The following is a 48,232-nucleotide window of genomic DNA, read 5'->3' as shown; positions in this document are numbered from 1 at the left end:
GCCCGCCGCGCCCCCCCCCCCCCCGCCCCCCGCCCCCCCCCCCCCCCCCCCCCCCCCCCCCCCCCCCCCCCCCCCCCCCCCCCCCCCCCCCCCCCCCCCCCCGCCGCGCCGACGCCGCCGCCCTGGCCGCCGGGCTGGCCGCGTGGGCGGTGGACGTGGAGGCCGTGCAGGACGCCGGGGACACCGGGGACGCCGGGGGGACGGGCGGGGCGGGGGAGGGCGCCGGCGGTGCGCGGGTGAGCGGCCGGCTGCGCGTGCGGGTGCAGGGGGAGGGCCGCGAGGTCGCCGGCCGGCTGCGCGCCGCGCTGGTGCGCGAGCGCGGCACCTGGGCGCTGGTGCCGACCGGGGGCACCCCCCAGCCCTGGGACCTCGGCGAGGTCGGCGCCCGGCGGGTCGACGGCGGCGTCGTGCTGCTGGTGCGCCCCCGGCGCGACGCCGCGGGGAGCGACGCAGGCGACGCCGCGGGGAGCGATGCCGGCATCGACGCCGGCATCGACGCCGGCATCGACGCCGGCATCGACGCCGGCATCGACGCCGACGCCGCCCGCGCCGCCGAGGACGTCGCCGCCGGGGCCGCCGCCGACCTGCCCGCCGCCGCCGCGCGCGTGGACGCCGCCTGGGGGGCGGACTGGCCGCGCGGCACCGCCGTCGTCGTCGTGCCGCGGGCGCTGCACGCCGCGCGCCTGGCCGGGCTCGACCCCGTCCGCGCCGCGGCGCTGGACGCCGTGGCCGTCGGGGAGGACGCCGCGCTGGCCGACGGCGCCCCCGCCGGCGTGCGCGTCGTCCTGGTCGCCGAGCGGTTCGCCCGCCTCACCCCGGCCGGGCGCGCCGCCACCCTGACCCACGAGCTCGTCCACGTGGCCGCCCGCGCCACCGCCCGGCCCGCCGCGCCGGCCGGCGACGGGCTGCGGCCGGTGCCGCGCTGGCTGGCCGAGGGCTACGCCGACCACGTCGCCCGCCTGGGCCTCGGCGTGCCCGCGGCCGCGCTGGCCGCGCCCCTGCTGCAGGCCGTCGCCGCCGGCGCGGTGCCCGCCGTGCCCGCCGACGGGGACTTCGACGCCACCGGGCAGCGCCTGCAGGTCGCCTACGCGGCCGCCTGGACGCTGGTGGCCTCCGCCGCCCGCACCGCCGGCACGCCCGCCGTCACCGCCCTGCACCGGCGGCTGGCCGCCGCCCCCGGCCGCGGCGGCGAGGCCGCCGGCCCGCGCGAGCAGCGCCTGGAGCGCGCCTGCCGCGCGGCGCTGGGCACCGGGTGGGCCGAGGTGCGGCGGACCTGGCGCGCCGACGTCGCGGCCGGCCTGGTGGGGTGGGGTCCGTGAGCACCCTGGTCGTCACCAACGACTTCCCCCCGCGCACCGGCGGCATCGAGTCGTTCGTGCACGCCGTCGTGCGCCTGCTGCCGGACGCCACCGCCCGCCGCGGCGGCCCCGGCGCGGCCGGGGCCGCGCGCGTGGTCGTGCACACCGCCTCCCAGCGCGGCGACGGCGCCGTGGACGCCGCGCTGGCCGCCGCCGGCATCACCGTGGTGCGCGACCCCTCCCCGCTGCTGGTGCCCACCCCTGCCGTCGCCCGCCGGGTGCGGCGCACCGCGCGCGAGCACGGCGCGGACCGGGTCTGGTTCGGCGCCGCCGCGCCGCTGGGGCTGCTGGCGCCCGGGCTGCGCCGCGCCGGGGTGCACCGGGCCGTGGCCACCACCCACGGCCACGAGGTGTGGTGGTCCACCCTGCCCGGCTCGCGCGCCGCGCTGCACCGCATCGGCGAGGGCACCGACACCCTCACCTACCTGGGGCCGTGGTGCCGCTCGCGCATCGAGCGGCCCCTGAGCCCCGCCGCCCGCGCCCGCATGCGGCAGCTGACCCCCGGCGTCGACGCCGACGTCTTCCGGCCCGGCTGCGGCGGGCGGGAGGTGCGCGCCCGGCACGGCCTGGGCGAGCGGCCCGTCGTGGTGTGCGTCTCGCGCCTGGTGGCGCGCAAGGGCCAGGACGTGCTGGTGCGGGCCATGCCGGAGGTGCGCCGCCGGGTGCCCGGCGCGGCGCTGCTCATCGTCGGCGACGGCCCGCACCGGCCCGCGGTGGAGCGCCTGGTGGACCGGCTGGGCCTGCGCGGGCACGTCGTGCTCACCGGCGCGGTGCCCTGGGCGCAGACGCCGGCGCACTACGACGCCGGGGACGTGTTCTGCATGCCCACCCGCACCCGCCTGGGCGGCCTGGAGCCGGAGGCGCTGGGCATCTGCTACCTGGAGGCCGCCGCCTGCGGGCTGCCCGTGGTGGCCGGCGACTCCGGCGGCGCCCCCGACGCGGTCCTGGACGGCGTCAACGGGCACGTCGTCGACGGCCGCGACGTGGCCGCCGTGGCCGACCGCGTCGCCGGCCTGCTCGCCGACCGGCAGCGGGCCGCGGCCCTGGGGCGCGCGGGCCGGGAGTGGGTCAGCCGGCGCTGGGGCTGGACGGCGCAGGCGGAGCGGCTGGCGGCGCTGCTGGCCGGCGACGACGTGGCCGACGAGGTGGGCGCGCACCCGGGCGCGGGTCCGAGCGGGGCGCCGGCGCCACCGGCCCGCTGAGCGGCGGGCGGGCCCCCGCGGCCGCGGCCACCGACAGCAGCAGCAGCGCCCCCACCAGCCAGAACTGGTTGTAGAAGGCCTGCTTGTTGAGGACGTTGACGACCACCAGCACGCTCGCGCACCACGTCAGCAGCCCCGACAGCCCCACCGGCCGCCGGTGCAGGGCCACCACGGCCGCCGCCAGCACCGCCACCACCAGCACGCCCACGACGGCGAACGGCAGCCGCACGCCCGTCTCGTTGAGGACCAGCGTGTAGAGGGTGTCCGCGAAGCGCAGCGGCGGCAGCTCCAGCATCGTGCGCACCGTGTCGTGCAGGAAGTCCGCCGGGCGCCCCAGCGCCCACGGCGCCACCAGCAGCGCCGCGCCGCCCACCGCCACCGCCGTGCGCCGCGGCCCGAAGCGCGGCCAGGTCGCCAGCAGCGGCAGCAGCACCACCACGTGCTGCTTGGCGGCCAGCGCCACGGCCAGCGGCACCACCGCCCACCACGTCCCGCGCCCGCCGCGGCCCACCAGCAGCGCCCACCCGGCCAGCCCCGCCAGCACGGTCGGCTCGGTCCACGCCTGCTCCAGCAGGGTGCTGCCGCCGGGCGCCAGCAGCAGCAGCGCCGCCGCCGCCACCGCGGCCGGGCGCCAGCGGCCCAGCGCGGCCACGGCCAGCGCCGAGAGCACCACCAGCACCCCCAGGGCCCAGCGCACGTCCCCGGCCAGCCACCGGCCCGGCGCGGTGAGCACCGCCGTCCACGGCAGGTAGGCGAAGGCGTCGGTGATGCCGGGGGAGCCGGTCCACTCCTGCGCGTACATCGACTCCCCGCGCAGCAGCCCGTCAGCCGCCTGCTGCAGGATCACCCACACGTCGATGCGCGGGGCCGGGTCGCCCACCACGACCAGCGCGCAGGACGCCGCAGCGCCCGCCAGCGCCACCAGCAGGGCCGCCGCCGTCCCGCGCGCGAGCAGCAGCAGCGCCCCGGCCGCCAGCGCCGCGCCCGCCAGCACGGCGCGCACCGCCCACAGCCCGCCCGGGTCCAGGTAGCTGAACGGGGCCACCAGCAGGTGCGTGGCGGCCACCAGCGCCAGGGCGCCGGCCGCGGCGCGCCGGCCCGGCGAGGGCGCCGGCGCGGCGCCGCGGTCGTCGCGGGCGCTCAGCGCCAGCGCCACCAGCGCCGCCGTTACCAGCAGGTACCCGGCGACGATCCACCAGCGGTAGCGCACCACGCTGTGGGTGGCCAGCGCCGTCAGCGCCCACCACACCAGCAGGACCGCGCCGTCGCGGCGCGTCACCGGCGCGTCACCGGCGCACCGCCGCCGGCCCCTCGCCGCTCACGCGTAGAGCGCGTCGACCTCGCCGGCGAAGTCGCGCAGCACCTCCGCGCGCTTCACCTTCTGCGAGGGCGTCAGGTAGCCGTTCTCGATCGTGAAGTCGTCGCGCAGCACCCGGAAGCGGCGGATGGACTCCGCCCGGCTGACCGCCTCGTTGGCGCCGTCCACGGCCTGCTGCAGCGCGGCCAGGACGACCTCGTCGGTGGGCGCGCGCACCGCGTCCAGGCCGGGGCGGCCGTGGTTGGCGCCCCAGGAGGGCAGCGCCTCCTCGTCCAGGGTGAGCAGGCAGCCCACGTAGTGCCGCTGGTCGCCGACCACGACGGCCTGCGAGACCAGCGGGTGCGCGCGCAGCCGGTCCTCCAGCGTCGAGGGCACCACGTTCTTGCCGTTGGCGGTGACGATGATCTCCTTCTTGCGGCCCGTGATGCGCACGTGGCCGCTGTCCAGGACCTCGCCCAGGTCGCCGGTGCGGAACCAGCCGTCCTCGAACGCCTCGCCGGTGGCGTCCTCGCGCCCGCGGTACTCGCGGAAGACGCCCACGCCGCGGCAGAGGATCTCGCCGTCCTCGGCGACGGCGACGTCGGTGCCCGGCAGCGGCAGCCCCACGGTGCCGATCCGGATGCGCGAGGGGCGGTTCACGCACAGCGGGGCGGTGGTCTCCGTCAGGCCGTAGCCCTCCAGGACGACCAGGCCCGCGCCGCGGAAGAAGTGCGCCAGGTGCTCGCCCATCGGCGCCCCGCCGGAGACGGCGTGCTCCACGCGCCCGCCCAGCAGGGCGCGCAGCTTGGCGTACACGAGGCGGTCGAACAGCGCGTGCCGCGCCCGCAGCGGCAGCGGCGCGCGCCCGGAGTCCAGCGCGCGCGAGTAGGCGACGGCCGTGCGCGAGGCCTGCTCGAAGACCGCCGCGCGCAGCTTCCCGCCCGCGGCGGCGCGCTGCTCGGCGCCGTTGTAGACCTTCTGGAACACCCGCGGCACGGCCAGCACGAACGTGGGCCGGAAGCCGGCCAGGTCCGGCAGCAGGTCCTTGGCGTCGGGGGTGTGGCCCACCCGGATGCGGCACACCAGGCACAGCGTCTCGATGAACCGGGCGAAGACGTGCGCCAGCGGGATGAAGAGCAGCGTGGCCGCGTCGGGGCGCTGCAGCACCTCCGGGATCGCCGCGCGGGCGTTGCGGGCCAGGTCCAGGAAGTTGCCGTGCGTGAGCACGCAGCCCTTGGGGCGGCCGGTGGTGCCGGAGGTGTAGATGATCGTCGCGGGGTCGCCCGGGCCCGCCAGCGCGCGGCGGCGCTCCAGCTCCTCGTCGCCGGTGTCGCGGCCGGCGGCGCGCAGCTCGTCCAGGGCCCCGCCCGCCAGCGTCCACACGTCCCGCAGCTGCGGCAGGTGCTCGCGCACCTCGGCCACCCGCGCGGCGTTGGCGGTGGTCTCCGCGAAGCACGCCACCGCGCCGGAGTCGGACAGGATCCAGCGCACCTGCTCGGTGGAGGAGGTCTCGTACACGGGCACCGTGACGGCCCCGGTGAACCAGACCGCCACGTCCACCAGCGTCCACTCGTAGCTGGTGCGGGCCATCAGGGCGACGCGGTCGCCGGGCTCGACGCCCGCGGCCAGCAGGCCCTTGGCCACCGCGACGACGTCGGCGAGGAACTCGGCGGCGGTGACGTCCCGCCAGGTGCCGTCGGGCTGCTTGCGGCTGACGCTGACGTGCCGGGGGACCTCGCGCGCCGTCTCGACGACGCAGTCGGTGAGGTTCCCGGCCGTCGCGGGCGGGACGAGCGGGGGCTCGCAGCTGCTCCGCACGGGGCTTCCTCCTCGGTGTCGCTCCGGGGGCGACGCCGTCACCGGCCGCGTCCGGGCCGCCCGCTGGTGCGGCGGCGCCCCGACCCTACCCGCGGCCGCCGCGGCCCCCGGTGGTGCCGTCGCGCGCGTCACCCGGGCGGGTGCGGCGACCGGCCCGGCGCCCGGCTTCAGGTGCCGGCCGCGGCGGCCGATGGGACGGGGCGGGGCGGACCGGAGGAGGGGGAGCGGTGGACGAGGCGCTGGAGGGGGCCGCGGGCGGTGCCCGCCGTGACGCGCGCAGCAGCACCCGCACCGGTGCGGCGTTCGGCGCGGTGGAGGTGGGGCCGCCGGTGAGCCGGCTGCCCCGCCCGGCGCAGCCCGCCGCCCCCGCCGCCGCCGCGCCGGAGCGCTGCCCGTCGTGCGCGGCGCGCGTGCGGGCCGGGCAGGCCTGGTGCTCGCTGTGCCACGCCCCGCTGGCGGCCGGTCCCGCCCCGGCGGAAACCGCCCCCGCCCCGGCGCCCCCCGGCCCCGGGCGCGGGAGCACCGGGGAGACCGCGGACCCCGCGGGCCCCGCGGACGCGGTGGACGCGGTGGACGTGGCGGACGCGGTGGACATGGCCGGGCCCGGCGAGGAGGCCGGGCCCGGCGAGGAGGAGGTCGAGCGGATGCTGCGCGCCCTGGCCGACTCCGGCGCCCCCGTGCGCGGCCTGGGCTCCCCGCGCGCCAAGGTCGCCGTCGCCGTCGGCGGGGGCCTGGCGCTGACGCTGCTGCTGCTGCTGGCGATGACCGTCCTGGGGCTGCTCGCCGGTTGAGCGCGGGCGGCGCGGCGCGGGAGCGGCGGGGGCGCGCCGCGCGGGGACGCACACCGACCGGGGCCGGCGGGCGCCGATGCTCTAACCTCCTGGCGGTCGCGCGCCGCGCGACCGCCCCACGCCGGGGCACGCGTCGCAGGGGGTTCCGGGACGGGCATGGCGGATCAGCGCACGACGGCGGTACACGACCCCGCGACGGCCGCCGGGGTCCCCGGCAACGCCATCGGCGTCGACATCGGCGGCACCAAGATCGGTGCCGGCGTGGTCGACCACCGCGGCGAGATCGTCGCCCAGACCCGGCGGGAGACCCCCGCCTCCCACCCCGACGCCATCGCCGAGGCCGTGGCCGACGCGATCGCGGAGCTGGCCACCACGCACGAGTTCGGGCCCGTCGGCGTCGCCGCGGCCGGCTTCGTGGACGCCGCCCGCTCCTCGATCGTCTTCGCGCCCAACCTCGCCTGGCGCGACGAGCCGCTGCGCGCGCGGCTGGAGCCGCGGCTGGGCCGGCGCGTCGTCGTCGAGAACGACGCCAACGCCGCCGCCTGGGCCGAGTACCGCTTCGGCGGCGGCCTGGACGAGCAGGGCCGGCCGGTGGACGACCTGCTCATGCTCACGCTGGGCACCGGCCTGGGTGGCGGCATCGTCTCCGGCGGGGTCCTGCAGCGCGGCGCGAACGGCGCGGCCGCCGAGCTGGGCCACGTGCGGGCCGTGCCCGGCGGGCGCGCCTGCGGCTGCGGCAACCTCGGCTGCTGGGAGCAGTACGTCTCCGGCAACGCGCTGGTGCGCGAGGCCCGCGACCTGCTGCGCTCGGGCGACCCCTCCGCCGAGCGGCTGCTGCGCGCGGCCGGCGGCGACCCCGAGGCCGTCGACGGGCCCACGGTGACGCGGCTGGCGCAGGAGGGCGACCTGGCCTCCGCCCGGCTGCTGGCCGAGGTGGGCCGCTGGCTGGGCGAGGCGGTGGCCAGCTTCGTGGCCGTGCTGGACCCCGACGTCGTCGTCATCGGCGGCGGCGTGTCCAGCGCGGGGGAGCTGCTGCTGGCGCCGGCGCGCGCGAGCCTGGCCGAGAACCTCTCCGGGCGCAGCCACCGCCGCCCGCCGCCCCTGCGCGCCGCCCGCCGCGGCAACGCCGCCGGGATCATCGGCGCCGCGGACCTCGCGCGCCTCGACTGAGCCCGCACCGCCCGAGCACCGACCGCACGCACGCGAGGACAGGACGCTGATGGCCGCACCCCGCTCGAGCCAGCCGCGGCGGCGGCGCCCGCCGGACCCGCGCCGCGCGGCGCTGCAGCAGCGGTTGCGCCAGCAGACCCGGCGCGCGCTCATCGGCGACGGCCCCGCCGTCGGCGTCGACATCGGCGGCACGAAGGTGCTGGCGGGCGTCGTCGACGGCGAGGGCCGCGTGGTGGCCCAGCTGCGGCGCGAGACGCCCACCCGCAGCCCGCGCGCGGTGGAGGACACCATCGCCGAGGTCGTCGAGGAGCTCGCCGGCGCCCACGACATCGTCTCGGTGGGCATCGGCGCGGCCGGCTTCGTCGACGCCGAGCGCTCCACGGTCCTGTTCGCCCCGCACCTGGCCTGGCGCCACGAGCCGCTGCGCGAGGCGGTAGAGCGGCGGGTGCGCGCCCGGCTGGGCCGGCGCGTCGGTCGGCGCACCGTGGTGGAGAACGACGCCAACGCCGCGGCCTGGGCGGAGTACCGCTTCGGCGCCGGGCGCGGCGAGAGCCGCCTGCTGTGCGTGACGATGGGCACCGGCATCGGCGGCGGCATCGTCACCCAGGGGCGGGTGGTGCGCGGGCGCTACGGCCTGGCCGGGGAGTTCGGCCACATGGTCGTCGTGCCCGGCGGGCACCGCTGCGAGTGCGGCAACCGGGGCTGCTGGGAGCAGTACGCCTCCGGCAACGCGCTGGTGCGCGAGGCGCGCGAGCTGGCCCGGTCGGCGTCCCCGGTGGCCCACGCCCTGCTGGAGCTGGCCGGCGGCGACCCGGAGGCGATCACCGGCCCGCTGGTGACGCAGGCCGCGCGCGCGGGCGACCCGGCGGCGGTGGAGCTGTTCGAGGAGGTCGGGCGCTGGCTGGGGGTGGGCGTCGCCAACCTGGCCGCGGCCCTGGACCCGGGCACCGTGGTCATCGGCGGCGGCGTCTCCGACGCCGACGAGCTGCTGCTGGGGCCGTGCCGCGAGGCGTACCGGCGCACCCTGACCGGTCGCGGTTTCCGCCCCGAGCTGCGGGTGGTGCGGGCCCGGTTGGGACCGGCGGCCGGCCTGGTCGGGGCCGCGGACCTGTCCCGCGGCTGGGGCTGACGTGGAGGTCGGTGCCCCCGGCGGGGAGCGCGCGCGGCTGCGCGTGGCGACCGTGAACGTGCGCGAGCTGCTCGACGACGGCCGGGTGCTGCGCGAGGTGCTGCGCGCCGCCGGGGCCGACGTGGTGTGCCTGCAGGAGGTGCCCACGCACCCCCTGGCCGGTCACCGCCTGGGCGACCTGGCCGCCGACGCCGGCCTGTGGGTGGTGGCCTCCGGCCGCGCCGGCGCGGGCACGGCGGTGCTGGCCGCCTCCCGGGTGGACGTGCGCGCCGGGGCGGTGCGGGCGCTGCCCACCCCCCGCTGGCGCGGTCGGCGACCGGTGCGCCGGCGCGGCACCGCCGAGGCCGTCGTGCGGGTGCCCCGGGGGGACTCCTGGTCGTGCGAGGTGCTGGTGCGCAGCGTGCACCTGGGCCTGGAGGAGGGCGAGCGGCTGGACCACGCGGGGCTGCTCGTGCCGGCCGCCGCCCCGGCGGGGCCCTGCGCGCCGTGGGCCGGTGCGCCGCTGGTGCTGGCCGGCGACCTCAACGAGGGCCCGGACGGTCCCGCGCGCGGCGTGCTGCGCACCGGTCCGCCCGGGGGCCTGGCCGACGCCGCCGAGGTGGCCGGGGCGACGTTCCCGACGTTCCCGGCGCGCGCGCCGCGCCGGCGCATCGACGCGGTGCTGGTGGACCCCCGCCTCGCCGTCGCCGCCGTGAGCACCCCGCCGGTGCCGCGCGCCGCCGACGCCACCGACCACCTCGCCGTGGTCGCGGACCTGCTGGTGCCGCCGGCCGCCTGAGCCCGCCCGCGGGCCGGCGCCAGCCGGCGGCGCTCACCGGAGCGGTGCGTCCTCAGACCACCGCGCCGTCGTCGTCGTCCTCGTCGCGCGAGCCGGGCAGGCGCACCACCAGGGTCGCGAACCCCGCGACGAAGACCGCCGCGGTGATCGCCGTCACCAGCGCCGACACCTCCCGCCGGGCCAGGGCCACGACGAGCAGGAACACCGGGGCGCCGACGACCGCGGCCCACGCGGCCCAGCCCACCAGGTCGCGCGGCAGGGGGGCGGGGTCGGCGGGCACGAACCGCTCGCCCTCGTCGAGGTCGGCCAGCTCCGCCGGCTCGGGCGGCTGCCCGGAGCGGCGCGCCGCCGGGGGCGGGACGTCCTCGCGCGGGGCCGGCGGCAGCGGGCGCGCCGGCCGGACCGTGCGGCCCTCCGGGCGCGCGGGTGCGGCGGGGCCGGGGGCCGCGGTGGTGCCGGCGTCCTCGTGCGGGCCCGCTGCGCCGGGGCCGCCCCGGCCGGCGCGGTGCGCGCCGGGGGCGGCGTCGCCGGGCGCGTCGCGGGGCGCGTCGCCGGTCACGTCGCCGGGCGCCTCGCCGGCGGGCGCGTCGGGGGCCGTCCGGTCGGCGGGGCCCTCGTCGTCCCAGCGCGCGACGATCTCGGCGAAGGCCGCGTCGACGTCGAGGCGACCGGATCCGTCGTCCGGGTCAGCAGGCACAGCTCATCGTGGCACGCCCGCCGCGCCCGGTCGAGGCGTCCGGCGGGCCCGGTCGCGATGCCCTAGGGTCGCCGCGGCGGCGGCGCCCGCCGCGGTGCGACGGCGGGGAGGGGGCCCGGTGCTCTACTGGCTCATCAAGCGGGGCATCGCGGAGCCGGTGCTGCGCCCGGTGCTGCGGCCGTGGGTGCGGGGGCTGGAGAACGTGCCCGCCTCCGGGCCCGCCGTGCTGGCCAGCAACCACCTGTCGGTGGCCGACCCGGTGCTGCTCTCGACGCTGCTGCCCCGGCGCGTGACGTACATCGCCAAGGCGGAGATGTTCACCGGCCCGGGCGTGCGCGGCCGGCTCTTCGGCCGGCTGCTGCGCGGCATCGGGCAGCTGCCGGTGGACCGCAGCGGGGGCAGCGCCTCCACGGCGGCCATCGACGCGGCCCTGGAGGTGCTGGGGCGCGGGGAGCTGTTCGGGGTCTACCCCGAGGGCACCCGATCCCCGGACGGGCGGCTGTACCGGGGCCGCACCGGGGTGGCGCGCATCGCGCTGCGCTCGGGCGCCCCCGTGGTGCCGGTGGCGGTGGTGGGCACCGACGAGCTCATGCCCCCCGGGCGGGCGGTGCCCCGGGTGCGCCGGGTGGGGCTCGTCGTCGGCGAGCCGCTGGACTTCTCCCGCTACGCCGGCCGCGCGGACGACCAGTTCGTCGTGCGCTCGGTGACCGACGAGGTGATGGCCGCGATCCAGCGCCTGTCGCGGCAGGAGTACGTGGACGGGTACGCCCCGCGCCGGCGGCCCGGGACCGGCTCCCCGGCCGCCGGCGGTCGCGGTCCCGGCGGGCGCTCCGCACCGCCGGGCCGGGGCTCGGGATCGGGGCCGGGACCCGCCGCTCCGGAGTGATCGCGCGCCCGGCCCCCGCGGTGGCAGAGTGACCCGAGCCACAGCTGGTGACGACCGGCCTCCCGGCCGGCGGACGAGGGGGTCGCGATGACCGGCACGACGGCGGGCGGGGCGGAGCGGGCGGCGGAGCCGGGGCGCGGGTGGTGCGTCGGCCTGCTGACGGGGGGCGGGGACTGCCCCGGGCTCAACGCGGTGCTGCGCGCCGCGGTGCTCGCCGGCACCCAGCGGCACGCGATGCGCTTCGTCGGCTTCCGCGACGGCTGGCGCGGGGTGCTCGAGGGCGACGCGGTGCCGCTGACCGAGGCGGACGTGCGCCCGCTGCTCACCCGCGGCGGCACGGTGCTCGGCTCCAGCCGCACCAACCCGCTGGCCGACGGCGTGCAGGCCGGGGTGGAGCGGGTGCGCGCCGCGATGGCCCGCCTGGGCGTGGACGCGCTGCTGGCCGTCGGCGGGGAGGACACCCTGGGGGTGGCCACGGCCCTGCACGAGGCGGGCGTGCCCGTCGTCGGCGCGCCTAAGACCATCGACGACGACCTGTCCGCCACCGACGCCACCTTCGGCTTCGACACCGCGGTGCAGACGGCCGTGGAGGCGTGCGACCGGCTGGCCACCACCGGCGCCTCCCACCACCGCGCCATGCTCGTGGAGGTCATGGGCCGGCACGCCGGCTGGATCGCGCTGCACACCGGCACCGCGGCCGGCGCCCACGTCACGCTCCTGCCCGAGGAGCCGGTGGACCTCGACGCCGTGGCCGCGACGCTGCGCGAGGTCCTCGAGCGCGGCGAGGCGCCGCTGGTGGTCCTGTCCGAGGGGGCGCCGGTGCTGGGCGAGCAGGCGGTGCGCACCGCCGAGCGCGACGCGTTCGGGCACGTGCAGCTCGGCGGCGCCGGCGAGCAGCTGCAGCGGGAGCTGGAGCGGCGGCTGCCGGGGGTGTCGATGCGCCTGACGGTGCTGGGGCACCTGCTGCGCGGGGGCACCCCCTCGGCGGCGGACCGGGTGCTGGCCACCCGCTTCGGGCTGTCGGCGGTGACAGCGCTGGCGCAGGGGCGCCTGGGCACCATGGCGGCGCTGCGCGGGGTGGACGTGGTGCAGGTGCCGCTGGCGGAGGCCACCGGCGTGCTGCGCACGGTGCCGCCCGAGCGGCGCGCGGAGACCGCCGGCCTGCGCTGGTGAGGCGGCGGGGGCGCCGGCGCCCCACCCGTCCCGCTCCCGTCCCGCTCCCGTGCTGCTCCCGTCCCGCCCGTGCCGGCCCGTCCCGCGGACCCCGCCGGTGCGTCCCCGGCAGGGTCCGCGGGGTGGGAGACTGGCCCGCGTGAGCACCGGAACGAGCACCGCGCCCACCGCCCCCACCAGCGCCTCGTCGATCGCGTGGCCGGACCTGCCCGCGGCCCAGCAGCCGCAGTGGCCGGACGCCGCCGCGCTGGCCGAGGTGCAGGCGGAGCTCGCCTCGTATCCCCCCCTGGTGTTCGCCGGGGAGGCGGACCAGCTGCGCGCGCAGCTGGCCGCCGCCGCCCGCGGCGAGGCGTTCCTGCTGCAGGGCGGGGACTGCGCCGAGACGTTCGCCGGCGCGACGGCCGACGGCATCCGCCGCCGGCTGAAGACGATGCTGCAGATGTCCGCGGTGCTGACGTACGGCGCCAGCATGCCGGTGGTCAAGGTCGGCCGGATGGCGGGGCAGTTCTCCAAGCCGCGCTCCAGCAACGACGAGACCCGCGACGGCGTGACCCTGCCGGCGTACCGCGGCGACGCCGTCAACGACTACGCCTTCACCGAGCAGTCCCGCACCCCGGACCCGCAGCGGCTGCTGCGGGCGTACCACACGTCCTCGGCGACGCTGAACCTCATCCGCGCGTTCACCACCGGCGGCTACGCCGACCTGCGCAAGGTCCACGAGTGGAACCGCGGGTTCGCCGCGACCGCCGCCAACGCCCGCTACGAGGCGCTGGCGCGCGACATCGACAAGGCGATGAAGTTCATGATCGCCTGCGGTGCGGACTTCGACGCGCTGCAGACCGTGCAGTTCTTCTCCAGCCACGAGGCGCTGCTGCTCGACTACGAGCGGCCCCTGACGCGCACGCTGGACGAGGAGCCGCCGCTGGCCGGGGGCTCGCCCGTGCGCGACGTGCGCCAGGGCGGCCCGTACGACGTCTCCGCGCACATGGTCTGGATCGGGGAGCGCACCCGCCAGCTCGACGGCGCCCACGTCGACTTCGCCTCGCGCATCCGCAACCCCGTGGGGATCAAGCTGGGCCCGAAGACGTCCGTGGACGACGCGCTCGCGCTGGTCGACAAGGTCGACCCCTACCGCGAGCCGGGCCGGCTGACGTTCATCACCCGCATGGGCGCCGGCACGATCCGCGAGGCCCTGCCGGCGCTGGTGGAGGGCGTCACGCGGGCCGGCGCCGAGGTGACGTGGGTGTGCGACCCGATGCACGGCAACACGATCACCTCCACGAGCGGGTACAAGACGCGCCGCTTCGACGACGTCGTGGACGAGGTCCGCGGCTTCTTCGAGGTGCACCGCGCGCTGGGCACCGTGCCCGGCGGCCTGCACGTCGAGCTCACCGGCGACGACGTCACCGAGTGCCTCGGCGGCGCCCTCGACATCGACGACGAGGCGCTCGCGACCCGCTACGAGTCGCTGTGCGACCCGCGGCTGAACCACCAGCAGTCCCTGGAGCTGGCCTTCCTGGTCGCGGAGATGCTGGCGCAGCGCTGAGGACGCCGGGCCGGCCGCCGCCCGCACGGGCGGCGGCCGGCTCACACCACGGTCAGCGTGATCGTGGAGCCCTTGGGCACGGACTGCCCCGAGCCCGGCTCGACCGAGCGCACGGTGCCGAAGATGCCGCCGAGCACGTTCTCCACGCGCACCGCGAAGCCCAGCTCCTCCAGCGCCGCGCGCACCTCGTCCACGCGCCGGCCCTGCAGCCCGTCCGGCACGCGCACCAGCGGCGGGCCGCTGGAGACGACGAGCCGCACGGCGTCGCCGCGGAACAGCGTGCCGTCGGCCGGGTTCTGCGAGACCACCGACCCGGCGGGCACCGTCTCGCTGCTGCGCTGCACCGGCTCCCCGGCCACCACCAGCCCCGCCTCGCGGACGCGGGCGCGCGCCTGCTCCAGCGTCGCGCCGACCACGTCGGGCACGGTGATCGGCTCGCGGCCCCGGGAGACGACGAGGTTCACGGGCGAGTCGTGCGGCACGGAGGCGGCCGCGGCCGGGTCGGAGCGGACCACCCGCCCCTGCGGCACGTCCTCGCTCCACTCCTCGCCGACCGCGCCGACGGCCAGGCCGGTGTCCACCAGCGCCCGCTCGGCCTCGGCGCGCTCGCGCCCGGCCAGCTCGGGCACCGCGAAGTGCTCCACGCCCGCGCTGACGACGACGGTGACGGTGCCGTCCTTGCGCACCCGCTGCCCGGCCGCGGGGTCGGTGCCCACGACCTGCCCCTGCGGGACGGTGTCGCTGAAGCCCTCGCGGCGCTGGACGGCGAACCCGTCCGCGCGCAGCCGCTGCACGGCCTGCTCGGGGGAGCGGCCGGCGACGTCGGGGGTGGTGGTGAAGGCGCCGGGGCCGGCCATGGACCACCACGCCACGCCCGCGGCCACGGCGAGCACCGCCAGGGTCAGCACCATCGCCAGCACCCCGCGCCGCCCCCGGCGGCCGCGGCGCCCGCGGTCCGCGGCCCGGGCGGCGGCCGCCCCGTCACCACCGGCGCCCTCGGCGTCCGTGTCGGCGTCGGTGCCGGGGACCGCGCCCGGCGCGGCGGCGGCGACCGCGGCGACGGTCCCGCCGGCGCCGTCCGCCAGGTCCAGGCGGACGGTGGAGCCGTCGGAGCCCGCCCCGCCCACGCGGCGCCCGCGCGAGGACAGCTCCTCGGGCGTCAGCCCCGCGCGCACCTCGCGCACCCGCGCCAGCATCGCGCCGGCGTCGTGGGGGCGGTCGTCGGGGTCCTTGGCCAGGGCCTCCAGCACCAGCCGGTCCACGGCCGGCGGGATCCCCGGCACCACCGAGGAGGGCACGGGGCGGTCGTCGTAGACGTGCTGGTACGCCACCCGCAGGGGCGTGTCGCCGGTGAAGGGCGGCGCACCGGTGAGCACCTCGAACAGCAGCACCCCGACGCCGTAGACGTCGCTGCGCGCGTCGGCGATGCCGCGCGAGACCTGCTCGGGGGCCAGGTACTCGGCGGTGCCCAGCAGCTCCGCGCCGGTGGCGGCGGTGCTGGCGTGGGTGGGCCCGGCCGAGCGCGCCAGCCCGAAGTCGCCGACCTTCACGCGCCCGTCGTCGCCGACGAGCACGTTGCCGGTCTTCACGTCCCGGTGCAGCAGCCCCTTGCGGTGCGCCTCCGCCAGCGCGTCCAGGACGGCGGCGGTCACGTCCAGGGCCTCGCCGACGCTGAGCAGGCCCTTCTCGTGCACGACGTCGCGCAGGGTGCGCCCGTTGACCAGCTCCATCACCAGGTAGGCGGTCTCCGCGCCGCCGTCCTCGTCGTGGTCGACGCCCTGGTCGAGCACCGAGACCACGCCCGGGTGCGCCAGCCGCGCGGCGGACTTCGCCTCGCGCACGAAGCGCTGGCGCGCCACCGGGTCGTGCGCGAGGTCGGCGCGCAGCACCTTCAGCGCCACCTCGCGGTCCAGCCGCAGGTCCTCGGCGCGGTAGACGATCCCCATGCCGCCGCGGCCCAGGCGGCCCAGCACGCGGTAGCGCCCGTCCAGCACGCGCCCGACGAGCGGGTCGGAGAGGGTGGCGTCCACGGTCAGCGAGTCTAGGCAGAGCCCGCGCCCGGGCCCGTGACCGCCGCGCGCGTCAGCGGAAGCGGGCCTGCAGGGTCTGCACGTTGGCCACGTAGCGGCGGGTGTCGTCGTACATGCCGCGCGAGCGCACCGACGCCTGCCCCTGGTAGTAGGAGGCGATGGCCACGTCCGGCGGGTTGCTGGCCACCAGGGTGCGCAGGATCACCACGCCGGCCTTGGCGTTGTCGCGGGGGTCGAACAGGTCGATCTCCTCGCCCAGCAGGTCCGAGGCCCACTCGCCGGAGCTGGGGATGACCTGCATGGCGCCGATGGCGTTGGCGTGGGAGACCACGCCCATGTTGAAGCCGGACTCCTGGTAGCCGATCGCCAGCGCCAGGGACGGGTCCACGCCCAGGCGCACGGCGGTGGAGCGGATGATCTCGCGCATCTCGTCGCGGCCGGGCAGGTCGGCGCGGGCCAGGCGCGCGCGGTTGGCCTGCACGGCCGCCGGCACCGAGCCGGCCTGCGCCGTGGCGGGCGGCGCGGCCGGGGTGGCCGCCGGCTCCGGGGCCAGCACCAGCTCCTGGCCCTCGACGATGAAGCCGGTGCGGTCCAGGCCGTTGAGCTCCACCAGGGTGGCCACCGTGGTGCCGGTGCTGGCGGCGATGCCCGAGAGGGTGTCGCCGGGGCGGACCCGGTAGGTGCCGGGCTCGGCGCGCCGGGCGGCGGCGCCCGCGCCGCCGGTGGTGGCGCTCAGCTTGAGCACCTGGCCGGCGCGGATGAACCCGCGCGCGTCCAGGCCGTTGGCCTCGCGCAGCGCCGCGACGGTGGTGCCGCGCTCCGCGGCGATCGAGGAGAGCGTCTCGCCGGCGACGACGGTGTGCTCGGCGGGCGCCGGGGCGGGCTCCTCGTCCGCGCCGGCGGCGGGCACGCGCAGCCGCTGGCCCTCCACGACGGCCGCGTCGGCGCTCAGCCCGTTGGCGCGCACGATCGCGGCCACGGTGCTGCCCGTGCGCACGGCGATCCCGCTGACGGTGTCCCCGCGGCGGACGGTGACGACCTGCTCGCCGTCCTGCGCGCCCGCGGCGGTGGCGGCGCTGGCGTGGGCGGCGGCCGGCGCCTGCGCGCCGGTGGCCGCCGCGGCGGCGGGCACGACCGCGGTGGGGCCCGCTGCACCGACCAGCGCGGCCGCGGCGAGCCAGCGGCGGCTGCGGCGGGGCTCCTCGGGGCTGGTCGGGTCGTCGCCGTGGTCGGCCATGCGGGGGTCCTCCCGTGGTCGTCGCTGTGCCGGGCCCGTCCGGCGGTGCTGGTGGTGCTCGTGCCGGGGGTGCTGCCGGTGCTGCCGGTGCTGCCGGTGGTGCGGTGCCGGGGCCCCGGCGCCTCGCAACCTACCGGAGAGCGCCGGGCGCACCGCGCCCAACGATGGATCACCGCGCCCGCGCGGTGTGGGAGGTGCGCGCCCGTGTCGCCGCGAGGTGGCAGGCTTGGGGCGTGGTCGCACCGCTGAGAGCAGAGATCGCCCGCGAGCAGGGCGACGAACTGGACGCCCTCGTCCCCGAGTGGCTCACCGTGCCCGACGCCGCGGAGGTCGCCGGCGTGGACCTGCGCACCGTGCGGCGCTGGTTGCAGGAGCGCGAGCTGGTCGCCGTCCGGCGCGGCGAGCGCTCGGTGGCCTCGATCCCCGCGGCGTTCGTCACCGCCGAGGGGCCGCTGCACCACCTGCGCGGCACCCTGTCGGTGCTGGCCGACTCCCGCTTCAGCGACGTCGAGGCGATCCGCTGGCTCTACACCCCCGACGACACGCTGCCGGGCACCCCCATCGACGCGCTGAAGGCCAACCGCAAGACCGAGGTGCGCCGCCGCGCGCAGGCGATGTCCTTCTGACGCACCCGCCGGACCGACGCACCCGCCGGACCGCCCCCCCGCGCCCGCGCGGCCCGGGGGCCGGTCCCGGCTCAGGCCGCCGAGCGCCAGCGCGCCTCGCGGCGCCGGGCCAGCCGCGCGCGGCCCAGCCCCGGCAGCGCCACGGCCAGCCGCCGCGGCAGCCCCACCCGCACCCGCCGGCCGAGCACGTCGTGGTCCACGGCCTCCACCGCGCCCAGGATGCCGCCGTACAGCTCGTACGCGGTGCGCAGGCAGTCGCGGCTGGTGGGGTGCACCATCGCGATGCCCGGCTCGGCCTGCGCGTACAGCTCGCGGGTGCGGGCCACCTCGAACGCCAGCAGCTCGCGCACCGGCTGCGGCGTGGTGCCGCTGCGGCGCCCGGCCAGCAGGTCCTCGCGCGTGACGCCGAAGGCGTCGAGGTCCTCCTGCGGCAGGTACACCCGCCCGCGGTCGAGGTCCTCGCCGACGTCGCGGATGAAGTTCGACAGCTGGAACGCCTCGCCCAGCGCCCGCGCCGGCCCCTCCGCGCCCGCCACCACCGGCTCCAGCACCGGCAGCATCTGCAGGCCGATGACCGCCGCGGAGCCGTACACGTACCGGCGCAGGTCCTCGTAGGTGGCGTAGCCGGTCTCGGTGATGTCCATGCGCATCGAGGTCAGGAACGCCTCCACGTGCGCCCGGGGGATGTCCCAGCGGCGCATCGTGGCGGCCATCGCCCGTCCCACCGGGTCCGCGGGCCCCTCGGGGGAGCCCAGGCCCGCCAGGAAGGCGTCGCCCCACTCCACCAGCGCGTCGGGGTCCGGGTCGGTCAGGGAGTCGACGAACTCGTCGGCGTAGCGGGCGAAGCCGTACAGCGCCCACACGTACGGGCGCTTGGCCGGTGGCAGCAGCAGCGTCGCCAGGTAGTACGTCTTGCCGTGCTCGGCGTGCAGGCCGCGGCACAGCTCGAACGCCGCGCGCAGCTGCGGGTCCGCCAGCTGCGGGTCGGTGCGGGTGGCGGCGTCGAGGTCCCGGGTGCTCACGGCGCGGATCGTGCCAGGCGCGCGCCGGCGCCGTGAGCCCGGGTGCCGGCGCTCAGCGCCACGCGCGCGAGCGGTAGGAGGGGTCCGGGCCGGTGACCCGCTCGGCCGCCAGGCGGCCGGAGACGAGCACCATCGGCACCCCCACGCCCGGCTGCGTGCCCGAGCCGGCGAACACGACGTTCTCGCCCCACAGGTTGCCCGGGCGGAACGGCCCGGTCTGCCGGAAGGCGTGCGAGGAGGCGAACGGGGCGCCGGCCGCCATGCCCTGGCGCTCCCAGTCCGCCGGCGTGATGACGTCCTCGGCCTCCACGGCCTCCGAGAAGCCCGGGTACCCGCGCTCGGCGAGCACCTGCATCACGTGCTCGCGGTAGCGCGGCCCCACCCGGTCCCAGTCGATCGGGGAGGACCCCGCCGCCAGCGAGGGCGTGGGGAAGAGGACGTAGTAGACGTGCTTGCCCGCCGGGGCCAGGCCCGGGTCGGAGACGGTGGGGCGCGAGACGAGGATCGAGGGGTCGCTCATGAGGCGGCCGTCGATCAGCTCCTCGAAGACCTGCTCCCACGCGGCGCCGAAGTGGATGGAGTGGTGCACCGGGTCGGGGTAGTCCGCGCTGGAGCCCACGTGCATGAGGTAGCACGACGGCGAGTACGTCAGGTGCCGCACCCGCCACGGGTCGGTGCCCAGCAGGTCGCGGTGCGCCACCGGCAGGTCCGGGTTGAGCACCACCACGTCCGCGGCGAAGCGGCGCCCGTCGGTGGTCACCACGCCCGTGGCGCGCCGGCCCGTGCGCTCCACCCGCGCCACCTCGGTGCCGTAGTGGAAGCGCACCCCGTGCTTCTCCGCCGCCGCCGCCATCGCGGTGGGGATGGCGTGCATGCCGCCCCTGGGGAAGAACACCCCCGCCACGGTGTCCATGTACGCGATGACCGAGTACAGCGCCAGCGCGTCGTAGGGCGACAGGCCCGCGTACAGCGCCTGGAAGGAGAACATCCGCTGCGTGCGCGGGTCCTTGAGGTACTTGCCGACCTCGGGGGCCATCTTGCGGAACCCGCCGGCGGCCAGCAGCCGCACCAGGTTCGGCTTGAGCAGGTCCAGCGGGGTGTCGATGTTGGAGTCGATGAAGTCGCGGATCTCGTAGCGGTACAGGTCCCCGACGTGCGCGACGAAGCGCCGGTAGCCGTCCGCCTCCGCCGGCCCGCACAGCTCCCCGATCGCCTGCGCGGTGCGCTCGACGTCGGCGGAGACCTGCAGGCGCGAGCCGTCCGCGAACGTGCCCCGGTACAGCGGGTCCACCGGGCGCAGGTCCAGCCAGTCGTCCATCTCCTCGCCGAGCGCGTCGAAGCAGTCGGCGATCAGGTCCGGCATCGTCAGCACCGACGGGCCGGTGTCGAAGCGGTACTGCCCGCCCGGCACGTCCTTCACGGACAGCCCGGCGCGCCCGCCGGGCACGTCCTCGCGCTCCAGCACGGTCACCTCGCGCCCGGCCGCGGCCAGCCGCATCGCCGTCGACAGCCCCGCCAGGCCCGCGCCGACCACCACGACGGAGTCGGTGCGGCCCTCCACGCGCCGGGTGCGCCCCGGCAGCCAGTCCAGCGCACGCGTCAACCCGGTCATCAGGACCTCCTGCTCGTGGCCGCGACGACCAGCTCGTGCAGCGCCGCGCGCGCCGGTTCCGTCAGCTCAGCGGCGTCCAGGGTGCTGCACGCCACGTCCACCTGCTCGGTGATGATCCGCTCCACCCCGTCCAGGGCGCCGGTGTCCACCAGCACCTGCCGCAGGCGCTGCACGCCGACGGCGTCCAGCGCCGGGTCGCCCAGGTGCTGCGAGACCACCGCCGCCTGCGCCGGGGAGGCGGCCTGCACCGCCAGCGCCACCAGCACCGTGCGCTTGCCCTCGCGCAGGTCGTCCCCGGCGGGCTTGCCCGTCTCGTCCGGGTCGCCGAACACGCCCAGGACGTCGTCGCGCAGCTGGAACGCCTCGCCCAGGGCAAGGCCGAAGCGCGACAGGTCCGCCAGCAGCGCCGGCGGCGCCCCCGCCAGCGTCGCCCCCAGCAGCAGCGGGTGCTCCACCGAGTACTTCGCGCTCTTGAAGCGCACCACCCGCCGGGCCCGCTCCACCGCCCCCTCGGGACCGAGCCGCTCGGAGGAGGCCTGCTCCAGCATGTCCAGGTACTGCCCGCCCATGAGCTGGGTGCGCATCGTCTCGAACACCCGCCGGCCGCGGCGCAGCGCCTCCGCCTCCAGCGGGGCCCGCTGGTACAGCTCGTCGCTCCAGGCCAGGCACAGGTCCCCGGCCAGCACCGCCCCGGCCAGGCCGAAGCGCTCCGCGCTGCCCGACCAGCCCGCGCCCGCGTGCAGCCCCGCGAACCAGCGGTGCGCGGCCGGCTTGCCGCGGCGGGTGTCGGAGTCGTCCATGACGTCGTCGTGCAGCAGCGCCGCGGCCTGGAACAGCTCCAGCGCCGCCGCCGCCGTGACCACGCCCGCCTCCGACCCGTCCGGCGTGCCGCCGTCGGCGCCGCGGAAGCCCCAGTAGCAGAACGCCGGCCGCAGCCGCTTGCCGCCGGCCAGCAGCGTCGTCACCGCCTCCAGCAGCGGCTCGCAGTCGTCGCCGAGCTCGCCCAGCACCCGGCGCTGGTCGTCCAGGAAGCCGCTCAGGACCGTCTCCACCCGGTCGCGCACGCCGAGCGCGGCGGCCCGGCGGGCGGGGTCGGGGACCGTCGTGGGCGCGGGGGAGGGGGGCGGCACGGGAGCACTCTAGGCAGCACGCCACGCCGGGGCGACAGGGCACGCCCGGTTCCCCGGGGGCCGCGACCGGTCGTGGCGGGTCGGCGGCCTACGGTGAGCACCGTGCCCGCAGACCGGGACGGCCAAACGCGGGAGGGCGCACCGGTGGACCGCGAGGCGTACCTGCGCCGCTGGTCGCAGCTGCACGGCGGCACCGCGGCCACCGGCGTGGTGCGCGCCTGGCTGAGCGGCGCGCACGCCCTGGCGCGGCCGCTGGCCGCCGCGCGCGTGCCGCCCGCGGCGGTCACCCTGGCCGGCACCGCGCTGGCCGCCGCGGCCGCCTGGCTGGCGCTGGCCGCCGGGGCCGGCGGCGCCCCGGCGCTGGCCGTCGCCGCCCTCGTCGCCGCCGGCGGCGTGCTCGACAACCTCGACGGCGCCGTGGCGGTGCTGCGCGGGCGCACCAGCGACCGCGGCGCCCTGCTGGACGCCTGCTGCGACCGCGTCGGCGACGCCGCCTGCGCCCTGGTCCTGCTCGGCTGCGGCGCCCCCGCCTGGCTCGCGGCCCTGGCCGGCGGGCTGGCCCAGCTGCAGGAGTACCTGCGCGCCCGCGCCCAGGGCCTGGGCGTGGGCGACGTCGGCGTCGTCAGCGTCGCCGAGCGGCCGGTGCGCATCGCCGTGGCCGCGGCGTGCGCGGCGGCCACGGCGGTCGCGCCCGGGCAGGCGCCGTGGGCGCTGCTGGGCGCGGCGGCCTGGGCCGGGCTCGGGGCGGTGGGGCTGGTGCAGGTGGCCACCGCCCTGGGCCGGCGCCTGTAGGCCCCGCGCCCGCACCGCGCCCACCCGGTCCCGCGCCCGCGCGCCTCAGGCCGGGCCGACGAGGTCGGCGACGATGCGCGCCGACAGCCCCACCAGCGGCAGCCCGCCGCCGGGGTGGGCGCTGCCGCCCACCAGGAACAGCCCCGGCACCGGCGAGCGGTTCGCCGGGCGCAGGAACGCCGAGCGCGCCCCGTCGCTGGAGGTGCCGTAGATCGCCCCGCCGTCGCTGCGGGTGTCGCGCTCCAGGTCCGCCGGCGTGCGCACGACGCTCCAGCGCAGCCGCTCGCGCACGTCCAGCCCGCGCCGGGCCATCGCCGCGAGCACCGCCTGCGCGTACCCCTCCACCAGGTGCGCGTCCGTCCAGTCCGTGCCGCCCGGCGCGCGCCCTCCGGGGTCGTGCACGGGCGCGTTGACCAGCACGAACCACGCCTCGGTGTCCTCCGAGGGCCGCAGCGCCGGGTCGTCGGGCGCGCTGACGTACACCGTCGGGTCGGCCACCGGCCGCCCCGCCGCCAGGTCGGCGAACTCCGCGTCGTAGTCGTCGGGGAAGAGCACCGTGTGGTGCCGCAGGCCCGGGGTGCGCCCCTCCAGCGCCAGCAGCAGCACGAACCCCGAGGAGGAGCGCCGCCGCGGGGAGGGCCGCAGCCGCGGGCGCGGCAGCAGGTCGCGGTACAGGTGCGCGGCGTCCACGGCGGAGACCACCACGTCGGCGGGCAGCTCCTCGCCGTCCTCCAGGCGCACGCCGGACGCGCGCCCGCCGGTGACCAGCACCCGCTCCACCGCCGCGCCCGTGCGCACCCGCGCCCCGCGCTCGCGGGCCCGCTCCTCCACCGCCACCGCCAGCCGGCGCAGCCCGCCGCGCACGTACCACGCGCCGAAGGACTGCTCCACGAACGGCACCGTCGCCAGCGCCGCCGGCGCCTTGGCCGGGTGCGAGCCGGAGTAGGTGGCGTAGCGGTCCAGCAGCACCCGCAGCCGCGGGTCGTGCAGGTACTGCCGGCCCAGCGAGCGCAGCGAGGCCCACGGCGCGACCGTGCGCACGTCCGAGCCGCTGCGCGCCAGGCGCAGCAGCGTGCGCGGGCCCTCCAGCGGGGACTCCAGGAACGGCTCGCGCGCCACGTCCCACACCGCCGCCGCCCGGCGCAGGAACCGCGTCCACTGCTCGCCGGTGCCCGCGCCCAGCGCCTCGTCCAGCGCCGCCGCCACCCGCGGCAGCCCGCCGCCGGGCAGGTCCACCTCGGTGCCGTCGGCGAAGCGGTAGTGCGCCACCGGGTCCAGCGGCACCACGTCCAGCACCGACTCGACCGGCGCGCCCGTCTTCAGGAACAGGTCGCGCTGCACCGCCGGCAGCGTCAGCAGCGAGGGGCCGGTGTCGAAGGAGAAGCCCTCGCGGCTGTACCAGCCGAGCTTGCCGCCGACCTCGTCCGCCTGCTCGCACACCACCACGTCGTGCCCCAGCGCCGCCAGCCGCGCCGCCGCCGACAGCCCGCCCAGCCCCGCGCCGACCACCACCACCCGGCTCACGGCAGCACCCGCCCCTTCCACGACAGGGCGCCGCTGCGGTGCCGCGCCCACGAGTCCGCCAGCAGCCCCAGCAGCAGCAGCACCGACGCCGGGTGGCCCAGCGCGTCCGGCAGCGAGCGGCCGCCGGTGCGCTCGGCCGCGGCGTAGCGGCCCACCACCGCCGCGACGTAGCCCACCGCCCCCGCGCGCGAGCCGCCCAGCGCCGCCAGCGGCGGCAGCACGTACGCCACCGACAGCCCCGCGGCCACCGCGGCGGCCGCCGGGGCGGAGCCGAACGCCGACCACAGCGACTTCGCGTAGCCCTCGCGCAGCGCCGGCCAGCTCTCGTACATCCGGCAGGTGGCCAGCTCGGTGCCGTCCGCGACGCCGCCGCGCCCGCCGGCGGCCTTCACCGCCCGCAGCAGCGCGATGTCGTCGAGCACCTGCCCGCGCACCGCGCCGTGCCCGCCGGCGCGCCGGTACGCGGCCGCGTCCACGAGCAGGAACTGCCCGTTGGCCGCCGACAGCGACGGGCGCGGGGAGACCTCCGCGGCCCGCAGCGGCAGCGTCGTCAGCCACGACCACTGCAGCAGCGGCTGCACCAGCCGCTCGCTCCACGTGTGCGCCAGCTGCCGCGGGTAGGGGCACACCAGGTCCAGGCCGGTGCCGCGCAGCAGCTCCACCCCGGCCGCCAGCGCGTGCGGGGCCAGCACCACGTCGGCGTCGACGAACACCAGCACCTCGCCGGTGGCCGCCTCCGCCAGCCGCGCGCAGGCGTGCGCCTTGCCCAGCCAGCCCGGCGGCGGGCCGTCCCCGCGCAGCAGCCGCACCCGCGCGTCGCCCGCCGCGGCGGCCGCCACGACCTGCGCGGTGCCGTCGGTGGAGGCGTCGTCGAGCACGAGCACCTCCAGCTCGGGCACCCCCACCTGGTCCAGCAGCGCCGCCAGGCAGGCGCCCGCGCGCTCCTCCTCGTCGCGCACCGGCAGCAGCACGCTGACCCGGCCGGCCACCGGCGCCGGCTCCAGCGAGGGGGTGCGCAGCGCCCGCGCGTTCAGCAGCGAGTGCGCGGTCAGGGCCGTCGCGGCGGCCGAGCCCGCCCACGTCAGCGCGCGCAGGCCCCGGCGCAGCGGCCCGCGCCGCCCGGCACCGCTCACGGCCGCCGCCGCAGCGAGCGCAGGTAGGGACCCACCGTCAGCCCCATCGCCGCCCCGCCCCACAGCGCCGCCGCCGGGCGGCGGAAGAAGACGGCGTTGCCCAGGGTGGAGCCCAGCCACGTCCAGCCCAGCAGCCAGGCCGGCACCGCCTGCGGCACCTCGCGCTCGCGCTCCTCCGGCAGCGCGGCGTGCAGCACGCCGCAGATGGCCGTGGCGGTCAGCAGCCAGCCGGCGTAGTTGCTCAGCGGGATGCCCGGCAGCCCCGGCAGGTGCGGGTGCGGGGACTCGAAGCTCCAGTGCCCCGCCGCCGTCATCTGCGGGTCCAGGAACAGGTCCCAGCTCGCCAGCGTCCACGCCGCCGCGGCGACGGCCCCCGCGTGGTGCCCGCGCCCGCGCGGGGCGAGGCGGCGGCCCAGCTGCACGGCGGGCCAGGCGACCATCGTCCACGCCAGCGGCACCACCACGGGCACGTCCAGCACCTGCGGGCCCAGCGTGCCCGCGTAGCGGTAGCGGCCGAACGGCCGGCCGGTGCGGGTGCCCACGGCCTCGGCCACCAGCCCCAGCCCGCCGGCCACCGCCAGCGCCGTCGCACCGCCGCGCACGCCCCCGCGCCGCCCGGCGTCGGTGACCGAGGCGGCGCAGAACGCCCCCACCGAGCCGATGGTGGTGCGCCGCAGCGCCTCGCCCCGCAGCAGCGGGTGCGCCACCTGCGTCAGGACCGCGGCGCCGGTGAGCGCGCCGGCGAGGACCGGCGCGAGTCTGGAGAGCACCTCGCCACTGTAGGGAGGGGCGCGGACGCGGCCGCCCGCGGGAGGGCGCCCCGGCTCAGGGCACCCGGCCGTCCAGCGTGCCGGTGAGCGAGCGCACCGCGAAGCGGGCGAACAGCTCCTCCGCGTACCAGCCCTCGGCCGGGGTGCGGTCCATGACGTCCACGTGCGCGGCGCCGCGGTGCGCGAAGCCCCGCAGCGCCTCCGTCGACTCCCACACCGAGAAGGTGCCCTGGTACCCCAGCGGGGCCTCCCCGACGCCCAGCGCGCAGCGCAGCCCCGGCACCCGGCGCAGGTCCGCCGAGACCGGCGGCACCGCCCGCCAGAACGACGCCGCCCGCAGCGGCCGCAGCCGCGCGCGGGTGATCGAGGCCACCGGGCCGGTGTGCGCCCGCGCGCCGCGCAGGTCCTCGCCGCCGAAGGGCTCGCGCCCGCCCCAGCGGCCCCGGCTGGTCAGCGGCTCCAGCTCCGCGCGCAGCCGCTCCCGGGACAGGCCCCGCCAGGCGCGCACCGTGCGGGAGGACTCGAAGGCCGCCGCGTGCGCGAGGGAGTCCCAGGCCACCAGCACCGCCCAGTGCAGCGGGTCGGCGTCGCGCACGGTGAAGCTGCGCCCGTCGCCGGTGCCGAGCAGCCTGGCGAAGCGCGCGCCGGGCGCCCGGGCCAGCAGCGGGCGGTCCAGGGCCATGCGCGCCAGCGCCGCCGGGACCGCGCGCGGGGCCACCCCCCACACGTCCAGGGTCACCAGGGCGGGGCGGTCGGCGGCGGGTGCGGGCACGCGCGCGACGCTACGCGGACCCGGCGCCGTCGCCCGCCGCGCCCTCCCGACCGGCCCGCGCCTCCGCGCGGCGCACGTGCTCGCGCACGAGGTCGACGACGTCGCCGGGGCGGTCCCACGCCGGCACGTGGCCGCAGCGCTCCCACTCCAGCCACCGCGCGCCCGGCGGGGCGGCCGAGCGCCGCAGGTGCGCCGGCGGCAGCACCCGGTCGCGCCGGCCCACCACCACCGCGACCGGCACCCGCACGTCCGCCGCGCGCGCGAAGGCGCCCGCGGCGATGCCGGCGTCGGCGGCCGCGTAGCCCGCCGCGGCGGCCACCGACAGCACCGCCTCGCGCGCCAGCTCCGGGGCCAGCGCGCGCGGCGCCGCGCTCGTCGCCGCGAACGCCAGGGTGCGGCCCCAGCCGGTGCGCAGCGGGTCCGCGGGCAGCCGCGGCGCGGCGCGCGCGTACCAGCGGGCGAAGCGCTGGCCGGTGGGCAGCAGCGGCGGGCGCCGCCGGGCGCGCTCCCACAGCCCCGCGGGGGCGAGGGCGACGACGCCGGCGACCGCGCGCGCGCCCTCCCGCGCCCCTTCGCGCGCCCCGTCCTGCGCGGCGGCCTCCAGGCACACCCAGCCGCCCAGGGAGTGCCCCACCAGGTGCACCGGCCGCCCGTCGGCCTCGCGCAGCCGCAGCGCCGCCCGGTGCAGCCGGCGGCCCAGCTCGGCCGGGTGCATGGCGGTGGGCCCCTCCTCCTCGCCCAGGGGCGGGCTGCCGCCGTGGCCCGGCAGGTCGACCAGCAGCAGCCGGTGCTCGCGCGCCAGGGCGGGGGCGACCAGGGACCACGTGCTCGTGCCGCTGCCCAGGCCGTGCACCAGCAGCACCCGCGGGCCGCTGCCGCGCGCACCGGGGACCTCATGCAGGGCGAGCCCCTCGAGGAGGAGGCTCACCCGGTCTCGACGGGGTGGGCCCCCGCCAGCCTCAGCAGCTCGTCGTAGCGGGTGCGGAAGAAGGCGCGCGGGTGGCCCGCCGGCACCCACACCGCCGGGTGCAGCGCCAGCGTCACGTCCACGTAGGTGGGCAGCGGCTCGGCCAGCCCGACGGGGGAGGCGGAGCCGAGCACCGAGCCGGTGCGCCGGGCCGTCTCCACCTCGCCGGCGACCTCCAGGTCCGGCACGCCCAGGACCGCGGCCAGCACCGGGGGGAACAGCTCGTGCACGGCGGAGGCCACCACGAGCAGCTGCTCACCGCCGGGGGTGCGCAGCAGGGCGCTGCGGGCCACGGCCGCGGTGGGGGCGCCGAGGTGCCCGGCCACGGCGGCCGCCGTGCGCAGGCCCGCCGGCACCAGGACCACCTCGCCGGTGGCCCCCAGCGCCTCCAGGGCGCGGGCGGTGGCGGTGACGGCGGGGTGCTCCGCGCCGCACCCAGGGCCCGCTCCCGCCACGTGCTCGGTGCAGGGGTGCTCGCGCAGCGGTGGCGCGTCGAGGAGACCGCTCGCGGCGGAGGGGCGATCGACGGTCGTCCACCTCATGCACCCCCACGGTAGGCCGAGCGCCGCGCGCCGTCGCGGTGAACGCGCCCCGCCGCCCGGCGGGGCGGCGGACCCCGGTCCGGCGGCCGCGCGGGCCGCTCTCGCCGTTGACGCCGGGGAGCACCGGTGGTGTAGCTTCGAAGAGCGTTCGAACCGGTGTTCGAACGCCGTGGCCGCCCGGCGGCGCGGTCCGGGGAGAAGGGGAAGCTCCCGCGGCCCGCGCCCCGGGTGCGTCGCGCCGGGCCCCCGGCTCACCGGCCGGGGCGGGTCCGCGCCACCGGCCCCAGCGGCGGGGCGGGCGCGGTGCGGGTGGCCCGGGACGAGGTGGACGTGCAGCGCGGCACGCCCCGCGCCGCGCGCGGTCGGCCGGGTGCGCGGGCGGGCGCTCGTGTCGGAGCCGGCTGGTAACCAGGAGGTCGACGGCGCGCAGCGGTTGCCGCGCGTCAGCGACTGAGATCCGGACAGCACCGGAGAGGTGAAGCGCGATGACCACCCCGAGGGCCTCTTCCCCCGGCGGTGCCCCCGAGGGTACCGCCGACCGCCCCCGACACCTGACCACCGCCGCGCTCGACCTGCTCGAGCGCTGCGAGGCCGAGCTGCGCTCGGCCGCCGCCGAGAGCGCGCCGGCCGAGCGCTACCTGCACGCCCACCTGTCCGCCCTGCGCGCCGGCGCGGCCCTCGTCGCCGTGCACGGACGGCCCACCACCCCGCGGCGCAGCCAGCCGCGCAGCGTGTGGGAGATGCTGCCGCGCCTGGACCCGGCGCTGGCGGACTGGTCGCTGCGATTCGCCGGCAGCGCCCGCCTGCGGGCCCGCGTCGAGGCCGGCCAGCCCGACGCCGTCGACGCGGTGGCGGCCGACGCCCTGCTGGCGGACGCGGTGGAGTTCCACCGCGTCGTCGAGGGGCTGCTGGGCCTGAGCAGGGTGCACCCGCTGGCCAGCTGACCCGCCCGCACCCCGCCCCCGCCGGCCCCCGCGCGCCGGGCGGGGCGTGCGCGGCACCCGCCCGCCGCCCCGGTGTCTAGGGTGGGGGCCGTCCGCGAGCGCTGGGAGGAACGGGTGGCGAAGGAACGGGGCCGTCCGGCCACGTCGACGGTCCTCTGGGACGGCGTGCGGCGCCTGCTGGCCGACGCCGCGGGCGGCGAGGGCGCCGCTGCGCCCGGCGCGCCGCTGTCGGTGGTCGACCTCGGCGGGGGCACGGGCGGGCTGGCCGTGCGCGTGGCCGCCTTGGGGCACGACGTCGTGGTCGTCGACCCCTCCCCGGACGCGCTGGCGGCCCTGGAGCGGCGCACCGCCGAGGCGGGCCTGGCCGGGCGGGTGCGCCCGGTGCAGGGGGACGCGACCGAGCTGGCGGACCTGCTGCCGGCCGGCAGCGTCGACGTCCTGCTGTGCCACGGGGTGCTGGAGGTCGTGGACGACCCCTCCGCCGCGCTGCGGGCGGCGCGCGCGACGCTGCGCCCGGGCGGCCTGCTGAGCCTGCTGGTGGCGCAGTGGCCGGCGACGGTCCTGGCGCGGGTGCTGGCCGGGCAGCTGGCCCAGGCCCTGCAGGCGCTGTCCGGGCCGGAGCACCGCTGGAGCGGCACCGACCCGCTGCACCGCCGCTTCGACCGCGCCTCGGCCACGGAGCTGGCCGAGGCGGCCGGCTTCACCGTCACCGCGGTGGAGGGCACCCGCACCTTCGGCGAGCTGGTGCCGCCCTCGCGCGCGGAGGCCGAGCAGGACGTGGCGCTGCTGCGTGAGCTGGAGGCGCGCGCGGCCCGCTCGCCGGAGCTGCTGGCGCTGTCCGCCCACCTGCACCTGCACGCCCGGCGCTGACCCGGGCCCGGCGCACCGCCCGCAGCGCACCGCCCGCACCACCGCAGCCCGGTGCGGGCGGTGTGAGAACCGCCACGTCGCCGTCCCCGCGCCGCGCGGCGCGCCGGGGGCCGGAACTCGCACCGGGGGGCGGGGCGTTGCCGCGGAGGAGGACTGGAGCCCCTCGGGGGCCCACCCGGTGGACCCGGGTGGGGGAGCGTGTGGTAACCCGAGTTTCGTCTCTCGTCCCCGGGACCTATCCTGAGAGTCACAACGTGCGCACGCCAGGAGGTACAGGTGCCGCTCTCGGAACATGAGCAGCGTCTGCTCGAGCAGATGGAACGTGCGCTGTCCGCGGACGATCCCAAGTTCGCCAACGCCATGCGAGGTTCCCGCCACGGTCGCGCCGCCCGCCGGCGCCTCGTCATCGGCGTCGCCGCCGTCGTGGTCGGTCTCGTGCTCCTCGTCGTCGGGGCCAGCACGAGCAAGATCTGGCTGGGAGCGGGCGGTTTCATCGTCATGCTCGCCGGTGCGATCTGGGCCTTCTCGCCGGCTCGGGGGACGGCGGTGCGGCCCGACGGGCAGCCCGGTGCCGGCAGCGCTCCACGACCGCCGCGGCCGGGCCGGTCCCGCCGCGGCGGCTCGTTCATGGAGCGCATGGAGCAGCGCTGGGACCGCCGGCGCGGTCAGTGGTGAGCACCACCGGCTGACCGGACCGGGACCGCGGGGTCCCGGCGGACGGGCCCGCACACCGCTCAGGGGTGTGCGGGCCCGTCCGCGCGCCCGAGCGCGTGCGCCCGAGCACGGGCGCGGCCACCGCGCCCGGCGCTCACCGAGGAGCGCCGGGCCGCGACCGCCGGGGTCAGTCGCGCTCCCACCAGCCCAGCGCGGCGCGCAGCCCCGCACCGGGCAGCCACCGGGCCCGCCAGCGCGCCGCCCGCGGCCGGCTCGCCGCGACGGCCTCGACGACCTCGTCCACCTGGGCGCGCACCACGCGCCGGCCCCGGGTGCCCGCCGGGGCCGGGCGCTCCAGCACCGCCGCGGCCCGGCGCGCCGGCGCGGCACCGCCCCGCGCGGGCGCGGCGGGGCGCTCGGGGGCGCCGAAGCGGGCGCTCTCCACCGCCCGCCGCAGCGCCGTCAGCTGCCGGTGCGCCCCCTCGGGCAGGTCGGCGGCCTCCTCGACGAGGGCCGCGCGGCGCCGGGGCGTCGCCGCGGCGGGCCAGTGCACCCCCAGGTCGCCCAGGCGGTCCTCCAGGTCGGCCCACGCCGCCTCCGCCGAGGACGGCCCGTCGTGCGCGCCGGCCCAGCGCCGCCGGCCCAGCAGCGTCGCCGTCGCCCGAGGCGCCAGCAGCGCCAGCAGCGCCAGCGCGCCGCCGCCGATCCAGCCCCACGGCAGCGCCGCGAAGCGCTCCCAGCCGGTGAGCCGCCCCTCGCGCACCCGATGCGCGGCACCGGTGCTCGTCGCGCTGGTCGTCGCGCTCGTGGCGGCCGGCGCGGAGCTCGTGGCGGCCGGCGCGGTGGGCCCGGACGTCGGGGAGGTGATCGGCGCGCTGGGCACGCTGTACGGCGGGGACTGGCCGGTGCGGGTGGCGGGCGTGGGCTCGAAGCGCACCCAGCCGACGCCCTCGAAGTACAGCTCCGGCCAGGCGTGGGCGTCCTGGGCGCTGATGCGCCAGGAGCCGGGGGTGGACTCCTCGCCCGGCAGGAAGCCGATCGCGACCCGGGCCGGGATGCCCAGGGTGCGGGACATGACGGCCATGGCGGAGGCGAACTGCACGCAGAAGCCGGACTTCTCCCGCAGGAAGGTGGCCACCGCGTCCGAGCCGCCGTCGTTGGGCGCGGTCGTGGAGTACGTGAAGCCGCCGGTGGAGCGGAAGTACCGCTGCAGGGCGGCGGCCTGCTCGTAGGCGTCGGAGGCCCCGCCCACCACCCTGCGGGCCTCGTCGGCCACCACCTGCGGCAGCCCGTCGGGCAGCGCGGTGTACCGCTCGCGGACCTCCTCGGGGGCGGTCCCGGCCCCGCGCAGCTGCTCCTCGTCGGGGTCGACCTCCAGGTGCTGCACCTCGTAGTCGCGCCCGCGGGTGGTCTCCCCGTCGCCGACGACGTTGAGGGTGCCCTGCTCGTAGAGCCACTCGCCGGCGATGTCGACGCGCACGGCGGGGTAGGGCAGCGGCAGGTACGTCTGGTCCAGGCCGCGCACGGAGATGCGCGTGCGGTGCTCGGTGGCGCCGTCCCGCACCTCCTGCGACAGCCCCGGCGGCGGTGCCAGGCCGTCCTGCACGCGCTGGCTGCGCGGGATGTCGGCACCGGTGCCGGGCGCCCAGGTCTCCCCGTCGAACACGTCGGCGGTGACGATGCGCAGCGGCGCGGGGTCCTCCTGGTCCGTCTGGTACGTGAGGATCGTCGCGTCGGAGCGCGCCCCCAGGCTCGCCTTGAGGTTGAGGATGGGGTTGATGACGGCGATGGTGTCGCCGCTGCCGGTGTCCAGGGTGAGCGGGCGCTCGTCCAGGCCCGGCGCCAGCGCGGGCGCGACGACGGCCAGGGCGAGCGCGGCGGCGGCGGTGGCCCCCGCGGTGGTGCCGGCGCGCGTGCCCGCCGGGCGGCGGCGCGCCCCGTCCCCGCCGCGGCGGCGCGGCGGGGCGGGCCAGCGCGGGTCGCGGCGCCCGGCGGCCAGCAGCACCAGGTACGGCACGGCGGTGCCGAGCAGCGCCCAGGCGCCGGAGCCGCCGGGGGCCAGGGCCACCGCCACGCCCAGGACGGCGGCCAGCGGCACCCCCGCCAGCGCCGGGCGGCGCAGCGCCACCGCGAGCACGTCGACGGCCAGCGCCAGCACGCCCGCGCCGGCGACCAGCAGCAGGCGCAGCCCGCGCAGGTCCGCGGCCGGCACGCTGTAGCGCTGCACCACCTGCACGCCGTCGCCGAACAGCTGGGCCAGGCGCTGGACGGTGGCGCCGGTGGGCAGCACGCCGAGCGCCGTGGTGGGGCCGCCGAAGAGCACGGTCAGGGCCAGCACGAGCACGACGACCTGCGCCAGCACCGCGGGGCCGCGGCGGTGCAGCGCGGCCCGCACCAGCAGCCCGGTGCCGACGACGGCGAGCACGGCGCCCAGGGCGCCGACGAGCCAGCCGGAGGAGACCACCAGGGGGCGCAGGGACAGCACGGCCGCGGCCGAGGCGGCCCCGGCCCAGCAGGCGGTGCGGGCGGTGCGGGTCACGGTGCTCCTCCTGTCGCTGCGGGGGTGCTCACGCCGGGCCGGGCTCGGCGGAGCCGCGCGCCATGCGGGCCCACACCTGCGGCACGGGGGTGCCCGGGGTGGCCACGGCCGTGCGCCAGCCGGCCCTGTTCAACACCAGGCGCGCGCGCCGCAGTCCCGCCTCGCGCGGGTCGTCGTCTTCGGCGCCCGTGCCGGTGCCGCCGGTGCCGTCCCACAGGCGGGTGCGCTGCAGCACGGCCAGGGCGGGGGCGCCCAGCGGGCGGGCGCTGGTCAGGGGCTGCACGTCGCCCTCGTCGACGTCGCCGAGCACGGCCACCAGCAGGGTGGACTCCTCGCGGCCCAGGGCCGCCAGCGAGCGGGCCAGGCCGTCGTCGGGCCCGGGGCGCAGGCGCGCCAGCGTCTGCAGCAGCGAGCGCAGCGCGGAGGCCCCGTCGGTGCCCTGCACCGGCTCCAGCCGCCCGCCGTGCAGCAGCCGCACCCGGTGGTGCCGCTCGTGCAGGTGCACGGCGGCGGAGGCGGCGGCGCTGACGGCCCACTCCAGGGAGGAGGCCGCGCCGCGGCCGTGGTGGGCGCCGGCGCGGTCGTCGAGGAGCAGGACGACGTCGGGGCGGCCGGGGTGCTCGTCGGAGCGGACCATCACCTCGCCGCGGCGGGCGGTGGAGCGCCAGTGCACGCGGCGCAGGTCGTCGCCGACGCGGTAGGCCCGGATGGAGGCGTCGTCGGGGGAGGTCGTGGCGGCCGCGCCGGCGGAGGAGCCGCGCGCGCCGCCGAGGTCGCCCAGGGACAGGTCCGCCAGCCGGTGCACGCGCGGCAGCACGTCCAGGGTCGCCACCGGGCCGGTCGTGCGGGAGGCGACCACCAGCCCGAAGGGGTCACGGGCCCGCACGGTGACCGGGCCCAGCGGGTAGCTGCCGCGCACGTCGGACCTCACCGTGTGGTCCAGGTCGAGGGTCTCGCCGGGCACCAGGCGCGGCACGGCGACCCGCGCGGTGCCGCCCAGCGCGAGCGGCACGGCGTCCTCGAGCACCACGCGGCCGCCCGGCCGCCCGCGCCCGCGGACGGTCAGGCGCACCGCGGTGGGGGCGCCCGCCTCCGCGATCCCGGACCCCGACCTCGACGTGAGGTCGAGGGTGCGGCAGGAGCGGTGGGCGGTCAGGGCGGCCAGCACCACCAGTGCGGTGAGCAGCACGCCGACGCGCAGCAGGTCCCGCTGCCCCAGCGCGGGGGCGGTGCCGGCGGCGAGCAGGCCGACGGCGAGCAGCGTCCACCCGCGGGCGGTGGGGTGCAGGTCGGGCCGCTCGCCGCCGCGCGCGCGGCTCACCGCGGCGAGGGCAGGGCGGTGGTGCGCAGCACGTCGGAGACCACCCCGGCCCCGTCGCGGCCGGACAGCTGCGCGTCGGCGGTCAGCAGCAGGCGGTGCGCCACCACGGGCACGGCCAGGGCCTGCACGTCGTCGGGCAGCACGTGGTCGCGGCCCTCCATCGCCGCGCGCGCCCGCGCGGCGCGCAGCAGGTGCAGCGCCGCGCGCGGGGAGGCGCCCAGGCGCAGGTCGGGGTGGGCGCGGGTGCGCCGCACCAGGTCGACGACGTACTGCTTGAGGGCGTCGGCGGCGTGCACCCCGCGCACGGCGGCGGCCAGCCGGCGCACGTCCTGCACGCCGACCACGGGGCTCAGCGCGTCCAGCGGCTCGGCGCCGCCGTGCTCGGAGAGCATCGTCAGCTCCGCCTGCGCCGAGGGGTAGCCCATGGAGATGCGGGCGGTGAAGCGGTCCCGCTGCGCCTCGGGCAGCGGGTAGGTGCCGTCCATCTCCACCGGGTTCTGCGTGGCGAAGACGACGAAGGGGCGCTCCAGCGGCCAGGTGGTGCCGTCGACGGTGACCTGCCCCTCCTCCATGCACTCCAGCAGCGCGGACTGGGTCTTGGGGGAGGCGCGGTTGATCTCGTCGCCGATGACGACGTTGGCGAAGACGGCGCCGGGGCGGAACTCGAAGGCGCGGTGCTCCTGGTTCCACACGCTGGAGCCGGTGACGTCGCTGGGCAGCAGGTCGGGGGTGAACTGGATGCGGCGCACGGTGCCGTCGATGGCCCGGGCCAGGGTCTTGGCGAGCATGGTCTTGCCCACGCCCGGCACGTCCTCCACGAGCAGGTGCCCGCCGGCGAAGAGCACGGTCAGCGCCAGCCGCACCGTCTCGTCCTTGCCCTGGATGACCCGGTCCACGGCGCGGGCGAGGTCGTCGGCCGTGGCGGCCAGCTCCTCCAGCGCGGCCGGGAGGTCCTCGGGCTGCCCCGCCAGCGGGTCGCCGGGCTGGCTGCCGGCGGGTGCGCTCGTGGTCGTCACGTGGCCTCGTCTCCTCCTGGCGCGCGGCGGGGCCGCGCTGGTGGTCGTCGCGCGCGGCCTCGCCGTCGCGACCAGCCCCACTTTGCCCCACGCGGGCACCGCGCCGCCCGCCGGACCGGGGCACCGCCCGCCGGCCCGGGCCCGCGCCGCCGCCGCGCCGTCGCGCGGCCGTGCCGCGGGCCCGGGCCGGTGCCGGGGGGCGGCGGGGCCCTCCACCGCGCCCCACCGCGCTGACCTGCGACGATGCGCCGCCCCGGTGATCACCGCGCGTCCGGCGACGTTGACCGTGGAGGAAAGTGGAGTACGGTGGAGGGGAGCGGCTCAGGAGGGGCCGTTCGGAACCGTCCGTCGGGGGTCGCGGCTGTGTTCCTCGGTACCTACACCCCCCGCCTGGACGACAAGGGGCGGCTGATCCTCCCGGCCAAGTACCGGGACCAGCTCTCCGAAGGACTGGTGATCACCAAGGGGCAGGAACGCTGCCTCTACCTCTTCCCCATGCAGGAGTTCGAGCGGATGCACGAGGAGCTGCGGCGAGCGCCGCTCACCCGCAAGGAGACCCGCGACTACCTGCGGGTGTTCCTCTCGGGTGCCTCGGACGAGGTCCCCGACAAGCAGGGGCGCTTCACGATCCCCCCGATGCTGCGCAGCTACGCCGGGCTCGACCGCGACCTCGCCGTCACGGGCGTCGGGTCCCGGGTGGAGGTGTGGGACCTGCCCACGTGGGAGTCCTACCTGGCCGGCGCCGAGCCCGCCTTCTCGGACCAGCGCGAGGAGGTCCTGCCCGGGGTCGTGTGACCCCTGGTCCCCGGTGCGCCGGGGGCGACCGTCGGCCGCGGCCCCCAGCCGCTCCGGACCGGACCTGACACCTCTTCCCCGGTGCCAGGCACGGACCCCGCGAGCGGATGGGGACCCCGGTCTACGGGGACGGACGGCGACGTCGGCCCGGTGCCGGCGGGGGAGCGAGGTGGAGCACGGTGACCGAGGACGCGCAGGCCGCTGCGGTCGCGGCCCGCCACGCCCCGGTCATGCTCCGGCGCTGCACCGAGGTCCTCTCACCCGCGCTCGCCCGCCCCGGTGCCGTCACCGTCGACGCCACCCTGGGCATGGGCGGGCACGCCGCGGAGCTGCTGCGCCTGCACCCGCAGCTGCGCCTGGTCGGCATCGACCGCGACCCGCAGGCCCTGGAGCTCGCCGGCCGCCGCCTGGCGGGTTTCGGCGAGCGCGTCACCCTCGTGCACGCCGTGCACGACGCCCTGCCCGACGTCCTGGACGACCTGGGCCTGGCCACCGTCGACGCGGTGTTCTTCGACCTGGGCGTCTCCTCCCTGCAGCTCGACGAGGTCGAGCGGGGTTTCTCCTACGCGCGCGACGCGCCGCTGGACATGCGCATGGACGCCGGTGCGCCCACCACCGCCGCCGACGTCCTCAACACCTACCCGCAGGCGGAACTGGCCCGGGTGCTGCGCGAGTACGGCGAGGAGCGCTTCGCCGGCCGCATCGCCGCGGCCGTCGTGCGCGAGCGCGCCGCCGAACCCTTCACCGCCTCGGCCCGGCTCGTGGACCTGGTGCGCGCCAACGTTCCCGCCGCCACCCGCCGCACCGGGGGGAACCCCGCCAAGCGCACCTTCCAGGCGCTGCGCATCGAGGTCAACGACGAGCTGCGCGTCGTCGAGCGCGCCCTTCCGGCCGCGTTCGAGCGCCTCGCGGACGACGGCCGCCTCGCCGTGCTGACCTTCCACTCCCTCGAGGACCGCATCGCCAAGAACGTCCTGCGCGCCCTCACCGAGAGCTCCGCGCCGCCGGACCTGCCGTTCCTGCCGCCGGGGTCCGGCCCGCGCGCGGAACTGCTCGCCCGCGGCGAGGCGGCCGGCGAGGAGGAGCTCGCCGTCAATCCCCGGGCGGCCTCGGCGCGCCTCCGCGCGGTGCGCAGGCTGCCCGGCGAGTATCGGGCGCAGCCGCAGCGGGGCCCCCGCCAGCGGCCGGCTCGCCGGCCCCGCCCGGCCGGGGACGACGGCCCCGCCCGCACCCCGCGCGGGCGCACCGGGCGCGGCGCCGGTCCCGGCACCGCCCTCAGCACCACGCACGCCCAGGACGACGGAAGGACCCGGTGATGAGCCAGCCCCTGATCGCGGCCCGGAAGGTTCCGGTCCGCGCTCGCGAGGCGCGCCCGGACACCGCCGGACGTCCCGAGCTGCAGGTGGTCGTCCCGCCCGCCGTCCGCCGCCTGCGCCTGCCGCTGCCCGTGGCGTGCGTGCTGCTGCTGAGCCTGGGCCTGTTCGGGCTGCTCATGACGAACATCGCCATCGCCGGCGACGCCTACCGCCTCACCGACCTGCAGGTGACGTCCCAGGGGCTGGCCGACCAGCAGCAGGCCGCGCAGGAGTCGCTGGCGGCCAGCTCCGCGCCGCAGGCGCTGGCCGCCCGCGCCGCCGAGCTGGGGATGGTGCCGGCGCCCGCGCCGGTGCACCTGACCGAGGACGGCGCGGTGGGCACGCCCACCGCGGCGCCCTCGCCCACCCCGGAAACCCCGGCGCCCGCGGCGGCCACCGCCCCCGACGCCGCCGCCGGCACCACCGCCCCGACGCCCGGCGCGAGCGCGGCGGCCGCCGCCGACGCGGACCGCTGAACCCGGCCGAGCCCGCCCGAGCCCGCCGGCACCGCCCGACGCCCGCACCGCCCGCCGACGCGGGCGAACCCGAGAGGTCCCCCCGTGCCCCGACCGCCCGCCCCCCGTGGAGACCGCGCGCACCGCAGCGGTCCCGGAAACCGCGGGAGCTCCGGCACCCGGCCGCCGCGCGGTCGCGGCGGGGCCCGCGCCCACGACGCGCGCCCGGACCGGCGGCTGCGCGCGTTCGTCCTCACGGTGCTCGTCGTGCTGAGCCTGCTCGCCGGGCGGCTGGTGCAGCTGCAGGGCGCCGACGCCGCGGAACTGGCGCAGGCCGCGCTGGACCAGCGCACCCACACCAGCACCCTGTACGCGCAGCGCGGCGACGTCCTCGACGCCGACGGGGTGGTGCTGGCGACGTCTGTGGAGCGGCGCGACGTGGTCGCCGACCCCTCGATCCTGGCGACCTACAACACGAACTCGCGCGGCGAGCCGCGCAAGGCCGACGTGCCCGTCGGGCCCGCCGGCGCCGCGCGCGTGCTCGCCCCCGTCCTCGGCATGGACGAGGCGGCGCTGACCACCACGCTCACCGGTTCGGGGCCGAAGGACAAGTACGCGCTCGTGGCCGTGGGCATCACCCCCGAGCTGTGGCAGCGCGTCTCCGACGCCGACGTGCCGGGCATCACCTCCCAGCGCACGACGCAGCGCATCTACCCCAGCGGCAGCGCCGCCTCCACGCTCGTGGGCGTCCTGGGTTCCAGCGAGACCGAGGAGGGCAAGACCGTCGACCGGCCCCTGTCGGGCCTGGAGTACGCCGACAACGACCTGCTGGCCGGCGCCGACGGGCAGGTCCGCTACGAGCGCAGCCTGGGCGGGCAGGAGATCCCGCTGGGGGAGCGGGAGATCACCGAGCCCGTCGACGGCACCTCCCTGCACCTGACCATCGACTCGGACCTGCAGTGGAAGGCCAGCGCCGCCATCGCCGCGCAGGTGCAGGCCACCGGCGCGCAGTCCGGCACGGTCGTGGTGATGGACGAGCAGCAGCGGCTGCTGGCGCTGGCGAGCGCGCCCAGCATCGACCCCGCGAACCTGACCGACTTCAGCAACTCGGAGCTGAACAACACCGCGCTGACGGAGTCGTTCGAGCCGGGTTCGACCGCGAAGGTCATCACGATGGCCGCGGCGCTGGAGGAGGGCACCGCCACGGCCGACAGCCGGTTCACGGTGCCCGACGAGCTCGAGCGCTCCGACAAGGTGTTCCACGACTCGCACCCGCACCCCGAGCAGAAGCTCACCCTGGCCGGGATCCTCGCCGAGTCCAGCAACACCGGCACCATCAAGGCCGGCGAGCAGCTGAAGGCCGAGCAGCTGTACGACTACCAGCGCCGGTTCGGGCTGGGGCAGGAGTCCGGCCTGGACTTCCCCGGCGAGACCGCCGGCAAGCTGGAGGTGCCGGCGAAGTACTCCGGCACCCAGCGCTACACGGTGATGTTCGGGCAGGGCATGTCCGTCAACGCCGTGCAGGCCGCGTCGGTGTTCGCCACCGTCGCCAACGGCGGCGTGCGCGTGCAGCCGCAACTGGTCTCGGGCACCTCCGACCCGGACGGGAACTACCGCGCCGCGCCGGCACCGGCCACCACCCGCGTCGTCAGCGCGCGGACGGCGAAGACGTTGCTGGACATGATGCAGGCCGTCGTCGGCGAGGGCGGCACGGCGCAGGCCGCCGACATCCCCGGCTACCTGGTGGCGGGCAAGACGGGCACCGCGCAGCGCTACGACGCCGACTGCGGCTGCTACCGCGGCTACACCGCCTCGTTCATCGGCACGGCCCCCGCCGACGACCCGCAGCTGGTCGTCGCGGTGATCCTGCAGGACCCGAAGACGAACTACTACGGCGGTTCCGCCGCCGGGCCGGTGTTCAAGGACGTCATGACGTACGCGCTGCAGCAGCGCCGGGTGCAGCCGTCCACCGCGGCGCCCGCCGCCCTGCCGCTCACCTGGGGCGGCGAGGCCCCGTGAGCACCGGCCGCGAGCGCCGCGGCCAACACGCCCCCGGTGCGGTGCGGGCGGCGCGGTCACGGGCGGGTAACCTCCCAGCGTGCCGATGACCGACGGGCCGGGCGGCAGCGCCCGGCGGCCCCTCACCCTCGCGGACGCGGCGACCTCCCTCGGCACCGTCCTCGACGTGCCCGCCGGCGACGACCCCGCGACGGCCGGTGCGCGCCCGGTGACCGGCGCGACTCTGGACTCGCGGCGGGTGGCCCCCGGCGACCTGTACGCGGCCCTGCCGGGCGCGAACGTGCACGGCGCGCGGTTCTCCGCCCAGGCGGCCGCGGCCGGTGCGGTGGCCGTGCTGACCGACCCCGCGGGCTCGGGCGACGCCGCCGCGGCCGGCGTGCCCGTCCTCGTGGTCGACGACCCGCGCGCGGTGCTGGGCGAGCTGGCCGCCCGCGTGCACGGCCGCCCCGCCGAGCGCCTCGTCACCGTCGGCGTCACGGGCACCAACGGCAAGACGACCACCGCGTACCTCGTCGAGGCGCTGATGCGCCGCGCCGGCTGGACCACCGGCCTGCTGGGCACCGTGGAGACGCGCGTGGCCGGTCAGCGGGTCACCAGCGTGCGCACCACGCCGGAGGCCCCGGACCTGCACGCCCTGCTGGCGCGGATGGTGGACGCGGGCGTGCGCGGCTGCGCGCTGGAGGTCTCCAGCCACGCCCTGGCCCTGCACCGCGTCGACGGCCTCGTGCTCGACGTCGCCGCGTTCACCAACCTCAGCCAGGACCACCTGGACTTCCACGGCTCCATGGAGGAGTACTTCGCCGCCAAGGCCCGGCTGTTCACCCCCGCGCACGCCCGCCGCGGCGTCGTCGCCGTGGACTCCGCCTGGGGCCGGCGGCTGGCCGGCGCGGCCTCCGTGCCGGTGACCACCGTGCTCACCGGCGAGGACGCGGGCGGGGGCGGCGCCGCGCGCGCCGACTGGGTCGTGCGCGACGTGCGCACCGGTCGCGCGGGCAGCTCCTTCCGCCTGGTGGGCGCCGACGGCGCCGAGCTGGCGCTGACCTGCCCGCTGCCGGGGGCGTTCAACGTCGCCAACGCCGCGGTGGCCGCGGTGGCCGCGCTGGCCGCCGGCCTGGACGCCGGGCAGGTCGAGCGCGGCCTGGCCGGCGCCGAGGGCGTGCCCGGCCGCATGGAGCGGGTCTCCACCGGCGCGCCGGGCGAGCCCCTCGTCGTCGTCGACTACGCGCACACCCCCGAGGCGGTCGAGCGGGCGCTGGCCGCGCTGCGCCCGCTGACCACCGGGCGCCTGGGCGTCGTGCTGGGCGCCGGCGGCGACCGCGACCGCTCCAAGCGGCCCCTCATGGGCGCCGCGGCGGCCCGCGGCGCCGACGTCGTCGTCGTCACCGACGACAACCCCCGCTCGGAGGTGCCCGCCGACGTGCGCGCCGCGGTGCGCTCGGGCGCGGACGGCGTGGCCGGCGTGGACGGCGTGGACGGTGCGGCGGCGGAGGTGCTGGAGGTGCCCGACCGGCGCGCGGCCGTGGCCGCCGCGCTGGAGCGGTGCGGCGGTGCCGGGGACACGGTGCTGCTGGCCGGCAAGGGCCACGAGACGGGTCAGGAGACCGCCGGGGTCGTCGTTCCCTTCGACGACCGGGTGGTGGCGGCCGAGGAGCTGCACCGCAGGGCGGCCGCGCACGCGGCGCCCGCGGTGGGCACGAGTTCAGCTGGAGGTGGGTCGTGATCGCGCTGACCGCGGCGGAGGTGGCGGAGCTGGCCGGTGGCCGGCTCGTCGCCGGTGCGGGGAGCACCGTCGTGGACGGGCCGGTGGTGGTGGACTCGCGGCGGGTGGAGCCGGGGGCGCTGTTCGTGGCGCTGCCCGGGGCCCGCGTCGACGGGGCCGACCACGCCGCCGCCGCGGTGGCCGCGGGGGCGGTGCTGGTGCTGGCCCAGCGCGCCGTCGAGGTGCCCGCGGGCGCCGCGGTCGTCCTCGTCGAGGACGGCGTGGCGGCCCTGGGCCGCCTGGCGGCCGGCGCCCTGGAGCGGCTGCGCGCCACCGGCTCGGGCCCGCGGGTGGTCGGCGTCACCGGTTCGGCCGGCAAGACGACGACCAAGGACCTGCTCGCCGCCGTCCTGGCGCCGCTGGGCCCGGTCGTGGCCCCCAGCGGCAGCTTCAACAACGAGATCGGCGCGCCCCTGACGGTGCTGCGCGCCGGCCCCGGCACCGCCGCGCTCGTGGTGGAGATGGGCGCGCGCGGGCCCGGGCACATCGCCGCGCTGTGCCGGATCGCGCACCCGGGCACCGGCGTGGTGCTCAACGTGGGCTCCGCGCACGCCGGGGAGTTCGGCTCGCTGGAGGCCACCGCCGCCGCCAAGGGCGAGCTGGTGGAGTCCCTGCCCGCCGACGGCGTCGCCGTGCTCAACGCCGACGACCCGCGCGTGGCGGCCATGGCCGCGCGCACCTCCGCGCGCGTGGTGACCTTCGGCCTGGGCGCGCGCGCCGACGTGCGCGCGCTGGACGTGCGCGCCGACGAGCTCGCCCGCCCCGTCTTCGAGCTCAGCGCCGGCGGGCGCACCGCCCGGGTGCACCTGCGCCTGCACGGCGAGCACCAGGTGCCCAACGCCCTGGCCGCGGCCGCCGCGGCCCTGGAGCTGGGCGTGGCGCTGGACGACGTCGCCGCCGCCCTGTCGGCCGCCGAGGCCGCCAGCGGCGGGCGCATGCAGGTCGTGCAGCGCCCCGACGGGGTGACCGTGGTGCACGACGCCTACAACGCCAACCCCGAGTCGGTGCGCGCCGCGCTCAGGGCGCTCGCCGGCATGGCCGGCGGCCGGCGCACCTGGGCGGTGCTGGGGGAGATGCTCGAGCTGGGCGCCGCCTCCCGCGACGAGCACGACGCGGTGGGCCGCTACGCGGTGCGCCTGGACGTCTCCAAGCTGCTCGTCGTCGGCGCGGGCGCCCGCCCGGTGTACACCGGCGCCGTCATGGAGGGCTCCTGGGGCGAGGAGGCGGCCTTCGCCGCCGACGTCGAGGAGGCCGCGCGGGTCCTGGAGCGGGAGCTGCGCCCCGGCGACGTCGTCCTGGTCAAGGCGTCCAACGGCGCCGGGCTGGGCGCGCTCGCCGAGCGGCTGATCGCCGGCGGCGCCGCGGCCTCCGCGGGAGCGACGGGGGCCGGCGCGTGAGGGCCGTCCTCGTCGCGGGGGCCGTGTCCCTCGTGGTGGCGCTGTTCGGCACGCCGCTGTACATCCGCTGGCTGGTGCGCCGCGGCTACGGGCAGTTCGTGCGCGACGACGGGCCCACCAGCCACCACACCAAGCGCGGCACCCCCACGATGGGCGGGGCCGTCATCATCCTCGGCGCGCTGCTGGCGTACGGCGCCGCGCACCTGTTCACCGGCACCCCGGTGACGGTCTCCGGGCTGCTGGTGCTGCTGCTGATGACCGGCCTGGGCGTCGTGGGGTTCCTCGACGACTTCCTGAAGATCTCCCGCAAGCAGAGCCTGGGGCTGCGGGCGCGCTCCAAGCTGGTCGGCCAGGGCCTGGTCGGCGTCGCGTTCGCGGTGCTGGCGCTGCAGTTCCCCGACGAGGACGGCCTGACGCCGGCCTCGCGCAACGTCTCCTTCCTGCGCGACATCAGCGTGCTGGACCTCGCCTTCGCCGGCGCCGCCGTCGGCACGGTGCTGTTCGTGCTGTGGGCGCTGTTCATCACCTCCGCCATCAGCAACGGCGTGAACCTCACCGACGGCCTGGACGGCCTGGCCACCGGCGCGACCACCATGGTCCTGGCGGCGTACGTGCTCATCTGCACGTTCCAGTCCAACCAGAACTGCTACACGCTGACCCAGTTCGAGGCGCGCTGCTACGAGGTGCGCGACCCGCGCGACCTGGCCGTGGTGGCCGCCGCCGTCATGGGGGCCTGCTTCGGCTTCCTGTGGTGGAACGCCTCCCCGGCGAAGATCTTCATGGGCGACACCGGCTCGCTGGCCCTGGGCGGCGCGCTCGCCGGGCTGGCGATCCTCTCGCGCACCCAGCTGCTGCTGGTCCTGCTGGGCGGGCTGTTCGTCATCATCACGCTGTCGGTGATCATCCAGGTCGGCTCGTTCAAGATGACCGGCAAGCGGGTGTTCCGCATGGCGCCGCTGCAGCACCACTTCGAGCTCGCCGGGTGGGGCGAGGTCACCATCGTCATCAGGTTCTGGATCGTCGCGGGGTTGTTCGTGTCGCTGGGTCTGGGCGTCTTCTACGCGCAGTGGGTGGTCGGGGCGTGAGCGCCGCGCCGAACGTGCTGGACGGCTGGCTGGGCAACCCCGCCCCGCGCGCCGCCGACACCGACCGGGTCCGGGCGCTGCGGCACGCCGGCTCGCCCTGGGCGGGCCTGCGCACCCTCGTCGCCGGCATCGGCACCTCCGGGTTCGCCGCGGCCGACGCCCTGCTGGAGGCCGGCGCCGAGGTGGCGGTCGTGGACGCCGGCACCGGCGAGGCCCAGCGCGAGAGGGGCTCGCTGCTGGAGGTCCTGGGTGCGACGGTCCTGCTGGGGCCCGAGCACGTGCAGGCGCCCCCGCAGCCGTGGGGCGCCTTCGACCTCGTCGTCACCTCGCCCGGCTGGCGCCCGGACGCGCCGCTGCTCGTGGGCGCCGCCCTGGCCGGGGTGCCCGTGTGGGGGGAGGTGGAGCTGGGCTGGCGGATGCGCCCGGACCCCGCCTCCGGCGCGCTGGTGGCCCCCTGGCTGACCCTGACCGGCACCAACGGCAAGACGACCACCGTGGAGCTGACCGCCTCGATCCTGCGGGCGGCGGGCCTGCGCGCCGCCTCCGCGGGCAACGTGGGCACCCCGCTGGTGGAGGCGCTGCGCCACCCGCACGGCTTCGAGGTGCTGGCCGTGGAGCTGTCCAGCTACCAGCTGCACTGGCTGTCCACCGACACGGCCGCCTCGCTGCGCCCGCTGGCCAGCGCCGTGCTCAACCTGGCCCCGGACCACCTGGACTGGCACGGCTCCATGGAGGCGTACGCCCTGGCCAAGGGCCGCGTCTACGAGAACACCGAGGTCGCCTGCGTCTACAACGTCGCCGACCCGCGCACCGAGGAGCTCGTGCGCGCCGCCGACGTCGTCGAGGGCGCGCGGGCGGTCGGCTTCACCCGGCAGGCGCCGCGGGTGAGCATGCTCGGGGTGGTCGAGGACGTCCTGGCCGACCGGGCCTTCGTCGAGCAGCGCAGCACCAGCGCCGCCGAGCTGTGCACCCTGGCGGACCTGCGCCCGGACGGCTCCGACGCGCCGGTGGCGCCGCACGCCGTGGACAACGTCCTCGCCGCCGCCGCCCTGGCGCGCGCGCACGGCGTGCCGCAGATCGCGGTGCGCGACGGGGTGCGCGCCTTCACCCCCGCCCCGCACCGGGCGCAGACGGTCGCCCTGGCCGGCGGCGTGCGCTGGGTGGACGACTCCAAGGCCACCAACGCCCACGCCGCCGAGGCCTCGCTGCGCGCCTTCGAGCACGTGGTGTGGATCGCCGGCGGCCTGGCCAAGGGCGCCCGCTTCGAGGACCTCGTCGAGCGCACCGGCGAGCGCCTGCGCGCCGCGGTCCTCATCGGCGCGGACCGCGCGGTGGTGCGCGAGGCCCTGGCCCGACACGCCCCCGATGTGCCGGTCGTGGAGGTCGACGTCGCCGAGACTGGCCCCGTGCCCGCCCCCACCGCGCCCGCCGAGCAGCGCCACGCGCACGCCGACGCCCTCATGGACGCCGTCGTCGAGCGCGCCGCCGCCCTGGCGCGCCCCGGCGACACGGTCCTGCTGGCCCCGGCCTGCGCGTCGATGGACCAGTTCGACTCCTACGGGCACCGCGGCGACGCCTTCGCGGCGGCCGTGCGGCGCCTGACCGGCCGGGAGGGCTGAGGTGGCGCTGGACACCGCCGGCCGCCCGGCGCCGGCCGCCCGGCGCGAGGGCTGGCGCCGCCCCGCCTGGCTGGAGGCCACGGGGGAGTGGGCCCGCGAGCGCCTGCGGCTGCTGGACTCCCCGCTGGCCACCCACCACGTGCTGCTGGCCACGACCTCGCTGCTGGTCGTCATCGGCCTGGTCATGGTGCTCTCGAGCTCCAGCGTGGAGTCGCTGCAGGCCAAGGGCACGCAGTTCTACTACTTCAAGCGGCAGGCGACGTTCGCGGTCCTGGGAGCCGTGGTGCTGGTGGTGGCCAGCCGGGTGCGCGCCGACCGCTGGCACCGCCTGGCGCTGCCGGCGCTGCTCGGCGCTGCCGCGCTGCAGGCGCTGTGCTTCGTGCCCGGCATCGGGATCCCCTCCGGAGGCAACCGGAACTGGATCGCGCTGGGCCCCATCAGCGGCCAGCCCTCGGAGGTCGCCAAGATCGCTTTGGTCCTGACGTGCGCTCTGGCACTGGCGCGCAAGCGCGACCGCCTGCACGAGCCCGCCCAGCTGCTCGGCGCCCTGCTGCCCTCGGTGGCGGCGACCATCGGCCTGGTCCTGCTCGCCCGCGACCTCGGCACGGCCATGGTCATGATGTTCATGGTCGCCGCGATGCTGTGGACGGCGGGCGTGCCCGTGAAGTTCTTCGCCCTCAGCGCAGCCGTCGCCGCTGTCGTCGCCGCCGGCCTGGTCCTCACCAGCGACAACCGCATGCGGCGCGTGCAGGACTGGCTCTCCGGCGGCGCGACCTCCGGCGTGGAGATCCAGGGTGCGAGCTGGCAGCCGGTGCAGGGCAAGTACGCCCTGGCCTCCGGCGGCTGGTGGGGCCTGGGCCTGGGGGCGAGCCGGGAGAAGTGGCAGTGGCTGCCCGAGGCCCACAACGACTACATCTTTGCGATCATCGGCGAGGAGCTGGGCCTGCCCGGCACCCTCGTCGTCCTGGTCCTGTTCGCCGTCCTGGCCCTGGCCGCGCTGCGGCTGGTGCGCCGCTCGGAGGACCTCTTCACCAAGCTCGCCGTCACCGGGTTCGCCGCATGGCTGCTCGGGCAGGCCTGCCTCAACATCGGCGTCGTCCTGGGCGTGCTGCCCGTCATCGGCGTGCCCCTGCCCTTCATCTCCTACGGGGGGACCGCGGTGGTCGCCACGCTGCTCGCGATCGGGATCCTGCTCTCCTTCGCCCGCGCCGAGCCCGGCGCGCCGGAGGCCCTCAAGGCGCGCGAGTCCGTCGTGGCCCGCTCCCTGGCCGTGCTGCCCCGGCGCGAGCGGAGGACGCGGTGAGGGTCCTGCTCGCCGGCGGCGGCACCGCCGGCCACGTCGCGCCCCTGCTGGCCACCGCCGACGCCCTGCGCCGGCGCGACGCCGGCACCGCCCTGCTGGTGCTCGGCACCGCCGAGGGCCTGGAGGCCCGGCTGGTGCCCGAGCGCGGCTACCGGCTGGCCGAGGTGCCGCGCGTGCCGCTGCCGCGCAGGCCGTCGGCGGACCTGCTGCGCCTGCCCGGCCGGCTGCGCGCCGCCGTCGCGGCCGCGCACCGGGCCCTGGAGGAGGTCGGCGCGGACGTCGTGGTCGGCTTCGGCGGCTACGTCGCCACCCCCGCCTACCTCGCCGCCCGCCGCGCCGGCGTGCCGGTGGTGGTGCACGAGCAGAACTCCCTGCCCGGCGTCGCCAACCGCCTGGGCGCCCGCTGGGCCCGCCACGTCGCCGTCGCGTTCCCCGGCACGCCGCTGCGCGGGGCGATGCACACCGGCATGCCGCTGCGCACGGAGGTCACCGACCTCGCCCGCGCCGGCGACCGCGCCGAGCGGCGCCGCGCGGCGCGCGAGCGCCTGGGCCTGGACCCGCACGCCCCCACGCTGCTGGTCACCGGCGGCTCCCTGGGCGCCCAGCGCCTCAACGACGTCCTGGGCTCCACCGCCGCCGACCTGCTCGCCGCCGGCGCGCAGGTCCTGCACGCCAGCGGCCGCGGCAAGGAGGTGGCGCTGGCGCCCGGCGCCGACCCCGCGCGCTACGTCGTGCGCCCCTACCTCGACGACATGGGCACCGCCTACGCCGCCGCCGACCTGGTGGTGTGCCGCAGCGGTGCCGGGACGGTGAGCGAGCTGACCGCGCTGGGACTGCCCGGGGTGTACGTGCCCCTGCCCATCGGCAACGGCGAGCAGCGCCGCAACGCCGAGGCCGTCGTCGCCGCCGGCGGCGGCGTGCTCGTGCCCGACGCCGAGCTGGACGCCGCGTTCGTGCGCGAGCGCGTGCTGCCCCTGCTGACCGACCCCGGCGCCCTGGCCGCCGCGGCGGCCGCCGCGGGCGCCGTGGGCGGGCCGGTCGGCGCCGACGCGCTGGGCGGGGGCGTGGGGGCCCCGGGGGGGGGTGGCGCGTGAGGGCG

The 48,232-nt window shown here is 78.6% G+C and carries 40 protein-coding genes; 24 read left to right on the top strand and 16 right to left on the bottom strand.

From position 1 onward, the window contains the following. The first annotated feature begins 155 nt into the window (after positions 1 to 155). Positions 156 to 1,319 carry a hypothetical protein gene (locus ACRYR7_RS07580; protein WP_432571470.1) on the top strand — a complete coding sequence of 388 codons (1,164 nt, stop codon included), beginning with the start codon at positions 156 to 158 and terminating at the stop codon, positions 1,317 to 1,319. Continuing rightward, positions 1,316 to 2,560, top strand: a complete 1,245-nt coding sequence (locus ACRYR7_RS07575; RefSeq protein ID WP_432571469.1) for a glycosyltransferase family 4 protein — start codon at positions 1,316 to 1,318, stop codon at positions 2,558 to 2,560. The genes ACRYR7_RS07580 and ACRYR7_RS07575 overlap by 4 nt, the downstream gene beginning before the upstream one ends. 1,318 nt (positions 2,561 to 3,878) lie before the next feature. Here the strand turns inward: ACRYR7_RS07575 and ACRYR7_RS07570 are convergent. Beyond that, a complete protein-coding gene (locus ACRYR7_RS07570; protein ID WP_432571468.1) occupies positions 3,879 to 5,675 on the bottom strand; it encodes an AMP-dependent synthetase/ligase in 1,797 nt (598 codons plus the stop codon). 227 nt (positions 5,676 to 5,902) lie between these two features. On the opposite strand from ACRYR7_RS07570, the gene ACRYR7_RS07565 reads away from it, so the two are divergent. The 4 genes from ACRYR7_RS07565 to ACRYR7_RS07550 all read left to right on the top strand — a co-directional run bounded on the left by ACRYR7_RS07565 (position 5,903) and on the right by ACRYR7_RS07550 (position 9,543). Continuing rightward, positions 5,903 to 6,466 carry a hypothetical protein gene (locus ACRYR7_RS07565; protein ID WP_432571467.1) on the top strand — a complete coding sequence of 188 codons (564 nt, stop codon included), beginning with the start codon at positions 5,903 to 5,905 and terminating at the stop codon, positions 6,464 to 6,466. A gap of 156 nt (positions 6,467 to 6,622) precedes the next feature. Then, on the top strand, positions 6,623 to 7,636 hold the full coding sequence (locus ACRYR7_RS07560; RefSeq protein ID WP_432571466.1) for an ROK family glucokinase: 1,014 nt from the start codon (positions 6,623 to 6,625) through the stop codon (positions 7,634 to 7,636). Between the two features lie 49 nt (positions 7,637 to 7,685). Further along, entirely contained in the window at positions 7,686 to 8,765 is a 1,080-nt protein-coding gene (locus ACRYR7_RS07555) for an ROK family glucokinase (RefSeq protein ID WP_432571465.1), read from the top strand. 1 nt (position 8,766) lies between these two features. Further along, positions 8,767 to 9,543, top strand: a complete 777-nt coding sequence (locus ACRYR7_RS07550) for an endonuclease/exonuclease/phosphatase family protein (protein ID WP_432571464.1) — start codon at positions 8,767 to 8,769, stop codon at positions 9,541 to 9,543. A 52-nt stretch (positions 9,544 to 9,595) separates the two neighbouring features. Here the strand turns inward: ACRYR7_RS07550 and ACRYR7_RS07545 are convergent, their stop codons facing one another. Then, positions 9,596 to 10,240, bottom strand: coding sequence for a hypothetical protein (locus tag ACRYR7_RS07545; protein WP_432571463.1), 645 nt, complete (start codon positions 10,238 to 10,240; stop codon positions 9,596 to 9,598). 118 nt (positions 10,241 to 10,358) lie between these two features. Between ACRYR7_RS07545 and ACRYR7_RS07540 the strand changes: the two genes are divergently transcribed. The 3 genes from ACRYR7_RS07540 to ACRYR7_RS07530 all read left to right on the top strand — a co-directional run bounded on the left by ACRYR7_RS07540 (position 10,359) and on the right by ACRYR7_RS07530 (position 13,845). After that, positions 10,359 to 11,126 carry a lysophospholipid acyltransferase family protein gene (locus ACRYR7_RS07540; RefSeq protein ID WP_432571462.1) on the top strand — a complete coding sequence of 256 codons (768 nt, stop codon included), beginning with the start codon at positions 10,359 to 10,361 and terminating at the stop codon, positions 11,124 to 11,126. 87 nt (positions 11,127 to 11,213) lie between these two features. Next, complete coding sequence (locus ACRYR7_RS07535) at positions 11,214 to 12,299, top strand: 6-phosphofructokinase (protein ID WP_432571461.1); 1,086 nt, start codon at positions 11,214 to 11,216, stop codon at positions 12,297 to 12,299. Positions 12,300 to 12,438: 139 nt separating this feature from the next. Further along, on the top strand, positions 12,439 to 13,845 hold the full coding sequence (locus ACRYR7_RS07530; protein WP_432571460.1) for a class II 3-deoxy-7-phosphoheptulonate synthase: 1,407 nt from the start codon (positions 12,439 to 12,441) through the stop codon (positions 13,843 to 13,845). A 41-nt stretch (positions 13,846 to 13,886) separates the two neighbouring features. Here the strand turns inward: ACRYR7_RS07530 and pknB are convergent, their stop codons facing one another. Both pknB and ACRYR7_RS07520 read right to left on the bottom strand, forming a co-directional pair. After that, entirely contained in the window at positions 13,887 to 15,875 is a 1,989-nt protein-coding gene (pknB, locus tag ACRYR7_RS07525) for a Stk1 family PASTA domain-containing Ser/Thr kinase (RefSeq protein ID WP_432571459.1), read from the bottom strand. Positions 15,876 to 15,927: 52 nt separating this feature from the next. Next, positions 15,928 to 17,112: a lytic transglycosylase gene (locus tag ACRYR7_RS07520; RefSeq protein WP_432571458.1), complete on the bottom strand. Its 1,185-nt coding sequence runs from the start codon at positions 17,110 to 17,112 to the stop codon at positions 15,928 to 15,930. A 233-nt stretch (positions 17,113 to 17,345) separates the two neighbouring features. Between ACRYR7_RS07520 and ACRYR7_RS07515 the strand changes: the two genes are divergently transcribed. Beyond that, entirely contained in the window at positions 17,346 to 17,738 is a 393-nt protein-coding gene (locus ACRYR7_RS07515; protein ID WP_432571457.1) for an Rv2175c family DNA-binding protein, read from the top strand. 71 nt (positions 17,739 to 17,809) lie between these two features. Here ACRYR7_RS07515 and ACRYR7_RS07510 read toward each other — a convergent pair whose 3' ends face one another. Genes ACRYR7_RS07510 through ACRYR7_RS07500 form a run of 3 tightly spaced genes read right to left on the bottom strand, consistent with a single transcriptional unit; the run spans position 17,810 to position 21,436 of the window. After that, on the bottom strand, positions 17,810 to 18,760 hold the full coding sequence (locus ACRYR7_RS07510; protein ID WP_432571456.1) for a phytoene/squalene synthase family protein: 951 nt from the start codon (positions 18,758 to 18,760) through the stop codon (positions 17,810 to 17,812). Between the two features lie 52 nt (positions 18,761 to 18,812). Next, positions 18,813 to 20,372, bottom strand: a complete 1,560-nt coding sequence (gene crtI / locus ACRYR7_RS07505; RefSeq protein WP_432571455.1) for a phytoene desaturase family protein — start codon at positions 20,370 to 20,372, stop codon at positions 18,813 to 18,815. Then, a complete protein-coding gene (locus ACRYR7_RS07500; RefSeq protein WP_432571472.1) occupies positions 20,372 to 21,436 on the bottom strand; it encodes a polyprenyl synthetase family protein in 1,065 nt (354 codons plus the stop codon). The genes crtI and ACRYR7_RS07500 overlap by 1 nt, the downstream gene beginning before the upstream one ends. Before the next feature lie 168 nt (positions 21,437 to 21,604). Between ACRYR7_RS07500 and ACRYR7_RS07495 the strand changes: the two genes are divergently transcribed. Then, the gene (locus ACRYR7_RS07495) at positions 21,605 to 22,294 is read left to right on the top strand and encodes a CDP-alcohol phosphatidyltransferase family protein (protein WP_432571454.1); all 690 of its coding nucleotides are present in this window, start codon (positions 21,605 to 21,607) and stop codon (positions 22,292 to 22,294) included. A 45-nt stretch (positions 22,295 to 22,339) separates the two neighbouring features. On the opposite strand, the gene ACRYR7_RS07490 is transcribed toward ACRYR7_RS07495, so the two are convergent. From ACRYR7_RS07490 to ACRYR7_RS07465, 6 genes are read right to left on the bottom strand one after another with little or no spacing between them, the layout of a single operon-like run. Then, entirely contained in the window at positions 22,340 to 23,818 is a 1,479-nt protein-coding gene (locus ACRYR7_RS07490; protein WP_432571453.1) for a phytoene desaturase family protein, read from the bottom strand. Then, positions 23,815 to 24,951: a glycosyltransferase family 2 protein gene (locus tag ACRYR7_RS07485; protein ID WP_432571452.1), complete on the bottom strand. Its 1,137-nt coding sequence runs from the start codon at positions 24,949 to 24,951 to the stop codon at positions 23,815 to 23,817. Before ACRYR7_RS07485 ends, ACRYR7_RS07490 begins: the two co-directional genes overlap by 4 nt. Further along, entirely contained in the window at positions 24,948 to 25,721 is a 774-nt protein-coding gene (locus ACRYR7_RS07480; protein ID WP_432571451.1) for a carotenoid biosynthesis protein, read from the bottom strand. The genes ACRYR7_RS07485 and ACRYR7_RS07480 overlap by 4 nt, the downstream gene beginning before the upstream one ends. 55 nt (positions 25,722 to 25,776) lie before the next feature. Continuing rightward, positions 25,777 to 26,493, bottom strand: a complete 717-nt coding sequence (locus ACRYR7_RS07475) for a monooxygenase (RefSeq protein WP_432571450.1) — start codon at positions 26,491 to 26,493, stop codon at positions 25,777 to 25,779. Positions 26,494 to 26,503: 10 nt separating this feature from the next. Beyond that, positions 26,504 to 27,421, bottom strand: a complete 918-nt coding sequence (locus ACRYR7_RS07470; protein WP_432571449.1) for an alpha/beta fold hydrolase — start codon at positions 27,419 to 27,421, stop codon at positions 26,504 to 26,506. Continuing rightward, the gene (locus ACRYR7_RS07465) at positions 27,418 to 28,002 is read right to left on the bottom strand and encodes an aminoacyl-tRNA deacylase (RefSeq protein ID WP_432571448.1); all 585 of its coding nucleotides are present in this window, start codon (positions 28,000 to 28,002) and stop codon (positions 27,418 to 27,420) included. The genes ACRYR7_RS07470 and ACRYR7_RS07465 overlap by 4 nt, the downstream gene beginning before the upstream one ends. Positions 28,003 to 28,487: 485 nt before the next feature. Between ACRYR7_RS07465 and ACRYR7_RS07460 the strand changes: the two genes are divergently transcribed. The 3 genes from ACRYR7_RS07460 (at position 28,488) to ACRYR7_RS07450 (ending at position 30,491) form a co-directional block, all read left to right on the top strand. Further along, positions 28,488 to 28,946: an SAV_6107 family HEPN domain-containing protein gene (locus tag ACRYR7_RS07460; protein WP_432571447.1), complete on the top strand. Its 459-nt coding sequence runs from the start codon at positions 28,488 to 28,490 to the stop codon at positions 28,944 to 28,946. 114 nt (positions 28,947 to 29,060) lie between these two features. Then, entirely contained in the window at positions 29,061 to 29,816 is a 756-nt protein-coding gene (locus ACRYR7_RS07455) for a methyltransferase domain-containing protein (protein ID WP_432571446.1), read from the top strand. Between the two features lie 276 nt (positions 29,817 to 30,092). Further along, entirely contained in the window at positions 30,093 to 30,491 is a 399-nt protein-coding gene (locus ACRYR7_RS07450) for a DUF3040 domain-containing protein (RefSeq protein WP_432571445.1), read from the top strand. A 166-nt stretch (positions 30,492 to 30,657) separates the two neighbouring features. On the opposite strand, the gene ACRYR7_RS07445 is transcribed toward ACRYR7_RS07450, so the two are convergent. The 3 genes from ACRYR7_RS07445 to ACRYR7_RS07435 are packed head-to-tail and all read right to left on the bottom strand — an operon-like array spanning position 30,658 to position 35,346. After that, positions 30,658 to 33,009 (bottom strand): transglutaminase family protein, encoded by a 2,352-nt coding sequence (locus ACRYR7_RS07445; protein WP_432571444.1) that lies wholly within the window; start codon positions 33,007 to 33,009, stop codon positions 30,658 to 30,660. A 28-nt stretch (positions 33,010 to 33,037) separates the two neighbouring features. Next, positions 33,038 to 34,330 (bottom strand): DUF58 domain-containing protein, encoded by a 1,293-nt coding sequence (locus tag ACRYR7_RS07440; protein WP_432571443.1) that lies wholly within the window; start codon positions 34,328 to 34,330, stop codon positions 33,038 to 33,040. Next, positions 34,327 to 35,346 (bottom strand): AAA family ATPase, encoded by a 1,020-nt coding sequence (locus ACRYR7_RS07435; protein WP_432571442.1) that lies wholly within the window; start codon positions 35,344 to 35,346, stop codon positions 34,327 to 34,329. The genes ACRYR7_RS07440 and ACRYR7_RS07435 overlap by 4 nt, the downstream gene beginning before the upstream one ends. A gap of 363 nt (positions 35,347 to 35,709) precedes the next feature. On the opposite strand from ACRYR7_RS07435, the gene mraZ reads away from it, so the two are divergent. From mraZ to murG, 10 genes are all read left to right on the top strand, one after another. Next, positions 35,710 to 36,141 carry a division/cell wall cluster transcriptional repressor MraZ gene (gene mraZ / locus ACRYR7_RS07430; RefSeq protein WP_432571441.1) on the top strand — a complete coding sequence of 144 codons (432 nt, stop codon included), beginning with the start codon at positions 35,710 to 35,712 and terminating at the stop codon, positions 36,139 to 36,141. 107 nt (positions 36,142 to 36,248) lie between these two features. After that, complete coding sequence (gene rsmH / locus ACRYR7_RS07425) at positions 36,249 to 37,457, top strand: 16S rRNA (cytosine(1402)-N(4))-methyltransferase RsmH (protein WP_432571440.1); 1,209 nt, start codon at positions 36,249 to 36,251, stop codon at positions 37,455 to 37,457. After that, positions 37,457 to 37,972, top strand: a complete 516-nt coding sequence (locus tag ACRYR7_RS07420) for a hypothetical protein (protein ID WP_432571439.1) — start codon at positions 37,457 to 37,459, stop codon at positions 37,970 to 37,972. Before rsmH ends, ACRYR7_RS07420 begins: the two co-directional genes overlap by 1 nt. 246 nt (positions 37,973 to 38,218) lie before the next feature. Next, positions 38,219 to 39,970 (top strand): peptidoglycan D,D-transpeptidase FtsI family protein, encoded by a 1,752-nt coding sequence (locus tag ACRYR7_RS07415; protein ID WP_432571438.1) that lies wholly within the window; start codon positions 38,219 to 38,221, stop codon positions 39,968 to 39,970. A gap of 85 nt (positions 39,971 to 40,055) precedes the next feature. Next, a complete protein-coding gene (locus ACRYR7_RS07410) occupies positions 40,056 to 41,690 on the top strand; it encodes a UDP-N-acetylmuramoyl-L-alanyl-D-glutamate--2,6-diaminopimelate ligase (protein ID WP_432571471.1) in 1,635 nt (544 codons plus the stop codon). Then, the gene (locus ACRYR7_RS07405; RefSeq protein ID WP_432571437.1) at positions 41,687 to 43,126 is read left to right on the top strand and encodes a UDP-N-acetylmuramoyl-tripeptide--D-alanyl-D-alanine ligase; all 1,440 of its coding nucleotides are present in this window, start codon (positions 41,687 to 41,689) and stop codon (positions 43,124 to 43,126) included. The genes ACRYR7_RS07410 and ACRYR7_RS07405 overlap by 4 nt, the downstream gene beginning before the upstream one ends. After that, a complete protein-coding gene (gene mraY / locus ACRYR7_RS07400; RefSeq protein ID WP_432571436.1) occupies positions 43,123 to 44,211 on the top strand; it encodes a phospho-N-acetylmuramoyl-pentapeptide-transferase in 1,089 nt (362 codons plus the stop codon). Before ACRYR7_RS07405 ends, mraY begins: the two co-directional genes overlap by 4 nt. Continuing rightward, entirely contained in the window at positions 44,208 to 45,830 is a 1,623-nt protein-coding gene (gene murD, locus ACRYR7_RS07395) for a UDP-N-acetylmuramoyl-L-alanine--D-glutamate ligase (protein WP_432571435.1), read from the top strand. Before mraY ends, murD begins: the two co-directional genes overlap by 4 nt. Position 45,831: 1 nt before the next feature. After that, positions 45,832 to 47,133, top strand: coding sequence for a putative lipid II flippase FtsW (gene ftsW, locus ACRYR7_RS07390; protein WP_432571434.1), 1,302 nt, complete (start codon positions 45,832 to 45,834; stop codon positions 47,131 to 47,133). Further along, positions 47,130 to 48,227 carry an undecaprenyldiphospho-muramoylpentapeptide beta-N-acetylglucosaminyltransferase gene (murG, locus tag ACRYR7_RS07385; RefSeq protein ID WP_432571433.1) on the top strand — a complete coding sequence of 366 codons (1,098 nt, stop codon included), beginning with the start codon at positions 47,130 to 47,132 and terminating at the stop codon, positions 48,225 to 48,227. The genes ftsW and murG overlap by 4 nt, the downstream gene beginning before the upstream one ends. The last annotated feature ends 5 nt before the right edge of the window (positions 48,228 to 48,232 follow it).

This window comes from Kineococcus gurbantunggutensis, assembly GCF_050871925.1.
In the GTDB taxonomy this organism is placed as follows: domain Bacteria; phylum Actinomycetota; class Actinomycetes; order Actinomycetales; family Kineococcaceae; genus Kineococcus.
The sequence above is the reverse complement of the archived record's forward strand: the minus strand, read 5'-3'. Positions and strand labels throughout refer to the sequence as shown.

Bases quoted from the DNA above. Each gene is read 5' to 3' on its own strand.
- rsmH (WP_432571440.1), top strand. From the start codon at position 36,249: ATGGGGACCCCGGTCTACGGGGACGGACGGCGACGTCGGCCCGGTGCC.
- ACRYR7_RS07465 (WP_432571448.1), bottom strand. From the start codon at position 28,002: ATGAGGTGGACGACCGTCGATCGCCCCTCCGCCGCGAGCGGTCTCCTC.
- ACRYR7_RS07420 (WP_432571439.1), top strand. From the start codon at position 37,457: ATGAGCCAGCCCCTGATCGCGGCCCGGAAGGTTCCGGTCCGCGCTCGC.
- crtI (WP_432571455.1), bottom strand. From the start codon at position 20,372: ATGACCGGGTTGACGCGTGCGCTGGACTGGCTGCCGGGGCGCACCCGG.
- ACRYR7_RS07460 (WP_432571447.1), top strand. From the start codon at position 28,488: ATGACCACCCCGAGGGCCTCTTCCCCCGGCGGTGCCCCCGAGGGTACC.
- ACRYR7_RS07535 (WP_432571461.1), top strand. From the start codon at position 11,214: ATGACCGGCACGACGGCGGGCGGGGCGGAGCGGGCGGCGGAGCCGGGG.
- ACRYR7_RS07520 (WP_432571458.1), bottom strand. From the start codon at position 17,112: ATGGCCGACCACGGCGACGACCCGACCAGCCCCGAGGAGCCCCGCCGC.
- ACRYR7_RS07560 (WP_432571466.1), top strand. From the start codon at position 6,623: ATGGCGGATCAGCGCACGACGGCGGTACACGACCCCGCGACGGCCGCC.
- ACRYR7_RS07555 (WP_432571465.1), top strand. From the start codon at position 7,686: ATGGCCGCACCCCGCTCGAGCCAGCCGCGGCGGCGGCGCCCGCCGGAC.
- ACRYR7_RS07410 (WP_432571471.1), top strand. From the start codon at position 40,056: ATGACCGACGGGCCGGGCGGCAGCGCCCGGCGGCCCCTCACCCTCGCG.